The following is a 50353-nucleotide window of genomic DNA, read 5'->3' as shown; positions in this document are numbered from 1 at the left end:
GAAAAAATTGGGCGACTTTTCCCCTGTTGAGCATCGGGAAAAAGTCGCCGCATAACCGTTCTTTTTTCATTGTCTACTTGACGGGGTCAAGACCATGACCGTCCTTGGAGGGCGGTTTTTTCTTTACCGTGGGTCACCAGCGGCAATAGGCTATTTTTCTTGTGAACGGAAAATATTAGTGCAGAGGAATTAGTTTTTGGTGGGCTGGATCTGTATTTATCATTAATGAAAATTTTCTAATACAATATTAACTTACGAGTAGATTGATTTATAATTCGAATTTGTCGGGTAAATAAGTAAAGGTTAAGGATAACCATTCTAAAACAAAGAAAAAGTTGCCGGTAAGGCCGGAAATATATTCAAGAAAAGATCGTGTAAACGCAAAAGGAAAAGTTGTTCAGCGAAGATATTATGATGGGAAGGGGAGGGTTCGAACTGATATTGATTACACTAATCATGGAAACTCTAAGACACATCCCAAAGTACCCCATCGTCATGATTGGAAATGGAAAAACGGAAAACCTGTTAGAGGAAAATGGTATTAGAAGGGTGAAGCAATATGGATTGCTCTTATGATCAGTTAGTAGAGTATGTATTCATAGGACACGATATTGAGTTTGAATACAAAGATAAAATGTATTCAATCACGAATACCCCGAATGGATATTCTTTTACGGCATTTTATTCAGATAACCCATTAACTTTTAAAAATCCTAATGAGTTATTGGATAAAGTAACAATTGAAAATAAGAGTCTCAAGGATATTTGGCAGGATGTCGAGGTTCATGAAATTTTTTGAAAGCGCCCAGGGCTTCTTTGATGAAGGTGATTTTGTGGATCTGCAGTAGATCTGGGTGGCCAACGCGCTGGCGGAGAAGAAAGAGATCGATCACGAAGCAGCGGATGAATTGGTGGAGATGTACCTGATCCAAGGCCTCACGCTTGCGGAGGTGATCCGGTAACACGATTTATTTTGGTTTTGTCGACGATCTCCGCACTGCTGGGAATTGACGACAAGATGCAGCTCATCCCTTACCATGTCTCGTATAAATCGGAAAGCCGGGTGGGGAGAGATCCCTGCCCGGCTTTGATGGTTTTCTCCATCGATGATTCCGATCTTCGTCCACGATAGTATGTATTTGTGTTCTTGGGGTGAATAGGAGAGTAGGGCGAAATCATCCTACCTGGCTGTTGATCTTATTTTTCTTCAATAGTCACGGTGGGTTTGAAATTTGCTGTATTCCATTGTAGAAAGTAGGTTCCTGGGGCAATGTTGTAAAAGGTCTGGCTCCCTTTGGTTTCCCCGGAGTTTCCTATTACCGTTTCTATATTTTTACTATCGGAATTTTTCAGGATGACACTAAATAAGGCCATGTCCTCACCTGATCCTTCCCAATCCAACTTGACTTCGTTCCCGTGCTTGATCTCAAATTTTTCGCTGTTACCTGTCATTTGAGCAGTCCCTTTAAACACTTCTTCAAATTTTGCCGGTGCGGCGGGTTTGTCAGCAGATTTTCCATCCGCAGTCGCGGTATCTGCTGTGGAAGTTTTCGCAGGATCATCCCCACCACTAAACACTGCGACACAGGCTCCCAGAAGTACAAACGCTACAAAAATAGATCCACACCCAATCATCCACTTTTTCATGATTTCATTACTCCTATACCATATATTTGATTCATATACTTATTCGTAGAGATAATTCTTTTTGTGTCCACATTTTCCGATATTTTCTGTCGTAATCCGAGGAGTTTCGGGAGAGGACAGGATGGCAAAGTAACTGCTGTTCCCCTTTGTATTTCATGCGCTATAAGGGAAAGAATATTTTGTTTTTTATAGTGACTGCAACTTGGGACATTTGCGTGACTGTAATCCGAGACCCGAATTTCATGCATGATGTGATCCTAGAGAAAGGGTATGTCTACGATGTCTTGAATCGTTTTTGGGGGAAGAAAGAGGAGGGAGGGGTGGGGAGAACAGCAGAAAATGAAAAAACCGGGGGATTTCCCGGGTGAGGGCCCCACCTTGGGGGACGTTTTTTATACATCATGAGTCGATCACTGCGAGAAGCTACACAAAGCAGTCAGGGAATGATTCATGAGGGTCATCCGTTTTTTCGATGTTGGATCCGGTACATATCCCGGACGAGGTATCCTATGTCTTCTGCATTTTCATATGTTATTTTTTCGATGCCTTCGACGCGTGAAATCGTTTCATGGTGGTATTCAGTGATCTTTGCTGTCTGTTCAGCGACGGTTTCGAGGCGGCTTTCCATGCGATCCATTCGATGGTTGACCTCGGAAAAACCCTTTTCCATATTCTCTTCCATACGGTTCATGTTCTCTTCCATATGGTTCATATTCTCTTCCATATGGCCCATCCGGTTTTCCATGCGATCCAAGCGTTCAATGATCTGCTTCAACAGCTCTTCGTTCATGGTCCTTCCCTCCAGTTATATTCTCCTTTAATCCCTTCTTCGAAGAATCAGGGAATCCTCTCTTAGAGGATCTTATTTAACAAATGATGTCGACAGATGTCGATCCATTTTATGTGTACTGTCAGGGTTGTTGATTAACCAGGAAATGGGTGATGAGAACAAAACTGACCTTTCGCTCTTCCTATTGCCCCCATCGTAAAATATGGCTTGAGGGGACGGGGATGGTGGGACGGCTACGATCTCTTGCAAAGAGCGCAAAGGCGAATCAAAGTCCACCATCCCGACCTGATTTCCTGCCTAAAATATGGCTAATCCACACGCCTGGTGTACTGTATGTTTCTTGTAAGCCCTAAGTGGTTGTGGAGTGCGGTTTTTTGTTTCTATCAGAGTTCATGGTTATTGGAGTCAATTATATGATGCTGATTATATCAAGTAAAGCAACTATAAATCGATGCGAAATAGGTGGGAAACTTCCCTTTCTATATTACTAGGATGAAGACTTTGAAGAGCTTGAGTTACTAGGAGTTTTGTGATTTTTTGCGTTTGCAGACGGTCGGGATGGGGTTTCGCATTTGGCAGCTTCGCCGTAGAAGTGGGGTACGTTTTCTTGATTGGACGCATCCACAAGTTTTGATGATAGTTCCATCAGGATGATCAGTCCGACGTTGTTTTATGCTCTGCGACGGTAATAAGCGGCGACACCCGGGCCGGGTATGCCAATTGGGGGAAAACCGGGGTTATCAGTGCCATCGCAATCCGTTTAGGCAACGATAGATTACCGATTGAGAAGGGGTGAAATAAGGCTTGAACGGATTGAGAGTAATTGGTCATAGCAACCTCCAGTTGATTAGATGGATCTTTGTGCCATTTTTTATTTACTGTCCTGTTAAGAAAATGACGAAAAACCAGCTACTCGGATGATACGGAAGCCTCACTACCCGAATAGATTTATTTTTGACTGTAGAGTCAATAATGTGGCGAAAAAAACGATAAACACTTAAATCAGGGATCGCAACATTACTTGACTGGGTGATTAAGTGATGTTTGTGCTTTGCAGTATGAAAAATTCGTCATTTCATTTGATATCTCCGCGATTCGACCATGAATGAACTCCGAAAAAACAAACACCCGTTCCACCGGAGCGGGTGTTTGTTTTAATCTGAACATTAAGAAATTATAACAGGAATTTGACATGCAGGGAATAATAGGTTAAATTATACACAATTACAGCATTATAAATATGCATATGAAATAACAATAACATAGGTGTGGTAAAAAGTCAAGTTTTTATGGGGATATAGGTGGTGGTTTTTTGCGCCCAATGGCACAAGTCTCATATCCTGTCTTACTAAGGGTTCTTGCGAGAGATTGAAGAGGGGGATCCGGATGTGATCCTTCGACAATGGATCGATCACATTCTTTGAAAAGTCAGGTCGATAGAAAGGAAGAGGGCTGTGTTTCTATCCCGTATTTTTAATGCCATTCAGCAATCCCCCCCATCCAAGACGGTGGTGGAGTTGCTGGAGTTGAACGAGAAAACAAAAGAGCATGGTCTGGTTTTAACGCCTGAGGATGTAAAAGCAGTGATGGCCTCCAGAAACAAAGTGTTGCGTGACCATGGACGGGTGGAACTGGGGATTGAGGTAACCAAAAATTTAATTGAGGTGTTTTCTGCTTCACCCTATTTGGATCCAGATCATTATGTAGATGCGTTAAATGAGCTGCATGAGATTTTCTATTACATGCGGAATGAGACCGAAGATCAGATCGGGGACGTTAAACTTATCCACAGGATGAAAGATGCTTTTGATGGCCCTTGTGGAGGCTCCTTGGAACTGTTGAGAAGTAAAATGGAGGCATTCGCCGAGAATTTCAGAAGGGATAGGATCCGCCCAGAGTCGTTATGTGAAGGCAGGGCTGTTGATGAACCATAAAGTGGCTGATGGGAACGAAACGACTCTTTGGCTTGAGGGGACGGGGAGGGTGGGACGGCTACGATCTCTTGCAAAGAACGCATAGCGAGACCCGGGAGCGGAAAGCGACCCTGGCGAGACTTGTGCCCTATGGGTGCAAAGGCTCTTCACCGTCCCACCCTCCCGACCTGATTTCCTGCCTAAAATATGGCGAATCAACACACCTGATTTAAAGGGGATGAATAGGATTGGATCTGGATTACACACAGGATGGTTCTCGATCGATTTCCAATATTTACATCGATCGGTCGCGGTTAAAGCGGAATCAATTTGTCATGTCCCTTCTGCAGGAGGGCCAGCGAGTGGGGCTGATCACCGGCCAGGAGGCTTACCAGATCCAAGTGGGGATCATGCAGGTCCTGCAACAATTGATCCGACGGTACACCCAGGGAGAAAGCACGTCGGTCACGTCGGAAACAGCAGAAGGGATCATGGTCTCCCTGATGTATGCTTTGGATGCTTATGCTCTTCATTTTAAGAAGCCGGAAGAGGCGCTTACCCACTTGAAATCAGAGAGTGTGCGGGATTTGCATGGCAAAGGAGTGGAATTGCTTCGCCGGCATTTTGAGGAGGCCAAACAACTCTATAGGGAAGTAAAAAAAATGAAATTGGATGTACCGGTGGATGCGTATCAAATGACCATCGATGAATCGTTACCTGTATTTATGAATCACTACAATATTATTTTTGAGGCCCATAACACGATGGCGAGTATCGACTATCCTTTAGCCATTGATGATATGAGGCTTCAGGGTGTTTTTTATATTAAACAGTATCTGGAACGGTTGCAAACGGAGACGCGATTTTGTCGTTTTTTCAGCCACTCGGATCTCATGTATATCCTGACAAATTACGGTAGGATCTGCCGTTTTGATTATCGTATTGAGCTGTTTAACATATTTGAGTTAATGATGAATAACGCGCTCTTTTCACTGTTGTCAGGGGGGAATGCACAGCAGGTCAGAATATCAGAACATCAATATACTCAGTTAAAGCGAAAATTAGAGGCTTGTGATCGGGAGCAAAGGGCGGCAGTGATTGACGAATCCATGGAACAGTTACAGGAGGCGTTACAAACCGATCAAGCGCTGACTCGCTACATGAATCGCTGTCGCGGAGAGTTGATGCAAAGAGTAAACAACGCAGCGGAAAACGGTGGCCTGGACTCGCTGATCATCCGGGAAAGAGAAGAGCGTGAGAAGTCGGTGGTGCTGATGCTAAATGAGAATGAACGTATGAATGATGTTCAAATGCGGAAATTGGTGGACAGAATCACGGAAAGCGACGATACAGAAAATAAAGTGCGACTGATCCGGGATCAAGTGGCTTCCCTGCATGATTATCTGGATTTGCTCCATGCAGATTGTCTATTTGGTGACGAATACGATGCGCTCTTTGCCACCTTTGGAGATGTTGAGTTGGCTGTTTTCGCCAAAATCGTGTTTTATGAGGAGTTGCGAGGAGATCTACGGGATTTTCAAGACATTGTAACTGATGGAATTGAAACTGAAAATGAGTGGGAGATGCATTACATCTCGTTGATGCAACAGTTGGAGGATGAACGGCTCAAGACTGTGGGACGACTAATCTATGACATGGACTACGAGGAAATATCATTTTATTGATCTATGTCGATCGGTTGTCTCTGGATAGACGGGCTGGTCGACATACTTCTGCACCTAAAGCAGATCTTCGATGAAGAAAATAACATGAAAAATACCCCTTCAAATGGGGGTATCACTTACTTTTGATTGGGGAGAGAGTGATGAAACGGTATGCAACCGTAATTTTTTTATTTCTTTCTTCGTTATTGATTGCGCCGATCTTCTTTGTTGAATATGGCCTGATCAAATGGGCGCTTGGATTTATATTGCTTCTCTTGGCCGCTTATTTTACAAAATATCTCAAATAGTGCGGTTGGACAGGCAAGATTTGTCCCGAAAGTGGGCTGAAAACATTGGAGGGGGATAAGGTTACATATTCCGTTTCAGGCGTGTTGATTCGCCTATTTTAGGTCGAAACTAAGGTCGGGAGGGTGGGACGGTGAAGAGCCTTTGCGCTCTTTGCAAGAGATCGTAGCCGTCTCACCCTCCCCGTCCCCTAAGCCATATTTTACGATGAGGGCAATGGGAGGAGCGAAAGGGTCGTTTCGTTCCCTTCATCCACTTGATGGTTCATCAACAGCCCTGATTCAGTTTATTTGTCATCTCTATTCTAGTAGTCCTTTGTTATGATGTTGCGATATTATGACGAAGTGATATAATATGAAAGCGGTATCTTTTAGTCGAGTGGGAAAATTACGTCGGGCTTCGGTGCTGGAATGAAGGTAGAGACAAGAGGGTGAGGAGGTGTTAGGTCGGGACTTTGTTGCTCCTTCAAGAGATCCAGTCGCTTCACCTTTCCAGCCTCACCGGACTGAAAAACAAGGGCCCAGTGGCCTGAGAGGGTACTCCTAGCAAGGGTAGAAATCTCAAAATTAGGGTTAAACATGATGTAGCAAGGTGGGGAGAAAGTGGTGCACAAATTAGACAAAGACATCCCGATTCCGCTTTATTTCCAGTTGAAGGAGATCATTTTGAAGCAGATCCGGGATGGGACTTATCAAGTGGAGGATGCCATTCCGACGGAAAAAGAACTGAGCGAGATGTACAACATCAGCCGGACCACCGTCCGCCAGGCGATCACGGAGTTGGTCCAGGAGGGATGGTTGTACCGGGTGAAGAGCAAGGGGACGTTTGTCCGGACCCCAAAAATTTCGCAAAGCTTTATTCAGGCGATCGGTTCATTTAACGATCAGATCCGAGCTTTGGGCAGGAACCCGACGACAGAGGTGCTTGACTTCAAAGTGGTGAATGCACCTGAGTCGGTGGCAGAACAATTGAATCTACAGCAGAAGGACCAGGTGATCTATATCCACCGCCGCCGGTTTGCTGACAATGAGCCGATTGTCATGGTGAAGACCTATCTGCCCTATGAAAAGTGTAGCTTCGTTTTGGACCATGATCTCGTCAAGGATTCGCTCTATCCGGTGTTGTCTACGAGAAATGAGACAGCGATCAGCAAAATCCGTCGTTTTATTGAGGCGGTAGAAGCGGACGACTATGATGTGGGAAATCTGAATGTGGCGCCAGGGAGCGCGATTCAGAAATTCCTGTCCATCGGCTACAATGCTGAGGACGAGCCGATTGAATACTCGGTCGCTCGCTACCGTGGGGATAAGAATCGCTTTGAAATTGTGATCACCGCCAAATAGATCACTGGGGAGAGAGGGGGAACCCCTATGGCGCAGTATATTTTGGCACATGATCTGGGAACCTCAGGAAACAAGGCCTCGCTGTTTTCAACAGACGGCCGATTGGTCGGAAGCCAGATTGTGTCCTACGATACGCATTTCTTTAATGAGAAGTGGGTGGAGCAGGACCCGGAAGACTGGTGGAAGGCCGTCTGCCTCTCGACGAAGCAGCTGATCCAGCAGATCGGCATCCACCCTGAGGAGATCCAGGTCGTCAGTTTTAGCGGTCAGATGATGGGTTGCCTGTGTGTCGATGAGAATGGGAACCCGCTCCGTGACTCGATCATCTGGGCGGACCAACGGGCGACGAAGCAGGTGAAGGATCTCGAAGCCCATCTGACCCAGGAAGAATTTTACCGGATCGTCGGCCACCGGAACACGCCATCCTACGGTATTCAGAAGCTCATGTGGATTCGGGATCACGAGCCGGAAATTTATGAAAAGACGCACAAAGTGTTGAATGCCAAAGACTACATCGTTTTCAAATTGACAGGTACTTTCGTCACGGACTATTCTGACGGCAACAGCATGGGATGTTTCGACTTGGAGGAGTTGAAATGGTCGGATCGGATCGTAGCCGCAAGTGGGATCGACCCGGAAAAGCTACCGAATCTGCAACCCTCGACCTATGTTGCAGGGGGCGTGACGGAGAGGGCGTCCCAGGCGACAGGACTGGCGCTTGGGACGAAAGTGGTCATCGGTGCCGGTGACGGTGTTACGGCGAACATCGGTGCGGGTTCGGTGGATGAGGGGAAAACCTATTGTTCCTTAGGTACGTCTGCCTGGGTGACGACCACCACCAAGAAACCGATCTTCGATCCGGAGATGCGGACGGTCACATGGGCGCATGCCATCCCAGGATATTATGCGCCTAACGGCACCATGCAGTATGCCGGCGGGGCTTTCAACTGGATGAAAGAGACGATCTGTACGGGGGAGCGGGAAGCCGCTGAAGGGAGCGATCAGTCCATCTATGATTTAATCAATGAGCAGGTGGAACTGGCACCGCCGGGTTCGAATGGGCTTTTGTTTCTCCCCTACCTGTTGGGAGAACGTGCACCTCGCTGGGATACAGCCTCAAAGGGATCCTACCTTGGGATCACATCCGAGACGACCCGAGCGGACTTGCTTCGCAGTGTGCTAGAAGGGATCACTTACAATCTGGGGATCATTCTCGATATTCTCCAGCAACATATAGAAATCGATGAGATCATCCTCATCGGCGGTGGAGCGAAGAACCCGGCATGGCTCCGGATTGTAGGGGATGTATTCGCCATTCCGGTGAAGGTGCCGACGATTCTCGACGAGGCCAGCTCCATGGGGGCGGCGATCATCGGCGGCGTGGGCGCCGGGCTGTTTGAGGATTTCCATGTCGTCGATCGATTTATCCAAATCGAAGGGACGCAGCAGCCCCATTTGGAAAACAAAGCGGTTTATGAAGAGGCGAAACAGCGGTTCAACGATTTTTACTTTGCCCTGCGGCCCGTCTTCGAAAAGCACCAGGCGCAAGGGTTGGAAAACTTGATGGCGACTCGATGAGGAGCTGTTTGCCCTCAATCTGGGGAGTGTGAGGAATCAGAAGTAGAGGAGGAAGAGGCAGATGGAAATGCTCAAGAAATTGTTTTCGTTGGAAGGAAAAACAATCCTTATCACAGGTGGTGCGCAAGGCATCGGTCGTGAAGTGGCCAACCATGTCGCTGCAGTCGGAGCGGATGTGGTAATCTTCGATCTGCAAGGTGACAAAGCTGAGCAAGCTGCGAAGGAAATTGCGGAGACTTACGGCCGGCGGACGGATTCCTATGAAGTGGACGTTACCAACTATAACGGAATCGAAGGCGCTTTCAAACAGGCGGTGGCCAAGATGGGTCCGATCGATCTCCTCTTCAATAACGCCGGCATCGTGATCCAGAAGCCAGTCATCGAGTCGACACCGGAAGAGTGGAACCAAGTGATCGACGTCAATCTGAACGGTGTTTACTACATGGCACAGCTGTTCGGGAAGTACCTGATTGAAAGCGGTATCAAGGGATCCATTGTCAATACAGCCTCGATGTCAGGTCGGATCGTCAACTATCCGCAACTCCAGGCCTCCTACAACACCTCGAAGGCAGGTGTGACGCATCTGACAAAGTCCCTTGCCTACGAGTGGGCGGAGTACGGCATTCGGGTCAACTGTATCAGCCCAGGCTACATTTTCACCGAGTTGACCTCTTTTGTCCGAGAAGATTGGCGTGAAAAGTGGGCGGAATGGACACCGATGAAGCGCCTCGGTCAGCCGGAAGAGCTCGCTGGAGCGGTCATCTACCTCCTCTCTGATTCGGCGACCTTCACAACCGGCTGTGAACTCGTCGTTGATGGTGGATTTACAATTGTATGATCCTGGGGAAGATTCCGGCAGACGCGATTAGCGAGGTCAGAATCCCTGATAAATAAAGGTATATTTGCGAAAATGCCAATGATTGGGAAGAATTCTAAAACAGTTGAAAACGCTATCAAGAGATTGTATAGTATTAATAAATTGTATTGTTGTAACATTACAATACAATGACGTCATTAACCCATTTACTCAGGGGGTCTACCATGAAAAAGAAGAGATTTGCTTTTGTATGTGCCCTTTTGGCCATGTGCTTATTGGTAGCGGCTTGCAGTAACACCGATGACGCCTCCCAAGGCGATAAGGTGAAAGTCGGTCTGGCGATGAAGACACAAGACTCGCCCTACTTCGTGACACTTGTGGAAGCGGTTAAAAAATATGCAAAAGAGGCGGGCTGGGATTTGACAGTCCTCGATGCAAATGGTGACGTGACGAAAGAAGCGGCCAATATCGAAGCCTTTATCGCACAGGGCAAGGATCTGATCCTCCTGGACGCCATTGAGCCGGATGCGGTCGTGCCCAGCATCGACAAGGCAGCAGAGGCAGGCATCGGGGTCATCAACATCGACAGTGGCGTGTCGGAAGAAGCGAACAACATCACAACAGTTTACTCCGATAATCGTCAAAATGGTCGCCTCGTCGGTCTGAAGTATGCTGAAAAGATGGGTGATGAAGAGATTAAGGCGATCGTGCTCAGCGGTGCCAAAGGCAACGTTGCTGGCTATGAACGTCGCACGGGGCTCTTTGCCGGCATCATCGAAGGCAAGTTGGATGTGTCCGAAAAGAAAGCATGGAAATTAGCGGAGAAATTTGAGAAAGAGTTGAGCTCGAAAGGGAAGGCCTCCAATTCAGAAGCGAAGTTTTCCGTTGTCGGTCAGGGCTGGGGTGCATGGACCGAGGAAGAAGGGATGAAAGCGGCTGAGGACCTCATCACAGCAAACTCGGGCCTGACCACTGTACTGGGCGAGAACGACCAGATGCTCTTCGGTGCGATGACTGCGCTTAAAAATGCTGGCCAAAAAGACGTGGATATGGTGGCGGGGGCCGACGGGGCGAAGAAAGCCTTTGATTTGATTAAAGAAGGCAACTATTTTGCAACGGGTCTGAATAGTCCCTACCTGGTCGCAGAAAAAGGCATTGAAATCGGAAAAGAAATCCTGGAAGAGGATAAGGATCCTGAAAGCTACCCTAAAGTGTCGCTGACCAAGCCTGTCGCGATCACCAAAGAAAATGTTGACAAATATTACGAAAAGGGATTCTAATCCGTCTGTTTCGGTTGTAATCAAGGGAAGAATCCTCCTGGATTTCGGGAGGGTTTCTTTTTAGAAAAGGGATTCCCGTTCTTTGTTACCGATTCTCAAGGGCCTAAGGAAGGAGAAGGCTTACGATGACTCCCGATTACATTGTGCAAATGAGCCATATCTCGAAATATTTCGGAGGCGTCACGGCACTGGAGGATGTGCAATTAAATGTGGTTCGTGGTGAGATCCATGCGCTGATCGGGGAGAATGGCGCGGGGAAATCGACCCTCATGAAAATTCTGGCGGGTGCGTATCCGAGGGATGAAGGCAGGATTATGATCGACGGCAAGGAGGCGACGACGGCCACGCCACGTGCCATGATCGACATGGGCGTATCGGTCATCTATCAAGAGTTTATGCTTGCGCCGGATCTGACCGTCGCGGAAAACATCTTTATCGACAACATGAACGAATCTGGCCTGTTCGTCCATTGGAAAGGGCTGAAAAAACGGGCGCGGGAGCAGCTTGAAAAGATTGGATTCGGTCATATCGATCCGGGGAAAAAGGTCGGGGAACTGAGCGTCGCCTACCAGCAGATCGTTGAAATCTGCAAGTGCTTAGCAAAGGATTCAAAGGTGATTGTTTTCGACGAACCGACAGCCGCCCTTACTCATTCGGAAACGGAAAAGCTCTTAAATCTCATCCGGAAACTAAAGGAGGACGGCGTGACCGTTCTTTATATCTCTCACCGCCTAGAGGAACTGTTCGCCATTAGCGATCGGATCACCGTGCTGAAGGACGGTAAGTATGTGGACACCGTGGAAACCCCATCCATTACGAAAGAGTCACTCGTTACGATGATGGTCGGACGTAAAATTGAACAGCTGTTTCCGGAACGGCATGCCGAGATCGGAGAAGAGATTCTGCAGGTGGAGAATTTAAGTACCAGGGATCTCGTCAAGAACGTATCCTTTTCCCTGCGAAGAGGTGAAGTCTTGGGCTTTAGCGGTCTCGTCGGATCCGGGCGGACGGAGACGATGCGGGCGATCTTCGGTGCCGATCGGAAGGCGTCAGGGAAAATTGGCTACTTCGGTAAAGAAGTCGACATCAAGAATCCGAAGCAGGCGATCCAGCTGGGCATCGGTCTCCTTCCGGAAGATCGGAAAACGCAGGGGCTACTGTTGAAACAACCGATACGTATCAATACGACGCTAGTCTCCCGACAGGGAAATGGGTGGATCAATCACAGGAAAGAGAAGGTAGAGGTCCAGTCACTCCTAAAGCAGATCGCAACGAAGTACGGCTCGACTGAAGACAATGCAGATAGTTTGAGCGGTGGCAATCAGCAGAAGGTCGCACTGGCGAAATGGCTCACCATCGATATGAAACTGATCATTCTGGATGAGCCGACACGGGGTGTCGATGTCGGAGCGAAGACGGAAATTTACCGCATCATCAATGAACTGGCGGAGCGTGGTGTCGGAGTCATCATCATCTCGTCAGAAATGGAGGAGCTCATCGGCACATGCGATCGCGTCATCGTCATGCGAGAAGGCGAGATCACTGGAGAAGTCACGCAAGAGAACTTGACGGAAAATAACTTGATCAAACTGGCGATGGGGGTGTAATTATCGATGGAAGAGACGAGGAGAAAATTCGACTGGAAAGAATTCATCATCAACAACAACACCTTTGTCATCCTGCTGTTGTTGATCGTCGTCAGTGCTTGTATGTCTGATACCTTTCTGACCATGATGAATATGCGTAATATTATGCTGCAACAAGCGGGTCCCATCTTGGTTGCGATCGGTCTGCTGTTTGTGATCCTCACCGGCGGAATCGACCTGTCCGTGGGATCGATCATGGCGTTGGGGTCCACGGTCTCAGCCATTTTGATTACAGACATAGGTCTTCATTTTACAGGTTCCATCGTTGTAGCCGTTCTTGTCGGTCTTTTATTAGGACTGTTCTCTGGGGTACTTGTCGCCTATGCCGGGATGCAGGGCTTCGTCGCGACGCTGGCGACAATGACCATCGCTCGGGGGATCGCGTTCGTCATTACGGAAGGACGTCCGATCAAGGTGGAGACAGGCACGATCAATACGCTGGTGAGCGAGGACTACATGTACCCGATCATTTGGATCACACTTCTTTTGATTATTGTCTTTATGGTCATTCACAGGTATACGGGTTATGGCCGCAAGGTGATCGCGATCGGCAGCAATGAGACCGCTCTGCAACTCGCTGGTGTCCCTACGAAACGGTATGTGATGTCGACTTATGCGCTCTCTGGTGCGCTGGCAGCACTTGCCGGGATCTTCGTGGCGGCTCGTTCGTCAACGGGGAGCGCGACGGTGGGGATGGGTCAGGAACTGGATGCGATTGCGGCAGTGGTGATCGGTGGGGCGAGCCTCATGGGGGGCCGCGGATTTGTCCTCAACACCGTTGCAGGTGCGCTCATCCTTGGCTTGATCGGCAATATCATGAATCTGATGGCGGTGCCGTCCTATCCACAGGACATCATCAAGGGCATAATCATCGTCGCCGCGGTATTACTCCAGATCGTGACCAGCAAGAAAGACCGGACGATTTAGTCAGACTGGGAGGGGGTAACGATGAAGACACTGGTGGTGACCCAAGCAGGGCAACTCAAGGTTCAAGAGATCGATCGACCACAGATTACTGAGCGGCAGGCTCTCGTCAAAACGGTGAGCTGTGGCATCTGTGGAACCGATACCACCCTCATCCGACAGGCGTTTAAAGGGTTCGGGCAGTCCCAGTATCCGCTGGTCTTAGGCCATGAAGGGGTGGGGGAAGTTGTAGAAGTGGGTGCCCAAGTCAAGAGCTTCAAACTCGGCGATCAGGTCATTCTTCCATTTGTATCGGAGCCGTCGGTGGGAGGGGTACCGCTTCATTCCGGATGGGGGGCATTCAGCGAGTATGGAGTACTCGACGATGCGAAGGCCTATGACTCCGGGGAGGCGCCGGAGGCGGCGGTGGCCCAGCAGGTGTTACCGGATTTCATCGATCGGTATGAGGCTCCGGTCCTGGTGACGCTTCGAGAAGTGCTCAGCACGATCCGTTACTTCGGCATTCAACCTGGTGAGTCTGTTGTAGTCTACGGCAGCGGTCCGGTTGCGATAACCTTTGTCAAGCTACTTCGCCTCATGGGCGTCGATGAGGTGACAGTAGTCGTCCGAAGCGGACAGAAGGCGGAGCTGATGAAACAGTTCGGCGCCACCGCCTGTATCAACAGCAGGGAAGAGGATGTCCGGGAGCAGATCCGTTCACGGGTTCCAGAAGGGGTCTGCTATGTGTTGGATGCAGTCGGGTCGGAGTCTATCCTTTATGAGGCGATCACTCTCCTGCGGGATCGGGGCGAGATTCTTTGCTATGGCGTGCCGAAAGTGAACCACATGATGCTGGATTGGACAGAGGCACCCTACAATTGGAAGCTGAACTTCCAGCAGATGCCGTACAAAGCCGAAGAAGCCGCCTGTCATGAACAGGTGCTCGAGTGGGTGGCGGAGGGAAAACTGGTGCTATCAGATTTTATCTCGGAAATTGTGGATTTTGCCCAGGTGCTGGATGCGTTCCAGGATCATCTCGATGGCAAGACGATGAAGAAAGTGATCATCAAATATGACTGACGGGGTGAGAACCATGAAGATGAGACAAGCGGTGATGACCGAACCGGGACACATCCAATTTCGAAAAGTAGACGTTCCACCAGTCGGTGATCAGCAGATCAAAATTCACATTAAAAAGATCGGGGTTTGCGGTTCCGATATCCACGTCAATCACGGAAAGCATCCCTATACGTCCTATCCGGTCGTGCAAGGGCATGAAGTTTCCGCGGAAGTAGTGGAAGTGGGTCGCAGAGTGAAAGACATCCAGTTGGGTGACAAGGTAACGATTCAACCCCAGGTCGTCTGTGGCGTATGCGTTCCTTGTATTAACGGGATGTATCATGTCTGCGAAGAATTGAAGGTGATGGGATTTCAGACGACGGGGATGGCGAGTGACTACTTCGTCGTCAATGCAGACCAAGCGACGATTCTCCCAGATTCTCTCGACCATGAGGAGGGGGCAATGGTTGAGCCACTGGCTGTCGCCGTTCATGCAGTACGCCGCGTTCCCTCGGTACGGGCACTAAATGTTCTCGTCATCGGAGGGGGTCCGATTGGCAATCTGGTGGGGCAGACAGCGAAAGCTTACGGTGCCTCAAAGGTTGTCGTGTCCGAACTGAGCGAGACTCGACTGCGGTTGGCGGAACAGTGTGGACTGGGTACGATCAACAGCAAGGAGGAAGACCTTTCAGAAGGGATCTTCCGCCATTTTGGAGAGAGCAAAGCAGATGTGATCTTCGAATGTGTAGGTTCCAGTTTCACAGTGGCCCAGTCGATCGAAGTAGCCCGAAAAGGGAGTACCGTCGTCCAAGTCGGCGTCGTTTCAGACTTGACTGAGGTGAACATGGGTTTTGTGCAGGACCATGAACTGACGGTTTTGGGCAGTGCCATGTACCAGTCAGACGACTTTGATAAGGCGGTAGATCTGCTCCAGGAGGGGAAGATCAACCTGAAGTCGCTGATTACAGACCGGGTTCCCTTCGAGGACTATGCCAAGGCTTATTCCATTATCGATGAGGAAAAGGATCGTGTCATGAAGGTAATCATCGAGATGGAGCCGGATACGGACTAACCTCTACGATCCAAGCCAAGGTGAAAACAGGTTATATGAAACGATTGATATGTCATGACATAGTAATGTAACATGAAAGCTGAAGCATCGGAATGAAGGTGAAGCGATTGATGAAGAAGGTACTGATCACTCCGAAATCTTTTCAGAAGCAAAAACAAAAGCCTATGGAGATGTTGGAGGCTGCTGGCTACGAAGTCATTCTGAACACGACAGGTCGGACCTTGACGGAGGAGGAGATCATCGAGATCGCGAAGACAGGCGTGGAAGGGATCATCATCGGTGTCGATCCGCTTCCCGCCTGGGTGCTGGAGGCATGTGAGGACCTCCGTGGGGTATCGAAGTATGGAGTCGGGATGGATAACATTGACCTGGAACAGGCGGCACAGCTGGGGATCCAGGTGAAGAACGCCGTCGGGACGAACAGCATTTCCGTTGCGGAGCTGGCGATCGGTCTCATGTTTGAAGGAGCTCGCCATCTGTTCAACCATGTGCAAAGGGTGAAGAACTTCGGCTGGGATCGGACCCTAGGCACGGAGCTGACGGGTAAGCATCTAGCCGTCATCGGGGGCGGCCAGATTGGAAAAGAAGTCGCTCAGCGGTGCCGAGGCCTGCAGATGGAAGTTACGATTTACGACCCGTTCTTCCATGATTCAGCGTTCCTTGAGAAATATGGCGTCAAGTACTCTCAAGACTTCGATGCATTGATCCGCTCGGCGGATATCCTTACGCTCCATCTGCCGGTGACGAGTGAAACGAAGCAGATGATCGACGCGGATGTCTTCAGCAAGATGAAGTCGACGGCCATTCTGATCAACACGGCTCGTGGTGAGTTGGTAGACGAGCAGGCGTTGTATGAGGCGCTGTCCAGCGGGGGGATTGCCGTCGCTGCTCAAGATGTGTATTCCAAAGAGCCACCGGAGGCAGGCGATCCCCTTCTTTCTCTACCAAACTTCCTACTCACCCCCCACTTAGGTGCCTTTACGAAGGAGGCGGTGGAGCGGATGGCGGTTCGGTCGACTGAGAATCTGCTTGAGATGCTGGAAGGGGGTGGATAAGGATGGTGGCGAACCCTATGATTACGACGGTCCGGGGAGATACCCCCGCTGCGGAGATCGGTTTCTGCCACAGCCACGAGCATCTGTTCATCAAAAAAGGGCAGCCGGAAAGAATGGATCCCTCTCTCCTCCTCGCGGACTATGAGTTGACGAAAGCGGAAGTGGAGAGGTTCAAGGAATTCGGCGGGGAGACGATTGTAGACGCCCAGCCGGTGGGTAGCGGCCGTGATGCCGCCGGTCTCCTGCGGCTGTCCCAAGAGACAGACGTCCACATATTATCCTCCACTGGCTTTCATAAGCTGGGATTTTACCCGGAGGGGCACTGGATTTATGACACATCTGAAGCGAAGTTGCAGGAGTTATTCATCGATGAGATCGAGAAGGGCCTCTTTGCAGACGGTGAAGAGGATTGGCCCCAGGCACAGATCGGCGCGAGGGCGGGTTTGATCAAGACGGCAGCTGATTTCGAAGGGACGGCGGGCCCCTATTTTCGGCTGTTCCGTGCAGCGGCTGCCGCATCCCGCGAGACGGGTGTTTCGATTATGAGCCATACGGAGTTGGGACATAACGCCCTCGAGCAGATCCGGCTCTACACGGACTTAGGTGTTCCAGAGGATCGACTGATTATCTGCCACCTCGACCGGAAGATGGGAAATAGGGACTACATGCTTCATGTCGCAGGAACGGGCGTCTACGTCGAGCTCGATACGATCGGTCGCTTCAAGTACCATTCGGATGAAGAAGAGGTACAGCTGATTCAGATGCTGATCGACCAAGGCTACGAAGACCAGATATTATTGGGCTTGGATACGACACGGAAACGAATGAAAAGTTACGGAGGTGATATCGGCCTCGATTATCTGCAGAGATCGTTCCTACAGCTGCTTCGACAGTCGGGAGTGACGGAGGAGCAAATCCATAAAATGATGCACGACAACCCGGCAAAGGCTTTCAGCAAGCGACTTTGACAAGGAGTGTTTCCATGGATCTCCCGGAAAAAGCAAAAGTACCGACGATGTACTTTATTGGAGTCACCACGACGAAGTCTTCCATCATGACACTGTTTCCAGAGTGGGCGAAGGCCCTCGGTCTGAAAGACGTGGTCTTGAAGGGAATTGACCTTGAAATCCACGCAGATCCAGCGGAATATCGGAAAGTCGTGGAGTTCATCAAAAATGATGAGCTGTCTCTCGGCGCACTTGTCACGACCCACAAGATCGACCTCTATGAGGCGGCGAAGAATTTATTTGATTTCCTCGATCCCTATGCACAGATGTTCGGCGAATTATCGTCGATTTCGAAGCGGGGGGGTGAACTGCGAGGTCATGCGAAAGATCCGATCTCCAGCCGTCTCGCCCTTGAAGAGTTCCTGCCAAAAGATTATTGGAAATCCCAGGGCGGGGAACTGCTCCTGTTGGGGTCGGGAGGGAGTGCCATTGCGATTTCCTCTGCGCTGTTGGACCCGGAACACGGAGAAAACATCCCCTCCCGTGTCTATATCACTGACATTCACGAGCACCGGCTGGCCGAAACCGAGCAAATCCTTCGCAAGGTGAATCCCAATGTGAAGGTGGAGTACCATCTGATCCAGGGTTCAGAGGAGAACGGAAGGTTACTGGAAAGATTGAAGCCCCATTCCCTCGTGATCAATGCGACGGGAATGGGCAAGGATCGTCCAGGTTCGCCGCTTCCGAATCCTGCGCGGTTTCCTCAGGACAGTCTGGTCTGGGAGCTAAACTATCGCGGGGAGCGGGACTTCATGCACCAAGCCCTCGCGCAGAAGGACAAGCGGAACTTGCATGTAGAGGACGGATGGATCTACTTCCTCCATGGCTGGACACAAGTCATCGCAGAGGTGTTCGACATCGATATAGACCCAGAGCGATTCAACCGGATCGAGCAACTGTCCAATAAAACACGGTAAATCCAGACCTGTTGATTAGCCCTATTTTAGGTAGGAAATCAGGTCGGGAGGGTGGGACAGTGAAGAGAGCCTTTGCGCTCTTTGCAAGAGATCGGAGCCCTCCCACCATCCCTGTCCCCTCAAGGGATATATTACGATGGGGCAAGGGGAAGAGCGAAAGGATCGTTTCGTTCCCATCCTCCATTTTAGGGTTGATCAACAGCCCTGACGGTAAATCATTTTTCAGGAGGAATAGATCATGACGCAAAAAAAAGTTGCAAATGCGACGATGTTCGATCTGAAAACGGGGCTTTCAAAAGAGGAGAAGACGAAGCAACGCCACCTGTCGGATATGACAAAAATGTTCAACGATGTGGAAGCGCTCCGGGAGAAGATTGACGGGGGCGAGGATTCCCTGGTTTACGAATACTACGAGCTCGATTTGCCCAAGACAGAGGGTGACATTCAATACGGTACGAGTATCGTCTATCCGGGCACAGTGAATGGCGAGTATTATATGACAAAGGGGCACTTCCACAATATCCTTGAAACCGGTGAAGTGTACTTCTGCCTCAGCGGTGAAGGGTATATGTTGATGGAAAACCCAGAAGGGGAGTGGGAGGTGGAGGAGTTGATTCCAGGCCGTGCCGTTCAAGTGCCGCCCCGCTATGCTCACCGCAGTATCAACACCGGTAAGGAACCCCTTGTGACCTTCTTTGCCTTCCGGGCGGATGCGGGTCATGACTATGGTGCGATTGAGACGAAGGGTTACCGGAAGCTCGTCGTCGAGAAAGACGGAAAGCCGGAAATCATCGACAATCCGAAATGGCAGCAGTGAGTGGTGGGGATGATGCGAAAACAAGAGATCCTGACCCAGGTGGAAGACAGCGGTCTGGTCGCGGTTGTCCGTGCGGACCATGCAGAACAGGCCAAACGGATCACAGAGGCAGCGATGAACGGCGGCGTAGTATCGATCGAGATTACGTATACGGTAGCGGGTGCAACGGATGTCATTAAAGAACTGAATGCCGAGTTCGGTGAGGATCTCATCGTCGGGGCAGGCACAGTATTGGATGCAGAAACGGCAAGGATCGCTATTCTGGCTGGCGCGAAATACGTCGTCAGCCCGTACCTGGACGAGAAAACAGCGCGGATGTGCAACCGGTACCAGATCCCCTACCTACCAGGCGTCATGACGATTCAGGATGTTGTGCATGGGCTGGAGTGCGGTGCGGAGGTGCTGAAAGTATTTCCAGGGGATCTGATGGGACCCCAAATGATCCGAGTGATCAAAGGTCCGATCCCACAGGCGAACCTCATGCCCACCGGAGGCGTTTCCGTTGACAATGTCGCCAACTGGATCCGTGCGGGCGCCGTCGCCGTTGGTGCTGGTGGCAGCCTGATCGGCAAACCGGATGTGGACGGCTACGAGAAGATCACAGAAACCGCCAAACGGTTTCTGGAACAAATTGAGATTGCGCGGAATGAATGAGTGAAGGAACGAGATCATCCAGATTCTCCAGTGCGGGAGGATCTGGATGATTTTTTAAAAATACTGCTGCCAAGAGCGATTCTAATTTTTTCTGCATGGTAAACTAGATTTGTCCACATGTAATAGTGTGATGAAAGGAATGAGATCTGATGTCAGAGGAATCAGCTGTGATTAAGTTGTTAGAAGGGGAGCGAGTCTATTTACGTCCGCCGGAAAAAGAGGACCTGGGATTTTTTTATCAGAGTTTTTACAACCCTGTGGTTCGCCGGTTAACCGGGACGAATCGTGTGATGTCCATGGATGCGATGGGCAGTTGGTTGGAACGGGTGATTAATGACGAAAGCCGGTTGCTGTTGTGTATTGTGGACCGTGGAGATGATCGGGTAGTGGGGGATGTAGAGCTGTTGGAGATTGATCCGGTGAACCGGAGTGCTCATATACGGATCGCTCTCCGTGATGAAAAGAAATTTGGAAAGGGTTACGGGACCGAGGCGATGGGGCTGATGTTGGATCACGGCTTTGGAAACCTGAATTTGCACCGGATCGACTTGGAAGTTTTCGACTACAACCTACGGGCGATCCGTACATATGAAAAGCTGGGTTTTCGTCGGGAAGGTGTCAAGAAAGAGGCTCTCTTTAACGAAGGTGCCTACCATGATGTGATCCAGATGGGGCTATTGGCCAAGGAATATCGGAAGCAGGAATGAAAGGAAACCCGATGCATGTCAGTCACTGAGGTTTGCTTCATGGGCAAGTTCATCAAGGATTTTCACTAAAGCATCGTCATATTCATAGGTTACCAGTTGTGTCTAAAATCTTTTCGCTCCCCAACACTCTATGCAGGGAGGGTGGGGTTTTGCATGGAGTGATTTTTGGACCGGTAGAACAACGAAAACGACCTGTGAAGTTTCATCCCGATCTGCAAACGAGGGGATCAAAATATTTCTAACCCTCCCGCCTTTCTCATGAAAGGCAGGAGGGTGTTTTTTACTTGGTTAAATAATATTTGATGATGGACAGACATTCCCGGGCTTTGTAATAAGGGGCGAACAGGACGTGGGAGTGTACAGGGGCGGGTTCGGCTACAATTCCAGTGTCTCGGGCCAAAGATAGGGCCCGGTTCATGTGATAATCATGGGTGACGAGATAGATGTTTTGAATCCCCTTCGCGTGGAGATGCTTTTTGGAGTAGTGTAGGTTTTCCTTCGTATTTGTCGATTTTTCTTCCAGAAACAAATCTTTAGGTGACACCCCCCGCTCCACCAGATATCTCTTCATCCCTTCCGCTTCAGAGATTTCATGATCTCCCCCCATGCCGCCGGAACAGATAATCCACTGGACCTGACCTTTGTTGTACAAATCAAGGGCTATCTCTAACCGTTCCCGCAACGCCGGGCTCGGTTGGCTGTCCCAGAGGGCTGCTCCCAATATCAAAGCCGCATCTCGAGGATGGTCAGCCACTTGCACATCATCATAACGAGAAGTTTGCACCCAAAAAGGGATACATAAAAGGGCAAAAATCAAACACAGGATCACACCACCTGCAAGCCAACGCTTTTTCAATAAAAGGACCACTCCTTATCGGTGGGAGCCTGGAGCACTTCCGAGAAAAATAAAAAAGAGCCCTCCACCTCTTGTGGGCTGGAGGGCTTCAATGTAGCAATATAGGGATTGGGTGTGCTCCTATGCCCTCAGAGTACAACAATTCTCACCAAGATTCATTATATAAATTATACCAGGGCTGTTGATTAACCAGAAAATGGGTGGCGGAAGGGAGTCGTGTGCTGCCAAAGCGACCTTTGCGCCACAGCACTACAATCTCGATGGGCTGAAGCCCTGGAATAAAGGTAGCCATCCTACCCAGCGGAGAATCTGGAGGGAGGGCGTTTAGGGGCAACATCTTCCCTGTGTTGCTTCCGTAAGGCTTTGCCCCTGCCCGATCGGAAGATTTGGAGCGGCCAGTTTTCACTTCCTTGCCGGATGGCAACCGGAGCGTGGTAGAACACGATCTCCCCACCTAAAATATGGCTAATCAACACGCCTGAAATTATACCATTATAATCATAAAAATTGATAGGGAATCTAAAAAAAGGAGCCCAGGAAAAGAGATGACCTTCCTTTTGTATTATAAACACTGAAGAGATAAAGATTTCCGAATTTGTTTTTTGACCTCATCCCCTGCTTGCATTACTCCCATTTCATTGTACGATATTAAAGGCCCTTCATTTACAGCGGGTGTTTCCGTTGCAGCAAAAGATATCACACAAAAACAGACAGGAGGGTGTGGCAATTGAAACCCGTACCAACAAACCAATCCCGTACGATCAAAACTTCTCTGGTCTTGCCGCCGGACACCAATCATATGGGCAATATCTTCGGTGGCCAGGTCTTGGCATATATCGACGAGGTGGCTGGCATTGCTGCGATGCGCCATTCCGGGCGGCCGGTGGTGACCGCATCCATCGATTCCGTCGATTTTCTCTTGCCGGTGAGAGAAGGAGACATTATGACTGTGGATGCCTTTGTCGTTTGGACAGGACGGACTTCGATGGAAGTGTACATACAAGTGACTACAGAGAAAGGACCGGGTGGACCCCCTCAATTGACGACCACTTCCTTTGTCACTGCGGTGGCAGTGGGAGAGGATGGAAAACCTGTCCCCGTCCCACCGGTATTGCCTCAGACGAAGGAGGAACAGCGTCTTTACGAAATGGTAGCGGAACGGCAGCAATTTCGAAAAGAAGGGGCAAGCCAGATCCTGGCGTAGGTTTCCTTCAGCGAAATCCCATCTGATTCATGGAGTCGGCGGTAGTGGCCGGCTCCATTTCATTTTGAAGTGAAGATATTCTCCCTTGTATGGTATATTTGAAATCTTAGGACTGAACACCCGTTGTAGATAGTTGGGAGGAGGAGAGAGGATGGCCCACACAATTCCGGAGACGATTGGGAATGGGGCGACTTTAGGGGAGAGATTGTTATTTCAAACGTTAAAAGAGTATCTGCCACCAGATGATATCGTTTACTATGAGCCGGATCTCTACGGCAGGCGACCTGATTTTGTAGTGATCAGCCCAGAGTTGGGATTGGTGGTGTTGGAGGTGAAAGATTACACCAAAAACACCCTGGTGGAACTCAATCCCGACCGATGGAGCCTCCGCAAGGGGAACGGAGAGAGGATCACCGTCACCAGTCCGAGCAAGCAAGCCCGGGATTACGCCTTTCGGATCGCTGATAAATTGAAAAAGGATGCAGCACTGGTTCATACTTCAGGCAAATATGCGATGCAACTGAGATTTCCCTACGGCTTTGGAACAGTGTTTACTCGGTTATCCCGAAGGGATCTGCAGGCGACGGGTGTGGAGGAAGTGATCGGGGAGAAGCAAGTCCTAGCTCGAGAGGAGATCGATCCGGAACAGGATCGTTTCTCTGCGATCTTACTGCGTCGAAAATTGAGGGAGATGTTGCCAGCCCCTTTTTCTATGGAGAGGCCGCTGACGGAATTGGATCTCGCCCGAATCCGGTATCACTTGTTTCCGGAAGTGCGAATCCATGGAAAAGTGTCCAAGGTTCAGACGCATGACTCTCTCCTGTTTCACCTAGAAAATCTGGAGACGATGGACCTGCACCAGGAGAGCCTAGCCAAACAGATCGGGGATCAACATCGCTTGATCCGCGGAGTGGCAGGGAGCGGGAAAACTCTGATCCTGGCCAGTCGTGCCCATCTCCTAGCCAAAGAGCATCCCGATTGGAACATTCTCGTTCTCTGCTTTAATATCTCCCTCTCCCGGGGCATCCAGCGGATGATCCAGGAGAAGTTCAAGGGGGCCGGCTTACCGGGAGAAGCCGAACCCGATTCTGAGAGGATCCACGTGTTCAATTTCCACGAGTGGTTATGGAAAGAGTTGAAAAGCAAGGAGGGACAGATCCCTGATTTGTTGGAGAAACTGTCTCTTGGTACCGAGGGATTTCCTCGTTATGATGCGGTTCTGATTGATGAGGGGCAGGATTTTCAACCAGAGTGGCTGGCGTTGGTCAGCCGTCTTCTCAATCCCGAAACCCGGTCGCTCTTACTGGTGGAGGATCGGGCGCAGACCATCTACTCCCGCAAACGAAGTTACAAACAGGATACCGGTCTCGATTTCCGTGGTCGTTCCCGGGTACTTACGGTCAACTACCGGAACACCGCCCCTATTGTCCGTTTTTCCTGGGATTTCTACCAGGCCCATGCTCCTGATGGAGCCAAAGGGGGCGGTGACGTGGAGATCATCGCTCCCCAGAGCACCCTTCGCCAGGGTCCGGAGCCGGTGGTTCGACGTTTTCGCTCCTTCGGGGAAGAGATGGATTTTGTAGCTGGACAAATCCGGCGCCTCCGGGGAGAGGAGGGGATTCCCTATTCACGCATGCTGATTCTGTATCGGGTGAAAATCGGTGGCACGATCGATGGGATTCGGAAGTCTCTGCGAAAAAAGGGAATCCCCTTCACATGGATTGCGGAGAACAACTGGGCAAAACGATCCTATGATCCCAAAGAACCTACCGTCAAAATCAGCACCATCGATAGCAGCAAAGGGCTGGATTTTGATGTGGTATTTGTGGTCAATGTGGATCGGCTTCCCCTTCCCCAGGAAGAAAACCGGGCTCGGGAAGTCTCGCTTCTCTACATCGCGATGACCCGCGCTAAAGAGCACTTGTTCTTGACCTATTCGGGTGATTCAGAGTTCACCCGTTATTTTGATCAGAGACGGAGACTGTAGGAACTCTGTATCTATGTACTTCATTCCTCTTTCTTAGGTGCGGTAATGGACTTAGTTCAGGGCTGTTGATTAACCAGAAAATGGGCGGTGAAAGGGAGACGTGTGCTGCCAAAGCGAGACCTGGGAGCGGAAGCGACTCTGGCGAGACTTGTGCCCTGTGGGTGCAAAGCGACCTTTGCGCCACAGGCACTACAATCTCGATGGGCTGAAGCCCTGGAATAAAGGTAGCACCACAGGCACTACAATCTAAAGGAGCTGAAGCTCTAGAATAAGGGTTGCCATCCTACCCAGCGGAAAATCTGGAGAGAGGGCGTTTAGGGGCAACCTCTTCCCTGTGTTGCTTCCGTAAGGCTTTGCCCCTGCCCGATGGTCAGATTTGGAGCGGCCAGTTTTCACTTCCTTGCCGGATGGCAACGGTCGCGTGGGTGAACACGATCTCCATACCCGAAATATGGATAATCAACACGCCTAGACTTAGTTATAAATGGGGTTATTGATTGGATGTGGTGATGGATCGAAAGAGGTAAACGCGGTTGTTTCCGAAGAAATGGGATTTGTCTTTGAAAAGACGATGGAGAAAATCCCTGAAACGACCTGTGCAAATTCACCAAAAATCCGTGCACCCGTGGCACGGATTATGGTGTGGCTCATTCCCTGGGAAATTGCTTCTTCCAGGCGTCAAAACCGCCCTTCAGGTTGATCACATTTTTTCTTCCTTGGGCTTGAAGAAGACTGCAGGCGATGGCAGAGCGACCGCCAGATTTGCAGTGGATGAGGACCGGTTTGTCCTGGGGAACATTCTTTGCTTGTTCTTTCAAATGGCCTAGCATTAGATGACGGGCACCTGGGATATGGCCTTGGTCCCACTCGTTTTTCATCCGAACATCGATTACATCCCATTTCCCGCCGGTCACCTTATTCGCGGCATGGGCGGGGGAGACGTTCTCATATCGTTCCAGCTCCCCGGGTTTTGTATTACGGAACAGGTCGGTGCTGAAAAAACCTCTCATTGTATCGATTCCGATGGATAGAAGGTCTTTGCGGATCTTCTCCACCCGATCCGAATCCACGATCAGGTAAAGGGGGTGCTCATAGTCTACCAACCACCCGGCCCAGTTGGTAAAGGATTTTCCGTAAGGGATGTTGAGGGTTCCAGGCAGATGACCGGAGGCGAATTGAACAGCGGGCCGGGTGTCGATCACGGTGGCTCCCTGCTTCAATACTTCCTCCACAGCTTCCGGGGAGGATTCCTGCTTTTTCGGGGAAGCAAGATGGGCGATCAGTTCCGGACCATTGTAGTTTACATGCTTCATCACTGCAAAATAAGTGGGTGGCTCCGGTTGACCTTGCAACAACTCCTGTTTAAACCTCTGGGGATCGTCTTGTTTTAAAGCCCAATTGTAGCGTTTTTCATATCCGACAGTGGAGGAGGGAACCGCCCCCAAAGCTTTTCCGCAGGCACTGCCCGCCCCATGGGCGGGCCAGACCTGCAGAAAGTCAGGCAATTCCTTGAATCTTTTCAGCGAATGGAATAACTGATCAGCGCCGATGGTGGCGGAACCGGAGACTCCGACGGCCTTCTCCAAAAGGTCTGGTCGTCCCACATCACCGACGAAAACAAAATCACCAGTAAAAATACCCATCGGCTCATCGGCTCCACCATCAGTCAACAGATAGGAGATATGTTCCGGGGTGTGTCCCGGTGTATGAAGAACATCCAGACGAAGGTTTCCGATTTGGAAGCTGTCTCCGTCTTTTAAGAGCTGATGATCTAGATTCCAGGTGTAGGGGTAGCCGGTTCCACCCTGTGTTTCCCCAGAGAGATAGAGTTTGGCCCCGGACTGTGCTGCCAACTCCCTGGTTCCGGAAACATAGTCGGCGTGAATGTGGGTTTCAGCGGCGGCCACGATGTTCATCCCCTCTTTGTGGGCAGTCTGGAGGTAAGGTTCCACATCCCGTCCGGGGTCAATCACAAGGGCTTCCCCTGTGGCCGGGCAACCCACCAGATAGGATGTATGGGCCAGCTTGTCATTGTGAAAATAACGAAGGTACATTCCCATCCCTCATTTCTTCGGATTGATCACATCTTCATCTTTATGGATCGGGAGATATTCTATGCTTTGGCTTTGAGTTTGGATGAAATGGACAGGCCTGAGATTTGATCCCTGGAGAATTGACAAATAATTTTCAGAATGTGGGCCGTATTCCCACCTGTTTTCATGCATCATAGGAGTTGGAAGGAGGGGTTGATGATGAAGGCGATCGGTTGGAAAGGATTTTTGCTGGTGTCAGCCATGGCGGTGTGGGTTGCGGGCTGTTCAGATCCAGGCCAGTCTACATCGAAAGACAAAGCCTCTGATGAACCGGTTCAAGTGGATGCAACCCAAGCGAAGGAAACCTATCAAAGCAACTGCATGAGTTGTCATGGAGACGATTTGCAAGGAGCCCAGGGTCCGGAACTGAAAAAAGTGGGCGACAAATTTTCTTCCAAGGAGATTGAAAGCATCATCCAACGCGGACGGGGAAGTATGCCAGCCCAAGTCTCATTAAACCCAGAAGAACGTAAAAATTTGGCCGCTTGGCTGGCGGAAAAAAAGTAACGGATTCTCGGAAAACGCTTTCCTTATGTGGAGAGCGTTTTTCTTTTTCGAACATCCCAGCGCAAAATGATTCCCAGGCTTTGCTTACTGAGATCACAAAGGACCGGCTTCCATTTGAGAAAGCCGGTTTCGGTGATCATCTGGGACCGAAGTGTGTCGGACCATGAGGATACATATAACGACTCGACGAACTTTCGTGATGATGATGGCAATGCTTCATCATTCGTTTTAACTCTTTATACGCTTTTTTAGAGTGGCGGTAAGCTTTCTGCAATTCGTGGCAATGGTGGTGAGAATGCTTGTGGGAATGTTTTTTATGGTGTCTATGCTTTTCGCCCAACACAATCCACCTCCCCTCGGTTTGGAACTCTTGTACTGACAGGGTATGTTGTCTATCCACAGGTGTTACAGGGGCGAGTGTCCCAAATGGGAACCAAAGATCAGAATAAAAAAAGACCGATCCTTTCTGAACCGGTCTTTCGTGATACCTATTCCACTTTTTTGATCCGCTCGGTGCCTTTCAATGCTTCAATCTCCTTGATCCCCGTTCCGAACATGGCAATTCGACATTCTGTTTCGATTCGCTCCAGTTGGGAGGCAATCGCATCCGGGGTGGGAGCCGTGGCGGCTTTCAACAGAGAACGTCCATAGCCAGCCAAGTCCGCCCCGAGGGCGATCGCCTTAGCTCCATCCACCCCGTTGTTTAATCCGCCGCTGGCAATCAGGGTGCCTTCCGGATTGAGAGCACGTCCTTCCCGGATGCAGTCGGAGGTGGGGTGACCCCAACTTTCAAATGCCTCCGCAGCCTGAAAGAGAAGCGGATTGTCTGAACGATATTTCTCCACTTGGCTCCAGGAAGTGCCGCCTGCTCCGGCTACGTCCACAAAATCGACCCCGACGTCGAAGAGGCGACGAGCGGTTTCTCCATCTATTCCCCATCCGACCTCCTTAACGCCTACAGGAATTTCCAGTACGCTACATAGATCCTCCAGCTTGCGGAGCAGATTGCGAAAATCGGTGTTCCCCTCAGGTTGAAAAACCTCTTGAAGGCTGTTCAGATGGAAAACCAAGCCGTCGGCTTCAGAGAGTTCCACCGCTTGTCGGCAGTGGTCGACGCCATATCCGTAGTTGAGTTGAACCGCTCCCAAGTTGGCCAAGATGGGAATGGTGGGGGCCACTTTCCGAACATTGAAGGTAGCAGCCGTCTCCGGATGTTCAATGGCGGCACGGACTGAACCGAGTCCCATGGCCCACCCCTGGGCTTGGGCGGCTGCAGCCAAGTTTTGGTTGATTTTGGCGGCTTTGTCGGTTCCGCCGGTCATGGAGCTGATCAAAAAGGGAGCTTTCAGTGATTTGCCCAAAAAGTTCGTAGCAAGGGAGATATCTGCATAGCGGGTCTCCGGGAGAGCCTGGTGGACAAAACGGTACTTTTCAAATCCGGTGGTGATCCCACTTCCACTCACCTTACGGTTGAGCACGATTTCGATGTGTTCAGTTTTTCGTTTTTCCGTTTGGTTTTCATTGCTCTCCATGACATAAATCCTTTCCAGTGGTGGCAGGATGATTTTTGCTCACCTGCTCATGAGAATATGTATTTTCCAAAAAACTATGGGAGGAACTCTACGACTATATGATGACATCACAGGAGGGGAATCGTCCACCCCTTGCTTTTTGGAGAAAATATCCCTTGCTAGATCGGAACTGATATTAGATAATTAGGGTATAATCTAATTAATCCTTTTCAGGTGGGATGTATGGTGAATGAAGCCTTCAAAGCCTTGGCCGATCCGACCCGACGTCGGATTCTGCATCTTTTGCGGAAAAGGGATCTGACGGCGGGGGAAATCGCTGAACATTTTTCCATGACCAAGCCGAGTCTCTCCCACCATCTGAAGACCCTGAAACAGGCAAATCTGGTGCTTCGGGAGCGACAAGGCCAGCATATTTTGTACTCCCTGAATACGACTGTCCTGCAAGATGTGACGGGGTGGTTTCTGGATTTGGCAAAAAACAGGAGTGGAAGGAGAGGGAAAGGTGAATAAAGGATGGAATCGTTGGGATACAATCATTTTGTTGGTGGGATTGGCTACTCTGATTTTTGCGTGGACGGTTTATGATCGTCTTCCAGACCAGATTCCCAGTCATTTTGGGCCGAATGGGCAACCAGATGATTACAGCGATAAATCTGTTTTTATTTTAATAATGATCGCTCTCAACTTGGGTTTGCCTTTATTGTTAAAATGGATCCCCGCTGTGGATCCGCGTCGGGAAAATTATCAGAAGTTTAAACGCATCTACGAGCTCTTCCGAGTCGTGATCACCCTGTTTATCAGTGCTTTATTTATCGTAATCCTACTGAACGCACTGGGATATCCGATGGAGATCCTGAGAGTGGTGATGGTGGGAGTGGGACTCCTGTGGATGGTGATGGGCAATTATATGGGTCAGGTCCGCCCCAATTGGTTTTTCGGCATCCGACTTCCCTGGACGATGGAGAATCCGGAGGTTTGGCGGAGAACCCACCGGATCGGCGGTGCAATCTGGATGGGAGCGGGATTATTGATCTTGCTGTCGTCGTTTTTGCCTCTCCCGGTTGCCATTTGGACCGCGATGATTGCCGTGGCAGGATCCGTCTTGGCGCCTGGGATCTATTCTTATCTTCTGTTTCAAAAGTTGAATCATCATACATGAGATGTGTTGTGGCTGCTCCTACAAGAGCAGCTCTTTTATTTCAGAGGTCAAAGACTCTGGAAATCGAGTTTGGAAAGAGCATGGCTCATATCAACCTTTTGCGTGTCTCGACGTATGCTGTAAAGAGAGAGGACAGGGAGAAGGGGAGATGGAAAACGGTGGGTGAAATGAGCGAACTGGAACGAGCGGTGGGAGAGATCACAGAGATCGCAAAGGGGTTTGGCCTTGATTTTTATCCGATGAGATATGAGATCTGCCCCCCAGAGGTGATCTACACCTTTGGAGCTTATGGGATGCCTACACGATTTTCGCATTGGAGTTTCGGTAAAACCTTTCACAAGATGAAGCTGGAGTATGATCTGAATCTCAGTCGCATCTATGAACTGGTCATCAATTCCAATCCCTGTTATGCCTTTCTGTTAAAAGGGAACAGCCTCATTCAAAATAAATTGATTGTGGCTCATGTGTTAGCCCATTGTGATTTTTTTAAAAACAATGCCCGTTTTGCAAATACATCCAGAGATATGGTGGAAAGTATGGCGGCCAGTGCCGAGCGCATCCGGCAATATGAGTTGCAGTACGGGAAAGATCGGGTGGAAAGTTTTCTGGATGACGTGTTGGCGATCCAGGAACATATCGATCCCAGCCTGAAACGGCCGCGATCGCAACCACAACAGGAAGGGAAAAAAGAGAGCAAAAAACAGAGAAGGGCCACTCCCTACGATGACTTGTGGGAATTGGATGATGACTCTACACCAGAGACAACTAAAGAGGCGACTAAAAAGAAAATCCCCCCCGCACCGGAGAAGGATCTCTTGCTGTTTATTATGGAACAGAGTCGGGTTTTAGAAGATTGGCAACAGGATATATTAACGGTCTTGCGGGAAGAGATGCTCTATTTTTGGCCCCAGTTGGAGACGAAAATCATGAATGAGGGTTGGGCCTCTTATTGGCATATCCGTATCTTGCGCGAGTTGGAGCTGTCAGAAGAAGAGACCCTGGAGTTTGCCAAATTGAATGCCTCAGTGATCCAGCCTTCCAAGACTTCTATCAATCCCTATTATCTGGGGTTGAAGTTGTTTGAAGATATCGAGAGACGTTGGGATCAACCGACTGTGGAGCAGCAGCATCGTGGCCAGACTCCAGGCGAGGGGCGGGAGAAGATTTTTGAGGTGCGAGAATTGGAAATGGACACTTCTTTCATTCGTAACTATCTGACTAAGCAATTGGTAGAGGATCTGGATCTGTATGTCTTTCAACGAACCGGAAACGAATGGATCGTGACGGAAAAGGACTGGAAAGCGGTGCGGGATCAGCTGATCGGCACCCGGGTCAATGGCGGGCATCCCTATATTGTGGTGGAAAACGGAGACTATATGAATAATGGGGAGCTGTATTTGAAGCATCGTTATGAGGGATTGGAGTTGGATCTCAAATATATCGAGAAGACCTTGCCGCATGTGTACCACCTGTGGGGACGTTCGGTTCATATTGAGAGCATGATTGAGAACAAACCGGTGCTGTTTACCTACAACGGTCGAAAGTGTATCCGTCGTTTTCTTTGAGGCAAAAGGGGAAATCCGAAGCCGAGATCCCCCGAAGATGGAAATAGATAAAAGTCGGATGCCCTATCTAAGAGGCATCCGACTTTTTCAGTTTGGTCGACGTTTTCGGGTTGCTGGCTGTCACATCGGATCGCTCAGGTCAATTCAAACCCTCATCGGTAAACTCTTTTCGGCTCCAGTTTCCTCCTCCGAGACAGAGGGTGGGTTTTCCCGTAGGTCCTGTAACCAGTTGAAAGGCGACTAATCCTTGCTTAAAACAAAGTTTGAGGCTGGGAATATTGTCACAGGCCACCCGGGTGTAAACCCGGTCCAATGTATGGAGGGCCGCTTCCAGGAGAGACTCTGCAACAGCCTGTTTGCGGTACTCCGGGTGAACCACGATGAAGGATTCCTCCAGTCCGTATTTGCCAAACAGGATGAAACCGGCCAGACGTTGCCCATCCAGGGCTGCAGCCAGCCAGGTTCCCCCGGGAAAGGGATCTCCGGTCAGGCTGCGGAGCCAACGAAGGGCACGATGTGTGATCCGGCGGTCGCCGTGTCGTTTGGAGAAGCGGAGGAGCTGAGGGCGAACCCGTCGTAAGAGAGTGGGACGAATGGGAACGATTCGGATCACTGTTTATGACCTCCGAGCGTAACCACTCAAGTAGAGGGAGTATTCAATCAGGCGGCGCAAGGATTTTTGTCGGATGACCGGCTCATCAAATTTCATCGGTTTAGCATTGGCTTCAAAAAACCAGATCTTCCCGTCGGGTTCCAGCCCTAGGTCCATGGACATTTCTCCAAGGTTTTTCCCTTCTTCTTTTTCGATATGGCTGGCAATTTCCAAAGCGGTGGACTGGAGGTGTTCTGTGATGGTGGAAGCTTGATTTCCAAACAGGCTGCGGAGAACCTCTCCGATGGGAGCGATGGAGCCACCCATGGGCACATGGGTGCTGATCGCTCCCCCACCTGCCACACGAACTCCGATTCCGGTGACATCCCATTGGCCGGTCCCTTTCTTTTGTAACAACAGACGCAGATCGAAGGGGCGCCCGCGATAGCGAGCCAGCTGGATTCCCTGTTGTAGAATATATTTCCGGTTCCGGGTCAGTGCTTTCAACTTGCTTCGAAGCTTGTCGTCGCTGCTGTGAAACCTTTGTTTCCCACGTAGAGTTTGATGGATGATTTCGTAACCTCTCTCCTGCTGGCTGATCCGGATCATCCCGTTCCCGGCTTTCCCATTCACTGGCTTGAGAAACAGAGTGGAATGCTTTTTTACCATCTCATCCAGTCGGGTGCCGCCCTCCCATTCCACTGTATCGGGAAGCAGACGGCTCAATTTTTCCGAGCGACCCATGTGGAGAAACAGGGTCCACTTGTTGAAGAATGCGGGGTTAAAGAGATGAATTCCGGGCATCGTCGAGAGGATGGCCAAAGCTTTTTGTTCTGCCGGGCGCATCTCATGGCGACGAGAGGGAATCCGGTTGTACACCACATCCGGCAGCGGCAGCGTGGTGGCTACCCAGCGAGGTCCTTTGCTATGGGGGTTTAAGAGGAAGCCCTTTACGGTTTTTGCTCCCGGTCGAAGCCCCTCTGGTGTCAGGACATAGACGGTGACACCCATCCGCCGACCTGTGCGGATCAGATCGGAAAAATTGGACACATTGCCACGAAATCCACCCTCCCCTGCAGAAGTTAAGATCGCGATAAAAGGACCGGCTTGAACCTGTCCGTTTTTGTTTTTTCTTAGCTGGGCCGGCCATTTCATCTGAAGCGGGGTGGAGGTTCCAGATGAATCAATCCGCACTTTCTTTACCCACTGTGATCCCAACCGCATGGATAGGAGAGAAGGGAGGGAAGGAGAGGTGGGCTGTCCGCGGGGGATAAAGCGGAGGTGGCCTGGAGCCACCCGCAAGGGAAAAACCAGCCAGCCTGTGTGAAGAAATTTACTCAAGGGATGACCCCCTTTCTAAAATTTGGCCAGTTTCAAGCTGTAGTCCGTGATATAATGCGCTGACTGTTTTCCGGCATCCCACAGGGAGGGGTGGAGGAAAATATGGCGTCCCGGTTTGGAGTTGGCCTCAAACAACCACACTCTTTGCTGATAATCCACACCGATATCTAGACCCAGTTCCCCCAGCGGCCCTTTCACATGGCCTTCTAAGGCGTTACAGATGCGGATGGACGTCTCCTTGATCCGATTTTCCATGTCAGTTGCTTTTTCAGGGAAGGTTTTTTTCAACAATTCCGAGATGGAGAGAAGGGAGCCTCCGGTTCGACCGTGAGTTGTGACACTGCCGGCTCCTGCCACTTTGGCGCCGATTCCCGCAACGGTCCACCTGCCAGATCGATCCTTGTGCATATGGACCCGGAAGTCGACTGCACGGCCTTCATGCTTGATCAAGCGGATTCCCTGTTGGACTAAATAGCGTGAAAGTCCGTTGAGTTGCCGTCCGAAAATTTGCGTCATGAGTGGGGGCAGGGAGCGGAATTTGCGCAGGACATTGCGGTCCCCATTTCGAAATCGACAGTAATAATCGCCCTGGGGTCCCCGGGTGATCCGAAAAATCCCCAGACCGAGGCTGCCGCCACTAGGTTTGAGATAGACCATCCGATGCCGTTCCAACATGTCCTGGACGGTCTGGATGGAGGGAGAACGATGTGCTTCTGGGATACAGCCCAGGGTGAGCGGATGGTTGTAGAGTGCTTCATGGACCATCCATTTGTTGAAAAAACCTTGGTTAAAGATGGGGACCCCCATTTGTTGAAAGAGACGACGACAGGTCTGCACTTGGCTCTGTGCCTCTGCTTTTCGGTTGGGGACCCGCTCATATACCACATCCGGCAAGGGGGCCCGTTTGCGAATCCAACGGTAAACCCCACTGAGATCTTTGCGGTAGAACCACCCGTAAACCACCTGACGGGTCCAGTCAATCATTTCCGGTGTGAACACATAAAAAAAGGGACGATCCTCTCTGGAGGCAATCAGGAACTGGCGGAAAAGAGCGGAACGGGAGCCGAAGGGTGTGGAGGAAGAGCCGGTGAATCCTGTGGTCAGAATCCCGAGGACCGGTCCCAAGCGTAACTCTTTATTCCGGAAAACAGCACGGGTCTCACCGAACCACGGAAGTCGCAACTGTGTAGCCAATGACCGGGGCAGGAGGATAATCCTCCCTCGATGGCGATCCCCGAGAATGCGGGTGATCAAGCTTTTACCACCGATTCGTATTCTAATGGATTGTCCCTGTTGGCATCCCCACTCCCTCATCAGCGCCGATGATAACCAAACTCCTTGTTTGCCTGAAGGGAGGGGGTGAACCCGACAGATGATGGAGCTCATAAATACCCTCCTGTCAGCCCTTTGAACAGGGTCAAGGCATATTGGATGGGCAGTCGAACGGATTGCCGTTGAACCTCCCGATCTCCGGTTTGGAGAAAAACGCTTCTCCCAGGTTTGGAATTGGCTTCTAAAAACCAAACATTTCCTTGACGGTCGACGCCTACATCCAGACCCAGCTCCAACAGTCTTCCATGTTCTTGTTCAATCTGTATGGGAACATTTTCGGACAAATATTGAATGGATTGCAAAATATCCTTCGCCTTTTCTGGAGAGTAATTTTTGCTCAGAAATGCTTCTGTGTTCTCCGCGTGACCTCCCCCATGCAAGTTGGAAGTTAATGAACCCGGTTTGCCCGTCCGGACAGCTGTTCCTGTAGTCACCCATTTGCCTTCCCCGTTCTTTTGCACCAGGATTCGTATATCAAAGGGACGGCCGTCTATGGACTTCAGATGGAGGAAGGGCTGAATGATGTACGGAGTTTGACCGATAAATCTTCTTACCCAGTTGATCAGGGAGTTTTCGGAATGGAGGATCAGATGAAAGGGTCGGTTGGTTTTGGAACGGCCTCCTACGCGAAAAGATCGATCTTGGTCTACAATGGCGGCTACCCCCTTGCCATGGCTGCCTCCGTTGGGTTTGATCAAGACAGAAGCGTACTGTTTCATCCCTGAGATCAGATCCGCTGTGGAGGTCAGTTTTTTGGTAGGCAAGAGAAAAGGCGTCAAGAATTTGCTTTTTTGCACAATGAGGTGGGTTTGTAGCTTTCCGCTCAAAGGTTTTCCTAAAAGGTGGATAGATGGATCTCGTCGTAAACGATCGATGTATGGTTTGTAAAGCCGATAATGATGGGTGTCCGTATAATAACAGCGATCATAGATCAGATAGGGAATCGGATGACTTTCTTTTAGCCATCTGCGGACTGGTGGATGATATCTCCATGCTGTCACCCGGCGGGTTTTCCAGTTGACATTCATGGGCGGGAAGATAATCAGTTGAATTCCTGCGGAAGCTCCTTCGATCGTCAAATCCTTGAAATATCCGGTTTCGTTGAAAGGAGGGGTCTGCCCCGACAAACGGCAAGTAACGACCCCCAAAGTATAAGCCGAGGATTTCATTATCTTTTCCTCCTGGTTCGATCTGGCTGTTTCGGGAATTCTGGGTTTCCTGTTGTCAGGAACGAATCCCAACCGGTAATGTAGGAGACGTAGTCAACCAGACGGTTGACAGAAGGGCGGATCACCGTCGATGGATTGACGGTTTCATCGGTTTTGGAGGGTTTGGAGTTGAGCTCCAGCAACCAGAGTTTCCCCTGTCGATCCAGGACCAGATCCACCCCCAGCTCGGCATAGTGACCTTGGGAAAGCCGTTCAAAGGTTTCAACGATGGACAATGCCTTATTCCGGATCTGTTGGAGGGTGGGTTTGTTAACCGCTTGGACAGCGGCAAGGACCTCACCGGCTTTCCGAAGAGTTCCGCCCCGGGCGAGATTGGATACGATGTGTTGGTCATTGGCCACTCGGGCTACCGTGGAGGTGACCGACCAGACTCCTTTTCCATTCTTTTGGATCAACACCCGAAAGTCGACGGGGCGTCCATCCCACTTCACCAGATTCAATCCTTGTTGGATCAGATATGGAGATCGGGAACCTATGATTTTTTGTCGGAGATGGCGAAAGGCTTCCTCTACACGGGGAAAGACCCTTGTGACCGTACGTGTGGCCTCCGTATACTGGCAAACCCATTTTTTATCAACGGCGGTGACGCGAATGATTCCCTGCCCCAGACTGCCGTTGGTCGGCTTCAGATAGACCACATTGTGCCTGTTCAGCATGCCCCGAAGCCGTTTGGGCTTGTAGGAGTAGGTTTCAGGTAAAAGTAGACGCATGTGAACATCTTTGGCTAACAGATTGTGGACTTGTTGTTTGTTTAAAAAAGTTTCGTTAAATACGGGAATTTGGTAGGTATTCCTCAAGATCGACAGTTTTTGTTGTAATTCTCGCCGTCGTTCAATGCGACGGGAGGTGATGCGATTGTATACGGTATCCGGGAAGGGAGCTTCGGTCAGACTCCACTGTTTCCCTTGATAAGTCCATCCCCGGAGGAAGCCTTTGGATAAGCGAATCTCTTCAGGGGAAAAGACGACCAAAGCTACTCCTTTGGAAGCGCAGGCCTGGGCACACTCTTCAAGAAAGCGGGTCATCATGCCAAATCTTAATTTGTCGTTGCCTAGCACGTCTTGATTGATCAGAATCCCGAGGACAGGTCCGAAATGAAGTTTTGCGTTTCGGGTATCGTAATAGATGTTTAAGCTTTGTTGGTTGCGGATCTTTAGTTTTTCCGCCAGCCGGGAATGGATCCGGACAAGGGGAGTCTGTGTTTGGATGGTGGTAATGATGGCAGTATCTGAAGACCTGCCGAAAGTTGCCCAGATGGGGTGATTCGGAAGTTGGAGTCGATTGGCGAGTGACTGGCTGACAACCATGTTGACCTGTGGGGGGAAATACCGTTCTGACAAGACCTGGATCATGATTCTGGCATGCCCCATGTGGATCCCCTTCCGCTATAAATGACTGCTATAGGGTATGTAGGCATGTATTCGCCGGTGAATAAAAAGGGGTGTGATCGCCAATTTAGGGCAAAGGAAGTTTTTTTTCACGATTTTGTGGTATATGCATAGAGGGGGAAGGAGAGGTAGCATGAGTAGCGTAAATCCTTATGACAAGGCGTACGAACTGTCCCGGGCATTGCAAAACTCGGATGAGATGAAAGGGTTGCAGAGCGCTTGGCACCAGGCGAGCCAACATCCCGACCATCACCGAATCCTGGAACAGTACAGACAGGTGGCAGATGAGGTGCAGACCCTCCAGATGCAAGGTCGGAAACCGCGTCAGGAAATGGTGAGTGAGCTGAATCAGTTGATGAATGAGATGCAATCCGACCCCCAACTTCTTCATTACATGGAAGCCGAAGCCCGGATGGGACAATTGATGACAGATATCATGCAAATCCTGGGAAAACCGTTGCAGGAAATCTATGGGCACCGGGCGATGGATGAGCGAGATCCGAACCCACACAAAAAATAGTCGAAGTGGAGGGAATGCGATGCAAATCACATTTCATGGCCAAAGTTGTTTTGAATTCCGAGAAGCGGGGATCGGGTTAATCATCGATCCGTTTCTGGGGGGAAATCCACTGGCCCAAGCCCGGCCGGAAGAGATCGATGTGGATTACATCCTGTTGACCCACGGTCATGAGGATCATGTGGGGGATACTGTGGAGATCGCCAAGCGAACAGGTGCCACCGTGATCGCCAATAACGAATTGGCTCATTGGCTCGGGTTTCAGGGAGTGGAAAATGTTCATGCGATGCATATCGGAGGCAGTCATTCATTTGATTTCGGACAGGTGAAACTGACCCAAGCCTTTCATGGGTCGGCCCACATCGATCCCGAGAAAAAAGAGATTGTTTACTTGGGTATGCCGACGGGATGTTTGCTGACTCTGGGTGGGAAAACGATCTATCACGCCGGAGATACGAGTCTTTTTTCCGATATGAAGCTGATCGGTGAGTTGAACGATATCGATCTGGCGTTGCTGCCGATCGGGGATAACTTCACGATGGGTCCAGAGGATGCCTTGATCGCAGCGGAATGGATCGGCGCCGGAAAAACGGTACCGATGCATTATAATACCTTCCCGCTGATTGAACAGGATGCCGACCTTTTTGTCCGTCGTTTGTCGGAGAAACAACTTGACGGTCAAGTGATCCAGCCCGGAGAATCCTTCAAACTTTAAAAAATACTTATGGGATAACAAAATGTAAATTGGATGTAACTTCCCTGTAATGTCCAAGAACTAGGATTGAGTTAGGATGAAAACCCCCTAATTGGAGACGGTGCAACCCACCGCCTCTTTTTTTTGTGCATTTTTTCCCGGTGGGATCTGTATAGATAAGAATAGATGGGATAAAAGGGGGAGGCATCTTTGTTTCGTACCAAACACGAAATCGCTCTGGTAGTCGCCCTGGCACTCTTGTTGATCGCCGTGCCCCGCATTCCGGTATCGATGACTCTCCAAGGATCATCGCTGTTTGCTTTGAGTTGGTTGGCCTTTGCTTACTTGGTGATTGCGGCCAATTGGCGAATGGTCCTGCAGCTGGACCGGGAAAAGAGACAAAAGGATGAGAAGGCACGTCGCCTGCGGTGGCTGCAAGCGGAAAAACAAAAAAAATCGATGGCTGCACCCGCCACCCTCAAAAGGAAGTGGCAGAGAGCCCCCTGAGCAGGGAGCTCTCTTTTTATATGAAACCCGTTGGACGGGGGGTTTTTTGGTTTCCACTCCATGCTCATGTATAATGTGGAAGAAAGCGTCGATATAGGGCCTCTTCGGTTGTGGTATGTAAAATCATCGCAGGGCGCAGAGAGGGATTTGACTCGCCTTTGCACTCATAGGGCATTCTGTTTTTGGTCTCGCGATGCACTCAAGGGAGCAGACTTACCATTCCTGGGTCTCCCTATGCGTTTTTATAAGAGATCGGGGCCGTCCCTCCGCCCTCCTGCTCTCGATTTGCGAAAAATAGGATCAAGGTGATCTAAAGAGATAATAGAACACGGGGAAAGAAGTGAGTGCACGTGACGACAAAACACGAAAAGATTCTGGAATATATAGAAAATCTGGAGATCGGCCACAAAATCTCGGTTCGGCGAATCGCTCGGGAACTGGGTGTCAGTGAGGGAACTGCGTACCGAGCCATCAAAGATGGGGAAAATCAGGGGCTGGTCTCCACCGTGGAACGAGTGGGTACGGTTCGGATTGAAAAAAAACATCGTTCCAAAATCGAAAAACTCACCTTTGCTGAAGTGGTGAACATTGTAGACGGTCAGGTTCTCGGGGGGAGCGCTGGTCTTCATAAAACGTTGAATCGGTTTTTGATCGGTGCGATGAAATTGGAAGCGATGATCCGCTATATGGAACCCGGACAACTGATGATTGTCGGAAATCGGGATAACGCCCATCGGATCTCTCTGGAACGGGGGGCGGCTGTGCTGATCACCGGGGGATTTGACGCCACGGAGGAAGTGAAGCAGTTGGCTGACCAACTGGAGTTGCCAGTGATCTCCTGCAGTTATGATACCTTTACTGTGGCGGCGATGATCAACCGGGCGATCTATGACCGTTTGATTAAAAAAGAGATCCTACTGGTGGAGGATATGTTGAATCCGGAGCAGCCCCCTATATTTTTAAAGTTAAATGATCAGGTGGAAAACTTTCATACATCGGTTCAGGAGACAAAGCATAGCCGCTACCCTGTGGTCGACGATAAGGGTCGGTTGCACGGAATGGTGACGGCCAAAGATGTGGTGGGACATGCTTTCCATGAACGGATCGACCGGGTGATGACGAAAAATCCGATTACAGTCACCCCGAAAACATCCTTGGCCACCGCTGCCCACGAGATGGTGTGGGAAGGCATCGAATTGTTGCCAGTTGTAAATCAACAGCATCTATTACTGGGAGTGATCAGTCGTCAGGATGTGATCAAATCCCTTCAATATATGCAGAAGCAACCTCAGATGGGAGAGACGATCAATGATCTCGTGTTTCAAGGATTTGATGAGGTGAAGGGGAAAAATGGAGAGATTTCATTTCAGGGGATGGTCGTTCCTCAGATGACAGATCCACTGGGAAATCTCTCCACAGGGGTGATGACCACTCTCATCACTGAAGCGGCTCATCGCCGCCTGCGCAAGCAGCATCGCGGGGATATGGTAACAGACAACCTGACTCTGTATACATTGAAGCCGGTTCAACTGGAACGGAAGTTGCTGATCCGGCCTCAAGTGATTGAGCTGGGCAGAAAAGTGGGCAAGGTAGACGTGGAAGTGGTGGAAGATGGCCATATGGTGGCAAAGGCTCTCGTGACTGCCCAATTGATTGAGCGGTGAGCGATTTAGTTGTTTTGCTATATAAGAAATCTATGTTAATCTATTTAGGACTGGGTCATGATGACCCAGGTTTTTGTTTTTTCAAAAGCGAAATGGGGTAAAGTGAACCTATGGACAGATCCCATCCAATCAAGACATGTACAAGGGGGAGAAGATGAATAAAATTGAAGTGAAGGATCTAACGAAGATTTTTGGGCGCAATCCGGCCAAGGGTCTGGAGCTCGTGCGTCAAGGAAAGAGTAAGGAAGAAATTCTGAAGGAAACAGGAATGACCGTCGGTGTCAACCGAGCTAGTTTTTCGGTGGATGCCGGTGAGGTATTTGTGATTATGGGTTTGTCTGGCAGTGGGAAATCCACATTGGTGCGGCTTTTCAACCGGTTGATCGAACCAACGGAAGGTTCCATTCAACTGGATGGGAAAGATGTATCCCAGATGAATGCCCAGGAATTGAGGCAGATTCGTCGGACCAAGATGGGGATGGTCTTCCAACGCTTTGCTTTGTTTCCTCACAAAAGCGTGCGGGAAAATGTGGAATACGGTCTGGAAGTGCAGGAAATCCCCAAAGAGAAACGAAAAGAAAAGGCCTTGGAAGCATTGGGCTTGGTCGGCTTGGCAAATTATGTTGACAGCCGTCCCGATCAGCTCTCCGGTGGGATGCAACAACGGGTCGGCTTAGCCCGGGCATTGGCTAACGATCCGGACATCCTGTTGATGGACGAAGCCTTCAGTGCTCTAGATCCATTGATCCGTAAGGATATGCAGGATGAATTGATGGATCTTCAATCCTCCATGCAAAAAACGATTATCTTTATTACCCACGATTTGGATGAAGCTCTGCGGATCGGGGATCGGATCGCTCTGATGAAGGATGGGGAAATCGTACAAATCGGCACGCCGGAGGAGATTTTGACCAGTCCGGCTACAGAGTATGTGGAAAGATTTGTGGAAGATGTGAATCTGACCAAGGTTCTGACCGCCGGGTCGATCATGAAACGCTCTGAAGCCCTTGTCCTTGGGAAGGAAGGTCCCCGTGTAGCTCTGAAACGGATGCGGGAAGGGGGAACCTCCACCGTCATGGTTGTGGGAAGGGATCGCAAATTCATGGGGATCCTTACTGCGGAAGGCGCCAAGGAAGTGGCGGAAAATGGCAAGACGATCGAAGATGTGTTGATCACAGATGTTGTGAAGGTTCATGAAGATACGCCGGTGAGTGATCTTCTGCCGGAAATGGCGGAAAAACAATTCGCTCATCCCGCCGTGGTTGTGGACCAACAGGAGAAATTGAAGGGTGTGGTGGTTCGAGGCGTGATCTTTGCCGCACTCGCTGGAAACGGGGTGAAAACGGATGCCGATTCCCAAGGTTCCGCTTGATCAGTGGGTGGATGCGCTAGTCAACTGGTTGACGGATAACTTATCTGGGCTCTTTTCCTTTATCACTAATATCGTTGAGCCGACGGTAGGTTTTTTCCAAATGATCCTCACGGTGGCACCTCCTTTGGTAACCATCGTTTTGATCAGCGCCTTGGCCCTATGGGCAAGCCGGTGGTCGGTGGCCCTGTTCACCCTGGTGGGACTCTGCTTGGTAGAGAACCTCGGATTGTGGGATAAGAGCATAGAAACGCTGTCTCTAGTACTCACTGCATCGTTGATTTCTGTCATACTGGGAATTCCCTTAGGCATTTGGGCTGCACGCAATCAAGCGGTTCGCAACATCCTTTCTCCGGTTTTGGACTTTATGCAGACGATGCCAGCTTTTGTTTATCTGATTCCTGCAGTTTTCTTCTTTGCTCTGGGGGCTGTACCTGGAGTGATCGCTTCGGTGATTTTTTCGATGCCGCCGACGATTCGTTTGACCACTCTTGGGATTCGCCAAGTACCGGAAGATTTGATTGAAGCTGCAGATGCATTTGGCTCCACTTCAGGGCAGAAACTAATTAAAGTTCAACTCCCCTTGGCCCGGACCACGATTATGGCGGGGGTAAACCAGACGATCATGCTGTCACTGTCGATGGTTGTGATTGCCTCGATGATCGGTGCTGGCGGATTGGGTGCGATTGTGTTGCAGTCGATCAGCAGGCTGGAAGTGGGTACCGGTTTTGAAGGGGGTCTGGCTATTGTCATCATCGCCATCGTACTGGACCGGATTACCCAGAGCCTGGGCAAGGATACGCAAAAGCCCGCTTGAGGCAGGAAATGCCCTTGATTTTGAAGAAGAAGTTATATCTGATGGAATTACCCCCCTCGATCAGAGGGAACCAAGGAGTGAACTGTTTTGAAGACCCGTTGGAAGCGTGCTTTTCTCTTCGTCTCCATGTTGGCCCTTCTGTTTACGGTGGCTTGCGGTCAACAGAGTGGAGACGACAAAAAAAAGGTAACACTTGCTTACGTGAGTTGGGACTCGGAAGTAGCTAGTAACCATGTGATTCAAAAGGTATTGGAAGACCAAGGTTTCAAAGTGGAATTGAAACAGGTGGAAGCTGGCCCGATGTGGGCTGGAGTGGCCAGTGGCAGTGCGGATGCGATGGTCGCGGCCTGGTTGCCCATCACTCATGAGAGCTACTACAAGAAATTTAAAAACCAGGTGGAGGACTTAGGCCCCAACCTGAAAGGAACTCGTCTCGGTCTGGTAGTCCCTGATTATGTGGATGTGGATACCATCGCCGATCTGAATAAGAAAAAAGATGAATTTGACGGGAAAATCATTGGGATCGATGCCGGAGCGGGTGTGATGGAGTCCGCTCGCAAGGCGATCAAAGACTACAATCTGGATATGGAATTGGTAGAAGGGTCCGATGCGGCGATGGTCGCCTCTCTTAAAAAAGCGATCGACGAGAAAAAACCGATTGTGGTCACCGGATGGAGCCCTCACTGGAAATTTACCAAATTTGATTTAAAATACCTTGACGATCCCAAGAAGAGCTTCGGAGACAAGGAGAATATCCACACCGTTGTAGGTAAGAATCTGAAAAAGGATAACCCTGAAGCCTACAAAATCCTCGACCAATTCCATTGGGACGAAGAGGATATGGGCGAAGTGATGCTGGCGATCCAAGATGGCAAAAAGCCGGAGGAAGCCGCTGCTGACTGGGTGAAAAAGAATCCGGACAAAGTGAAAGAGTGGACGAAGTAATTGACAACAACAACAGCCATCCGTTCTGCGGATGGCTGTTTTACTAACCAGGTATGGAATCCGACCAGGTGACAAAAACACGGCTCTTGCTCCTACCGGATGGTATGGAGAAGAGCCGTGTTTCATGTGTCGGATTCTTTTTTGTAAAAGCGCCAGGCGCGGATGCCGTAGATCAGGTTGTAAATTCCGAGCAGACCGATCAGGATGAGTAGAACGAGGCGAAGCCAGCCTCCGCTCAGGGAGACCCCTTGCATGAGGGCGACGGAGATGAACATGATCCCCATGTGGATATTCATCTGGGCCTGGTGTTTCAACTGATCCCACCCTTGGGTCCGCCGGCCGGCGATGCTGTGGGTAAAGGTTCGAATGGCGGTGTAGATGATGACGAGGACCAGCAGCAATAAGAAGAATTGCATAGATAGAACCTCCTGTATGTATACAAAACGCTCTCCGCCAAACGGCGGAAAGCGCTGGTTTGGGGCATTAGTTGCAACGAGAGTCAACGGGACCCGGGGGGTGCTCGAGAGGTTGTTCAGCAAGGATGAACCAATATCCGATGGGTGTCTGTTCAACGATGACTGGCAGGTCCAATTGAGCTAACTCCTTCTCGATGAGGTCAGCAACTTCCTTTGTCTCCGCATAAGCGGAGAATCCGCGTTTCAACTTTTCCACCTTTGCTTTAGCCATTTGTTTTCGGCTGATGATCATATAGATCCCCCCCTTTCTTTATCTATATCATACCCTTTTTCCAGGAGTTTGGCGATTACTTCCTACCGATTGACACATTTTTTTCTTTATTTTCCTTGGCGAGAATCCAGACTTTCATCTCATCGGTACCGTTGAAGACCATGTATTTCAACCGGACCTTGATATGATGGGTCTCTTTGTCTTGCTGGATCTGCAAGAGGCGGTCTTTTAACATATTATCTACAACGTCAGGGTTATCTTTCACCCAATGAATGGGTTTCCCAAGAAAGGGTTGCAGGGTTTTTTGCACTCTTTCCCGGATCCGTTCCTCGACAAATCCATTGTCCATGTCAGATGCATCCACTTCCACGGGAATTCTGCGAATAAACTGGGGGCCTGCGTGTTTGTCCAGGTCTTTACGCAGGGTGTTGATCTCCCGTGACTTTTCGTTGTTTCTGTAAATCAGGATATTGCGCTCCAGATAGAGTGCATCCAGTTTTTGACCATAGAGAAAATTCATCCCCGATGACCCGAATAGCACGCCTAACAGAAAGGCGACCACCACTCGGAGTAGCCGGAGCCTTCTTGAAGATTTCATCTCAAATTTCTCCTTGAATCAACCACCGGATCAGAACGGTGCCGACATGAGCTCCGAAGAAGGCGCTCAGGATAAAGATCATTTGCTGAAAAGCCTGATGCAGTTCTCCACCGAGGATATGGACTTCAAAGGATTTGATGGTGTCAAAGGTTCCGCCGAGGGCGGCCACCAGAGCCCATATTTTCAATTGCTCTGCCAGACGGAGCATGGCATCCATCGGGGGATCGTTGCCGAAAAAGGCGCCTACTCCTCCTAGCACCGATCCTCCCAGAACGACGCCCATGGCGATAAAATAGTTTAATATGGTAGTTGACCAAAACTCTCCCATCCCGACACCGCCTTTGTTCCATGGGTTCCTTGCTTTCACTGTATGACAGGCTGGGCTTGTTTATGTTTGAGGGTGGGGATGGTATGTTCGCCTCCCTTGTTGCGATGGGGTATAATAGGGGGAGAAACTTTTTGTGGGCCGGGTGAAGGGAATGAAAAAATCTCCGTTTGTTCATCTTCATGTACATACGGAATACAGCTTACTCGACGGGGCGTCCCGGATCGAAGGGCTGGTGGAACGGGCGAAAGAGGCGGACTTTGATGCTTTGGCCATCACCGATCACGGGGTGATGTACGGAGTGATCCCCTTCTATAAAGCGTGCCGCAAAGCGGGGATTCGGCCGATCATCGGATGTGAGGTGTACCTCACTCCAGGCAGATTAGAGGAACGCCCCTCGCCGCGGGAAAGTCGGATGCACCATCTGCTGTTGTTGGCGGAGAATGATGAAGGATATCGCCATCTGATGAAGATCGTGACTGAGGCTCAGCTGAAGGGCTTCCATTATAAACCACGGGTGGATAAAGAGCTTCTACGCCGTCACCACCGGGGTTTGATCGCCACCAGCGCTTGTTTGGCCGGGGAGATCCCTCAGGCTATTCTGGAGGATGATTTTGACAAGGCCCGTCAGTTGATGCAGGAGTACGAGGAAATCTTTGGGCCGGGGAATTTCTTTCTCGAGTTGCAGGATCATGGGTTGCCTGACCAGCAAAAGGTGAACCGGCATCTCATCTCCCTGGGCCGGGAGGCGAATCTGCCGCTGGTAGCCACCAATGATCTGCATTATGTGGATCGGGTGGACCATGAGATGCACGATTGTCTGCTTTGTATCGGAACCAATCGTCGTCTGGACGAGGAAGATCGGTTGCGCTTTCCTTCCACCGAATTTTATTTGAAATCGGCGACGGAGATGGAGCGCTTGTTTGCCCATGTGCCGGAAGCCGTAGAGAATACCCGCCGGATCGCTGACCGTTGCCGGGTGGAGATCCCCTTGGGCGAACGGCTGCTCCCCCGATTTCCAGTGCCGGAAGGCGTAACTGCTCATGACTATCTCACGGCGCTCTGTCGTAAAGGGGTCTACAAGCGTTACGGCAAGGTGAATCGGGAGGTGGAGGAGCGGCTGGAATATGAGTTGTCCGTGATCGGGAATATGGGATTTAACGACTATTTTCTAATCGTGTGGGATTTTGTCCGATTTGCCCGGGAACAAGGGATCGCTGTCGGGCCAGGTCGGGGATCGGCGGCGGGCAGTCTGGTCTCCTATGTGTTGGGGATCACTGACGTCGATCCGATTCGGCACCATCTTCTGTTTGAACGCTTCCTTAATCCGGAACGGGTAAGCATGCCTGATATCGATATTGATTTCAACTATGAGCGCCGGGATGAAGTGATTCATTATGTCACCGGGAAATATGGGGACCACCGAGTAGCTCAGATCATCACCTTTGGCACGATGGCCCCTCGAGCGGCGGTACGGGATGTAGGCCGGGTGATGGGGATGCCTTATGCCGAGGTGGATCAAGTGGCCAAGGGGATTCCGGCAGGGCCGGGTGTCAGCCTGGATCAAGTGATGAAAAGCGGCTCTCCCTTGGAGAAAATGGTGCGGGAAAATCCCCGGGTTGCCCGCTTGATTGAAAATGTCCGCAAGGTGGAAGGTTTTCCGCGACATGCTTCTACTCATGCTGCCGGAGTCGTGATTGCCAACACGGATCTGACAGATCATGTTCCCCTGGAGCGGGGAAGCGAGGGTCTCAGCCTCACTCAGTATCCCATGGAAGCATTGGAGGAGATCGGACTCCTGAAGGCGGATTTTTTGGGTTTGCGGAATCTGACGGTGATCGAGCGCTCCATCCAATCGATCTGGGAGAGAGAGGGGGTACAGGTCGATTTTAGCCAGTCGGCTTATGATGACCCGACCACCTACCAAATGTTGTCCCAGGGGGAAACCACCGGAGTGTTTCAGATGGAGTCTCCTGGTATGCGGCGGGTCCTCCGGGAGCTGAAGCCTAATGCTTTTGAGGATCTGATCGCCGTCCTCGCTCTCTACCGTCCCGGCCCGATGGAGCAGATCCCCCGTTTTATCCGGGCCAAACATGGTCGAGAGGCGGTGGATTATCCCCATCCCGATCTGGAGCCGATTCTGAAGAACACCTATGGCATCATCGTCTACCAGGAACAGATTATGCAAATTGCCTCGAAAATGGCGGGATTTACCTTAGGGCAGGCGGATCTGTTGCGGCGGGCGGTCTCCAAGAAGAAACGGGAGGCTCTAGATGAACAGCGGGCCGCCTTTATTTCTGGTAGTGTGACCCAGGGATACAGCGAGGAGACAGGTCGCAAGGTGTATGATCTGATTCTCCGTTTTGCCGATTACGGATTCAACCGGAGCCACTCCGCAGCCTACGCCGTTCTCGCTTATCAGACGGCATTTCTGAAAGCGAATCATCCTCTTCCTTTTATGGCGGCCTTGATGACGACTGTTATGGGCAGCCAGGGGAAGATGGCGGAGTATATCGAGGATTGTCGCAAACATGGAATTCAGGTACTTCCCCCGGACATCCACGAAAGTGAACACGGATTTTCCGTGAAAGGTGGAGGCATCCGAATGGGGATGGCGACCATCAAAAATGTGGGTAGCCACGCGATCGAGTCCATTCTGCAGGAACGGAGGCAAGGGCCATTCCGGGATTTATTCGACTTCTGTCGCCGGGTGGATTTGCGCACCTGTAACCGACGGGTGATTGAATCTTTGATCCAATGCGGGGCGATGGATGATCTTCCCGGCCACCGAGCTCGCTTGCTGGCCATGTTGGACGAAGCGATGGAGCAAGGGGGGAAATATCGCAAACAACAATCCGAGAATCAGCTCCAACTCTTCGATGAGCCCCCTGAAGGATCTCGGGCCCGGTTCACCTATGATGGAGTGAAACCCTTTACTTCCCGGGAAGAGCTGGAAATGGAACGGGAGCTATTGGGACTGTATCTGTCTGGTCATCCCCTGGATCCTTTTCGGCAGATCATCACCTCCCGGGCGACTCATCGCCTGGGGGATCTGTCGGGTTGTCGGGAGGAGGAGCGGGTGACGGTTGGGGGCTTGGTCCGAGAGGTGAAGGCGATCACCACCCGCAAAGGAGAACCGATGGCCTTTGTCACCCTGGAAGATCATTCCACGCAGGTGGAGGTGGTGGTGTTTCCCCGGACTTTGCGCCAATTCCGTTCTCTTTTGCAGACCGACCAGGCGGTCTTGGTGACCGGTCGGATCAATGGTCATGAACAGGGGAACAAAGTGTTGGCGGATCGTGTGGAAGACTTGCAGTCGCTTCCAAAACCGCAATCGGAGCGGGTCCAGGAAGCCCAGGGGGAAGCGACGGTCTATATCCGGATTCCTTCAGGGAGCGAAGGGCCCGAGGTACTCGGGCGCCTGAAACGTCTCTTGCTCTCTGACAGGGGAGGAGTGCCGGTGCGGCTTTTTTATGAAGGGAGCGGGAAGCTGTTGGAGCTTCCAGTGGACAGATATGGAGTTCTTCCTTCCGATGCATTGAAAAGACAGGTGGAGGGCATACTGGGAACGCATTCTTTCCGCATGGGAGTCTCTTCCCGCACCTCAGGTGGGCGGGAATCATAGAATGTTCCATGATCGGGATGAAGAAGGTGGTACCTTTTGTTTTACCGCCATGTGGTGGAACTCCTGAACCGGAGGGGGGTCACCTTGGAGTCGATTGCAGCGATCGCTTTTTCTCTACAACATCCTTATAACGACAAATTGAAGCGGCAGGAATGTCTGGAGAGTGTGGAACACGTGTTGCGCAAGCGAGAGGTGCAAAACGCTCTGATCACCGGGGTGGCCCTGGATGAATTGGCAGAACGTCAAGAACTTCCCCCACCTTTGCAAAAGATGATGGAAGTGGACGAACCTCTGTACGGCATTGATGAAATTTTGGCTCTCTCCATCACCAACGTTTATGGAACAATCGGATTGACGGGTTTCGGCTACTTGGATAAAACCAAGCAGGGCATTCTGAGGAAACTGAACAATCACGACGGTGGCATCCACGTCTTCCTCGACGATCTAGTGGCCGGCATCGCCGCCGCGGCTTCCGCCCGCATCGCCCATGAATACCCGGATATGGATCGCTATCGGGAGGATCTCAACCTCTACGAAGAAGGACCGGTGGAGTGGTCTTGACCCCGTCAAGTAGACAATGAAAAAAGAACGGTTATGCGGCGACTTTTTCCCGATGCTCAACAGGGGAAAAGTCGCCCAATTTTT

General features: G+C 50.4%; 46 protein-coding genes. 32 read left to right on the top strand and 14 right to left on the bottom strand.

Translation table 11 applies throughout. The features are described from left to right. Positions 1 to 559: 559 nt before the first annotated feature. On the top strand, positions 560 to 799 hold the full coding sequence (locus JOD24_RS14165; protein ID WP_429247133.1) for a hypothetical protein: 240 nt from the start codon (positions 560 to 562) through the stop codon (positions 797 to 799). A 398-nt stretch (positions 800 to 1197) separates the two neighbouring features. On the opposite strand, the gene JOD24_RS14160 is transcribed toward JOD24_RS14165, so the two are convergent. Together JOD24_RS14160 and JOD24_RS14155 are read right to left on the bottom strand one after the other, a co-directional pair. Then, entirely contained in the window at positions 1198 to 1647 is a 450-nt protein-coding gene (locus JOD24_RS14160) for a PPC domain-containing protein (protein ID WP_380162951.1), read from the bottom strand. 457 nt (positions 1648 to 2104) lie between these two features. Then, a complete protein-coding gene (locus JOD24_RS14155) occupies positions 2105 to 2437 on the bottom strand; it encodes a hypothetical protein (RefSeq protein ID WP_380162952.1) in 333 nt (110 codons plus the stop codon). Between the two features lie 1526 nt (positions 2438 to 3963). Here JOD24_RS14155 and JOD24_RS14150 point away from each other — a divergent pair. From JOD24_RS14150 to JOD24_RS14075, 16 genes are all read left to right on the top strand, one after another. Continuing rightward, positions 3964 to 4371, top strand: coding sequence for a DUF6323 family protein (locus JOD24_RS14150; RefSeq protein WP_429247132.1), 408 nt, complete (start codon positions 3964 to 3966; stop codon positions 4369 to 4371). 227 nt (positions 4372 to 4598) lie between these two features. After that, a complete protein-coding gene (locus tag JOD24_RS14145) occupies positions 4599 to 6035 on the top strand; it encodes a DUF6179 domain-containing protein (RefSeq protein ID WP_429247131.1) in 1437 nt (478 codons plus the stop codon). Positions 6036 to 6922: 887 nt separating this feature from the next. Beyond that, positions 6923 to 7663: a GntR family transcriptional regulator gene (locus JOD24_RS14140; protein ID WP_429247130.1), complete on the top strand. Its 741-nt coding sequence runs from the start codon at positions 6923 to 6925 to the stop codon at positions 7661 to 7663. 27 nt (positions 7664 to 7690) lie between these two features. After that, positions 7691 to 9241, top strand: a complete 1551-nt coding sequence (xylB, locus tag JOD24_RS14135) for a xylulokinase (protein ID WP_429247129.1) — start codon at positions 7691 to 7693, stop codon at positions 9239 to 9241. Positions 9242 to 9302: 61 nt separating this feature from the next. Further along, complete coding sequence (locus JOD24_RS14130) at positions 9303 to 10079, top strand: SDR family oxidoreductase (protein ID WP_429247128.1); 777 nt, start codon at positions 9303 to 9305, stop codon at positions 10077 to 10079. A gap of 203 nt (positions 10080 to 10282) precedes the next feature. Continuing rightward, positions 10283 to 11338, top strand: a complete 1056-nt coding sequence (locus JOD24_RS14125; RefSeq protein WP_429247127.1) for a substrate-binding domain-containing protein — start codon at positions 10283 to 10285, stop codon at positions 11336 to 11338. Positions 11339 to 11463: 125 nt separating this feature from the next. Further along, a complete protein-coding gene (locus tag JOD24_RS14120) occupies positions 11464 to 12945 on the top strand; it encodes a sugar ABC transporter ATP-binding protein (RefSeq protein ID WP_429247126.1) in 1482 nt (493 codons plus the stop codon). A gap of 6 nt (positions 12946 to 12951) precedes the next feature. Further along, positions 12952 to 13911, top strand: coding sequence for an ABC transporter permease (locus tag JOD24_RS14115; RefSeq protein WP_429247125.1), 960 nt, complete (start codon positions 12952 to 12954; stop codon positions 13909 to 13911). Between the two features lie 21 nt (positions 13912 to 13932). After that, positions 13933 to 14967 carry a zinc-dependent alcohol dehydrogenase gene (locus JOD24_RS14110; RefSeq protein ID WP_429247124.1) on the top strand — a complete coding sequence of 345 codons (1035 nt, stop codon included), beginning with the start codon at positions 13933 to 13935 and terminating at the stop codon, positions 14965 to 14967. Positions 14968 to 14980: 13 nt separating this feature from the next. Then, on the top strand, positions 14981 to 16018 hold the full coding sequence (locus JOD24_RS14105; RefSeq protein WP_429247123.1) for a zinc-dependent alcohol dehydrogenase: 1038 nt from the start codon (positions 14981 to 14983) through the stop codon (positions 16016 to 16018). A gap of 110 nt (positions 16019 to 16128) precedes the next feature. Beyond that, positions 16129 to 17073, top strand: coding sequence for a phosphoglycerate dehydrogenase (locus tag JOD24_RS14100; protein WP_380162960.1), 945 nt, complete (start codon positions 16129 to 16131; stop codon positions 17071 to 17073). A gap of 2 nt (positions 17074 to 17075) precedes the next feature. Beyond that, positions 17076 to 18041, top strand: a complete 966-nt coding sequence (locus JOD24_RS14095) for a phosphotriesterase family protein (protein ID WP_380162961.1) — start codon at positions 17076 to 17078, stop codon at positions 18039 to 18041. Positions 18042 to 18055: 14 nt separating this feature from the next. Next, positions 18056 to 18997, top strand: coding sequence for a shikimate dehydrogenase (locus JOD24_RS14090; protein WP_380162962.1), 942 nt, complete (start codon positions 18056 to 18058; stop codon positions 18995 to 18997). A gap of 238 nt (positions 18998 to 19235) precedes the next feature. After that, positions 19236 to 19814, top strand: a complete 579-nt coding sequence (locus tag JOD24_RS14085; RefSeq protein WP_429247122.1) for a glucose-6-phosphate isomerase family protein — start codon at positions 19236 to 19238, stop codon at positions 19812 to 19814. Positions 19815 to 19823: 9 nt separating this feature from the next. Continuing rightward, positions 19824 to 20468 carry a bifunctional 2-keto-4-hydroxyglutarate aldolase/2-keto-3-deoxy-6-phosphogluconate aldolase gene (locus JOD24_RS14080; protein WP_380162964.1) on the top strand — a complete coding sequence of 215 codons (645 nt, stop codon included), beginning with the start codon at positions 19824 to 19826 and terminating at the stop codon, positions 20466 to 20468. Positions 20469 to 20617: 149 nt separating this feature from the next. Then, entirely contained in the window at positions 20618 to 21175 is a 558-nt protein-coding gene (locus tag JOD24_RS14075) for a GNAT family N-acetyltransferase (RefSeq protein WP_429247121.1), read from the top strand. Between the two features lie 280 nt (positions 21176 to 21455). On the opposite strand, the gene JOD24_RS14070 is transcribed toward JOD24_RS14075, so the two are convergent. Next, positions 21456 to 22031 (bottom strand): YdcF family protein, encoded by a 576-nt coding sequence (locus tag JOD24_RS14070; protein WP_429247120.1) that lies wholly within the window; start codon positions 22029 to 22031, stop codon positions 21456 to 21458. A gap of 727 nt (positions 22032 to 22758) precedes the next feature. On the opposite strand from JOD24_RS14070, the gene JOD24_RS14065 reads away from it, so the two are divergent. Continuing rightward, complete coding sequence (locus tag JOD24_RS14065) at positions 22759 to 23235, top strand: acyl-CoA thioesterase (RefSeq protein ID WP_380162968.1); 477 nt, start codon at positions 22759 to 22761, stop codon at positions 23233 to 23235. Positions 23236 to 23386: 151 nt separating this feature from the next. Next, positions 23387 to 25222 (top strand): 3'-5' exonuclease, encoded by a 1836-nt coding sequence (locus JOD24_RS14060; RefSeq protein WP_380162969.1) that lies wholly within the window; start codon positions 23387 to 23389, stop codon positions 25220 to 25222. A 647-nt stretch (positions 25223 to 25869) separates the two neighbouring features. Here JOD24_RS14060 and JOD24_RS14055 read toward each other — a convergent pair. Further along, positions 25870 to 27276 carry an MBL fold metallo-hydrolase gene (locus JOD24_RS14055; protein ID WP_380162970.1) on the bottom strand — a complete coding sequence of 469 codons (1407 nt, stop codon included), beginning with the start codon at positions 27274 to 27276 and terminating at the stop codon, positions 25870 to 25872. A 198-nt stretch (positions 27277 to 27474) separates the two neighbouring features. Between JOD24_RS14055 and JOD24_RS14050 the strand changes: the two genes are divergently transcribed. Further along, on the top strand, positions 27475 to 27822 hold the full coding sequence (locus tag JOD24_RS14050) for a c-type cytochrome (protein WP_380162971.1): 348 nt from the start codon (positions 27475 to 27477) through the stop codon (positions 27820 to 27822). Positions 27823 to 28310: 488 nt separating this feature from the next. On the opposite strand, the gene fni is transcribed toward JOD24_RS14050, so the two are convergent. Next, positions 28311 to 29354 carry a type 2 isopentenyl-diphosphate Delta-isomerase gene (gene fni, locus JOD24_RS14045; RefSeq protein WP_429247119.1) on the bottom strand — a complete coding sequence of 348 codons (1044 nt, stop codon included), beginning with the start codon at positions 29352 to 29354 and terminating at the stop codon, positions 28311 to 28313. 225 nt (positions 29355 to 29579) lie between these two features. On the opposite strand from fni, the gene JOD24_RS14040 reads away from it, so the two are divergent. The 3 genes from JOD24_RS14040 to JOD24_RS14030 all read left to right on the top strand — a co-directional run bounded on the left by JOD24_RS14040 (position 29580) and on the right by JOD24_RS14030 (position 32078). After that, a complete protein-coding gene (locus JOD24_RS14040; RefSeq protein WP_380162973.1) occupies positions 29580 to 29864 on the top strand; it encodes an autorepressor SdpR family transcription factor in 285 nt (94 codons plus the stop codon). After that, complete coding sequence (locus tag JOD24_RS14035; RefSeq protein ID WP_429247118.1) at positions 29857 to 30513, top strand: SdpI family protein; 657 nt, start codon at positions 29857 to 29859, stop codon at positions 30511 to 30513. Before JOD24_RS14040 ends, JOD24_RS14035 begins: the two co-directional genes overlap by 8 nt. 167 nt (positions 30514 to 30680) lie before the next feature. Beyond that, positions 30681 to 32078, top strand: coding sequence for a SpoVR family protein (locus JOD24_RS14030; RefSeq protein WP_380163092.1), 1398 nt, complete (start codon positions 30681 to 30683; stop codon positions 32076 to 32078). A 139-nt stretch (positions 32079 to 32217) separates the two neighbouring features. Here JOD24_RS14030 and JOD24_RS14025 read toward each other — a convergent pair whose 3' ends face one another. The 5 genes from JOD24_RS14025 to JOD24_RS14005 are packed head-to-tail and all read right to left on the bottom strand — an operon-like array spanning position 32218 to position 37942. Further along, positions 32218 to 32691 carry a GNAT family N-acetyltransferase gene (locus JOD24_RS14025; protein WP_380162975.1) on the bottom strand — a complete coding sequence of 158 codons (474 nt, stop codon included), beginning with the start codon at positions 32689 to 32691 and terminating at the stop codon, positions 32218 to 32220. A 3-nt stretch (positions 32692 to 32694) separates the two neighbouring features. Continuing rightward, positions 32695 to 34011 carry a YheC/YheD family endospore coat-associated protein gene (locus JOD24_RS14020; protein WP_380162976.1) on the bottom strand — a complete coding sequence of 439 codons (1317 nt, stop codon included), beginning with the start codon at positions 34009 to 34011 and terminating at the stop codon, positions 32695 to 32697. Positions 34012 to 34026: 15 nt separating this feature from the next. Continuing rightward, the gene (locus tag JOD24_RS14015; protein WP_380162977.1) at positions 34027 to 35397 is read right to left on the bottom strand and encodes a YheC/YheD family endospore coat-associated protein; all 1371 of its coding nucleotides are present in this window, start codon (positions 35395 to 35397) and stop codon (positions 34027 to 34029) included. Further along, on the bottom strand, positions 35394 to 36512 hold the full coding sequence (locus JOD24_RS14010) for a YheC/YheD family endospore coat-associated protein (RefSeq protein WP_380162978.1): 1119 nt from the start codon (positions 36510 to 36512) through the stop codon (positions 35394 to 35396). The genes JOD24_RS14015 and JOD24_RS14010 overlap by 4 nt, the downstream gene beginning before the upstream one ends. Beyond that, positions 36512 to 37942, bottom strand: coding sequence for a YheC/YheD family endospore coat-associated protein (locus tag JOD24_RS14005; protein ID WP_380162979.1), 1431 nt, complete (start codon positions 37940 to 37942; stop codon positions 36512 to 36514). The genes JOD24_RS14010 and JOD24_RS14005 overlap by 1 nt, the downstream gene beginning before the upstream one ends. 151 nt (positions 37943 to 38093) lie before the next feature. Here JOD24_RS14005 and JOD24_RS14000 point away from each other — a divergent pair, with 151 nt between their 5' ends. The 7 genes from JOD24_RS14000 to JOD24_RS13970 all read left to right on the top strand — a co-directional run bounded on the left by JOD24_RS14000 (position 38094) and on the right by JOD24_RS13970 (position 44473). After that, on the top strand, positions 38094 to 38480 hold the full coding sequence (locus JOD24_RS14000; RefSeq protein ID WP_380162980.1) for a YlbF family regulator: 387 nt from the start codon (positions 38094 to 38096) through the stop codon (positions 38478 to 38480). Positions 38481 to 38499: 19 nt separating this feature from the next. Further along, complete coding sequence (locus JOD24_RS13995) at positions 38500 to 39192, top strand: metal-dependent hydrolase (protein WP_380162981.1); 693 nt, start codon at positions 38500 to 38502, stop codon at positions 39190 to 39192. Between the two features lie 189 nt (positions 39193 to 39381). Further along, positions 39382 to 39678, top strand: coding sequence for a hypothetical protein (locus tag JOD24_RS13990; protein WP_429247117.1), 297 nt, complete (start codon positions 39382 to 39384; stop codon positions 39676 to 39678). Positions 39679 to 40028: 350 nt separating this feature from the next. Further along, positions 40029 to 41342: a DRTGG domain-containing protein gene (locus JOD24_RS13985; protein ID WP_380162983.1), complete on the top strand. Its 1314-nt coding sequence runs from the start codon at positions 40029 to 40031 to the stop codon at positions 41340 to 41342. A gap of 154 nt (positions 41343 to 41496) precedes the next feature. Beyond that, positions 41497 to 42714 (top strand): quaternary amine ABC transporter ATP-binding protein, encoded by a 1218-nt coding sequence (locus JOD24_RS13980; protein WP_380162984.1) that lies wholly within the window; start codon positions 41497 to 41499, stop codon positions 42712 to 42714. Continuing rightward, the gene (locus tag JOD24_RS13975; protein ID WP_429247116.1) at positions 42689 to 43528 is read left to right on the top strand and encodes an ABC transporter permease; all 840 of its coding nucleotides are present in this window, start codon (positions 42689 to 42691) and stop codon (positions 43526 to 43528) included. The genes JOD24_RS13980 and JOD24_RS13975 overlap by 26 nt, the downstream gene beginning before the upstream one ends. A gap of 87 nt (positions 43529 to 43615) precedes the next feature. Next, entirely contained in the window at positions 43616 to 44473 is an 858-nt protein-coding gene (locus JOD24_RS13970; protein WP_380162986.1) for a glycine betaine ABC transporter substrate-binding protein, read from the top strand. A gap of 122 nt (positions 44474 to 44595) precedes the next feature. Here the strand turns inward: JOD24_RS13970 and JOD24_RS13965 are convergent, their stop codons facing one another. From JOD24_RS13965 to JOD24_RS13950, 4 genes are all read right to left on the bottom strand, one after another. Next, the gene (locus JOD24_RS13965) at positions 44596 to 44889 is read right to left on the bottom strand and encodes a YtpI family protein (protein WP_380162987.1); all 294 of its coding nucleotides are present in this window, start codon (positions 44887 to 44889) and stop codon (positions 44596 to 44598) included. Between the two features lie 67 nt (positions 44890 to 44956). Then, positions 44957 to 45181 (bottom strand): YtzJ family protein, encoded by a 225-nt coding sequence (locus tag JOD24_RS13960; RefSeq protein ID WP_380162988.1) that lies wholly within the window; start codon positions 45179 to 45181, stop codon positions 44957 to 44959. Positions 45182 to 45236: 55 nt separating this feature from the next. Further along, on the bottom strand, positions 45237 to 45758 hold the full coding sequence (locus JOD24_RS13955; RefSeq protein WP_380162989.1) for a hypothetical protein: 522 nt from the start codon (positions 45756 to 45758) through the stop codon (positions 45237 to 45239). A 1-nt stretch (position 45759) separates the two neighbouring features. After that, complete coding sequence (locus tag JOD24_RS13950; RefSeq protein WP_380162990.1) at positions 45760 to 46086, bottom strand: YtrH family sporulation protein; 327 nt, start codon at positions 46084 to 46086, stop codon at positions 45760 to 45762. Between the two features lie 151 nt (positions 46087 to 46237). Between JOD24_RS13950 and JOD24_RS13945 the strand changes: the two genes are divergently transcribed. Beyond that, positions 46238 to 49708 (top strand): DNA polymerase III subunit alpha, encoded by a 3471-nt coding sequence (locus JOD24_RS13945; protein WP_429247134.1) that lies wholly within the window; start codon positions 46238 to 46240, stop codon positions 49706 to 49708. A gap of 36 nt (positions 49709 to 49744) precedes the next feature. Continuing rightward, entirely contained in the window at positions 49745 to 50269 is a 525-nt protein-coding gene (locus JOD24_RS13940) for a phosphatidylglycerophosphatase A family protein (protein WP_429247115.1), read from the top strand. Positions 50270 to 50353 lie beyond the last annotated feature (84 nt).

Origin of the sequence: Kroppenstedtia sanguinis (genome assembly GCF_050433445.1) — a bacterium.
Classification (GTDB): Bacteria; Bacillota; Bacilli; order Thermoactinomycetales; family DSM-45169; genus Kroppenstedtia; species Kroppenstedtia sanguinis.
Note: the sequence above shows the minus strand (reverse complement) of the source record. Positions and strands in the feature narration are given on the sequence as shown.

Coding starts and splice junctions, on each gene's coding strand:
- JOD24_RS14165 (WP_429247133.1), top strand. CDS start 560: ATGGATTGCTCTTATGATCAGTTAGTAGAGTATGTATTCATAGGACAC.
- JOD24_RS14160 (WP_380162951.1), bottom strand. CDS start 1,647: ATGAAAAAGTGGATGATTGGGTGTGGATCTATTTTTGTAGCGTTTGTA.
- JOD24_RS14155 (WP_380162952.1), bottom strand. CDS start 2,437: ATGAACGAAGAGCTGTTGAAGCAGATCATTGAACGCTTGGATCGCATG.
- xylB (WP_429247129.1), top strand. CDS start 7,691: ATGGCGCAGTATATTTTGGCACATGATCTGGGAACCTCAGGAAACAAG.
- JOD24_RS14130 (WP_429247128.1), top strand. CDS start 9,303: ATGGAAATGCTCAAGAAATTGTTTTCGTTGGAAGGAAAAACAATCCTT.
- JOD24_RS14125 (WP_429247127.1), top strand. CDS start 10,283: ATGAAAAAGAAGAGATTTGCTTTTGTATGTGCCCTTTTGGCCATGTGC.
- JOD24_RS14120 (WP_429247126.1), top strand. CDS start 11,464: ATGACTCCCGATTACATTGTGCAAATGAGCCATATCTCGAAATATTTC.
- JOD24_RS14115 (WP_429247125.1), top strand. CDS start 12,952: ATGGAAGAGACGAGGAGAAAATTCGACTGGAAAGAATTCATCATCAAC.
- JOD24_RS14110 (WP_429247124.1), top strand. CDS start 13,933: ATGAAGACACTGGTGGTGACCCAAGCAGGGCAACTCAAGGTTCAAGAG.
- JOD24_RS14105 (WP_429247123.1), top strand. CDS start 14,981: ATGAAGATGAGACAAGCGGTGATGACCGAACCGGGACACATCCAATTT.
- JOD24_RS14100 (WP_380162960.1), top strand. CDS start 16,129: ATGAAGAAGGTACTGATCACTCCGAAATCTTTTCAGAAGCAAAAACAA.
- JOD24_RS14095 (WP_380162961.1), top strand. CDS start 17,076: ATGGTGGCGAACCCTATGATTACGACGGTCCGGGGAGATACCCCCGCT.
- JOD24_RS14090 (WP_380162962.1), top strand. CDS start 18,056: ATGGATCTCCCGGAAAAAGCAAAAGTACCGACGATGTACTTTATTGGA.
- JOD24_RS14085 (WP_429247122.1), top strand. CDS start 19,236: ATGACGCAAAAAAAAGTTGCAAATGCGACGATGTTCGATCTGAAAACG.
- JOD24_RS14080 (WP_380162964.1), top strand. CDS start 19,824: ATGATGCGAAAACAAGAGATCCTGACCCAGGTGGAAGACAGCGGTCTG.
- JOD24_RS14075 (WP_429247121.1), top strand. CDS start 20,618: ATGTCAGAGGAATCAGCTGTGATTAAGTTGTTAGAAGGGGAGCGAGTC.
- JOD24_RS14060 (WP_380162969.1), top strand. CDS start 23,387: ATGGCCCACACAATTCCGGAGACGATTGGGAATGGGGCGACTTTAGGG.
- JOD24_RS14055 (WP_380162970.1), bottom strand. CDS start 27,276: ATGTACCTTCGTTATTTTCACAATGACAAGCTGGCCCATACATCCTAT.
- JOD24_RS14050 (WP_380162971.1), top strand. CDS start 27,475: ATGAAGGCGATCGGTTGGAAAGGATTTTTGCTGGTGTCAGCCATGGCG.
- fni (WP_429247119.1), bottom strand. CDS start 29,354: ATGGAGAGCAATGAAAACCAAACGGAAAAACGAAAAACTGAACACATC.
- JOD24_RS14030 (WP_380163092.1), top strand. CDS start 30,681: ATGAGCGAACTGGAACGAGCGGTGGGAGAGATCACAGAGATCGCAAAG.
- JOD24_RS14015 (WP_380162977.1), bottom strand. CDS start 35,397: ATGAGCTCCATCATCTGTCGGGTTCACCCCCTCCCTTCAGGCAAACAA.
- JOD24_RS14010 (WP_380162978.1), bottom strand. CDS start 36,512: ATGAAATCCTCGGCTTATACTTTGGGGGTCGTTACTTGCCGTTTGTCG.
- JOD24_RS14005 (WP_380162979.1), bottom strand. CDS start 37,942: ATGGGGCATGCCAGAATCATGATCCAGGTCTTGTCAGAACGGTATTTC.
- JOD24_RS14000 (WP_380162980.1), top strand. CDS start 38,094: ATGAGTAGCGTAAATCCTTATGACAAGGCGTACGAACTGTCCCGGGCA.
- JOD24_RS13995 (WP_380162981.1), top strand. CDS start 38,500: ATGCAAATCACATTTCATGGCCAAAGTTGTTTTGAATTCCGAGAAGCG.
- JOD24_RS13980 (WP_380162984.1), top strand. CDS start 41,497: ATGAATAAAATTGAAGTGAAGGATCTAACGAAGATTTTTGGGCGCAAT.
- JOD24_RS13975 (WP_429247116.1), top strand. CDS start 42,689: ATGCCGATTCCCAAGGTTCCGCTTGATCAGTGGGTGGATGCGCTAGTC.
- JOD24_RS13965 (WP_380162987.1), bottom strand. CDS start 44,889: ATGCAATTCTTCTTATTGCTGCTGGTCCTCGTCATCATCTACACCGCC.
- JOD24_RS13960 (WP_380162988.1), bottom strand. CDS start 45,181: ATGATCATCAGCCGAAAACAAATGGCTAAAGCAAAGGTGGAAAAGTTG.
- JOD24_RS13955 (WP_380162989.1), bottom strand. CDS start 45,758: ATGAAATCTTCAAGAAGGCTCCGGCTACTCCGAGTGGTGGTCGCCTTT.
- JOD24_RS13950 (WP_380162990.1), bottom strand. CDS start 46,086: ATGGGAGAGTTTTGGTCAACTACCATATTAAACTATTTTATCGCCATG.
- JOD24_RS13945 (WP_429247134.1), top strand. CDS start 46,238: ATGAAAAAATCTCCGTTTGTTCATCTTCATGTACATACGGAATACAGC.